Raw genomic sequence first — 54,790 nt, forward strand, 5'->3', positions numbered from 1 at the left:
CGCACCGAGAGCTTCGACATCTTCTTGTAGCGCTCCTCCATCTCGCGCACCGCCCATTTCAGGGCGACGACCGCCTTCTTGGGATCGGTGACGACCGGGGTGAGCAGATGCGGGATGCCGTCATAGACGGAGAGTTCGAGCATCTTGGGATCGACCATGATCAGGCGGCACTCCTCCGGCTTCAGCCGGTAGAGGATCGACAGGATCATGGTGTTGATGGCGACCGACTTGCCCGAGCCGGTGGTGCCGGCGACGAGCAGATGGGGCATGCGGGCGAGATCGGCGATGACCGGTTCGCCGCCGATGGTCTTGCCGAGGCAGAGCGCGAGCTTGTGCTTGGTCGCCTCGAAATCCTGGCTGGCGAGGAGTTCGCGCAGGAAAACGGTCTCGCGGCGGGTGTTGGGCAGTTCGATGCCGATCGCGTTCTTGCCCTGAACCACCGCAACGCGCGCCGAGACCGCGCTCATCGAACGCGCGATGTCGTCGGCGAGGGAGATCACCCGGGAGCTCTTGATGCCGGGGGCCGGCTCCAGTTCATAGAGGGTCACGACCGGGCCGGGACAGGCCTGGACGATCTCGCCACGGATATTGAAGTCCTCCAGCACGCCTTCGAGCAGGCCGGCATTCTGCTGGAGCGTCTCGACCGGCAGTCTCTCATCCTGCGTCGGCGGCGGCTCGGCGAGGAACTCGATCGGCGGCAACTGGAAGCCGGCATCCTGCACCACCGGCAACTCGACAAGGCGGAGCTTGGCCCTGAAGGGCGTGACCTTGGCGGGCTGGGCCACAGATTCAGGTTCAGGGCGCGCAGGTTCCGGTTGGGCGGGCTGGGGCTGAACCGGTTTGGATGGAACAGGCTTGGGCTCGACCGCAGGTCGCGTGCTGCGCGCCAGCGGCACGCCGGGCTTCGCTACAGGCACAGTTTCTTCCGGGGCCGGAGCCTCGTCCTCGACCGCAACCGTTTCCGCGGCCGGGGCCTGCCAGGAGGGCGTCGCGATCTGGAAGCTCACCTGATAGCTCTGCCCCCAGCCGAAGCCGGACCAGGCGGGCGCGACCACCGGAGCAGTCACCGCGATCGGCGTCGCTTCACGCTTCGCGACCCGCGGCTCTTCCTCGAAGGCGATGACCGGGGCATGGGCCAGCGCTTCCGCCGGCATCGGCAGAGAGACGGGCTCGAAGGAGAACTCGGCGTCGTCGCGCTCGGCCTCGGGCACGCATTCCCAGAAGGCATGATCCGAGATGAAATCGAGCGGCGTCGCAACGTCCTGCTCCGGGACGACAACAATCTCCGCAGGAGCCTCGAACGCCATCTCGTCGGTGAAGGCGTTCTCGCCCTCGTTGAACGTCAGCTCGACGGAGACCGTTTCATCCGTTGCCGGTTCGGGCGCCGTCTCGGTACCGGGCGCTCCCCAGACCTGCCGGATCAGATGATCCGGCGTGCGCCAGAAGCGGACGCGGCTCTCGCCCGGAGCGGGAGCGTTCGGGGACATGGCGATGTCGAGGGCCTGGCCCAGAACCGGGGAAGCGGCCAGCTCCTGCTCGGCCTGCGCAAGCTTGCGCTGGGCGTCCGTGGAGCGCGAGGGCCTGACATAGGTCGGCCAGAGGCTGGAGGATGATCCCCCCTGCCGAATCGACTCGGCCGCAGGGGCTTCCGGCGTCGCGGACGACGCGCCCTCCTGTGGCTGAACGAAGCGATTATCCTCGGGAACGACGGCGTTCGCGCGGCGGTGACGATCCAGTTTATGCATGGGCTTAGGCGAACACTACGCTTCGTTAACCTGAGCCCCAGTGCTAGCCCGGCAGGGTTAAGAGACCGTTCAGATCGAGCGCGCAGGGGCAGGCAGGATCAACACGGCGACGGCGATCATCAGCGCCCTGGCCCTGAGAACCGCGCCATCTCGTATCGCGCGCGGCAGCCCTCAGGCCGCGACGGCGCTCATCCGCGCAGCGTTCATCACGCGCACGCCGCCAGGGACGATCAGGATGGTCTTTTCGCGGGCGAGGCGGGTGAAGGTGCGGCTCACCGTTTCGATGGTCAGGCCGAGGAAATCGGCGATGTCCTGCCGCGTCATCGGCAGCGGCACCGTGACCGACGGCTTGCCGAGGCGCGCCCAGCGCTGCTGCATGCCGAGCAGGAAGCAGATCAGCTTCTCCTCGGCCGTGCGCCGGCCGAGGAGCATCATCTGTTCATGGGCAAGCGTCAGCTCATGCGTCGCGAACTCGTGCAATCGCTTGAGCAGATGCGGCTTGGCATCGACCAGCGCGGTATAGGCGCCGCGCGCGAAGGCGCAGACCGCGACATCGCCGATGGCATCGGCCGAGAAGCCGTAGGCATCGCGCATCGCAAGGCCCAGAAAATCGCCCGGCAGCGCGAAACCGACCACCTGCCGGCGACCGTCGGAGAGCAGCTTGTAGAGGCGCACGACGCCGGCCGTGACGTTGTAGACGGAATGCGCCTCGCGGCCTTGCGTGAACAGCGTCGCGCCGGAGGCGAAATGCGTGGGATGCGCCAGGGATTCGAGCAGCGCCAGCTCGTCATCCGTCAGGGACGCACAGACGCTGACCAGCCGCACCATGCAGCTGCGGCAGCCGCCATCGCCGCAGGCCGTGGGGTGACAGTTCACGATCGCACCTTCCTGATCATCGGCAGACCATACCGCATGGGCTTGAGCCCACAAAGCGCGCTTCTGGTCGCAAGCCGCCGATTTGATCCAGATCAATGCGCCCTTGCCGGCCCGGCAATCACGGTACGCCCTCGAAACCCCGGAGAGCGTTCGTGACTGGCGATGATATCTTCGAGGTCGCGCGCATCGCGCCGGCGGGCGCCGACACGGTCTTCAGCCTCGTCGCCATGCTGCATCCGGAGGTGACCCCGGAGGGCTGGGCCGCCTTCGTGCGCGACAATTCGCAGGATGGCGCGCGGCCGCGCGGCGTCTTCGCGTTGCGCGACGCGCGGGCCATGCCGCATGCCGTCTTCACCTTCCGCGTCGCGCAGACGATCGCGGGCGGCACGGCGCTGGAGATCTCGGAACTGGCAATGATGAGGCTGCCGGGCACCTGCCTGGTCGATGCGTTGCTGCGCTTCGCCAACCAGCTCGCGATCGAGCTCGACCTGCCCCGAATCGCGATCTCGCTGGAGCGCTCGGCGGCCTGGGCGCAGGACCATGACGCTTTCCAGCGCTCGGGCTTCCAAGTCGACCGGATGATGGTGCTCGGCCGGGCGCGACTGGCGCCGACGGCCTGCAATTGACCTGCCTCAATCGGGTATCAGCCCGACTTAGCGACCGTTGGCCTTCCGCCACGTCGCGAAATCGGTCTTGGTCTGCTCCTCAGTCGCCGGGTAGAGGCCGAGGATCGAGCGGCCCTTCAGCACCTCCTCGGTGACGAAATCTTCGAAGGCGGTCATCTCGACCGCCTCCGCCGCGACCTCGTCGGCGAGATGGGCGGGGATAACGATGACGCCCTCGGCATCGCCGACCACGACATCGCCCGGGAAGACCGCGACGTCGCCGCAGCCGATCGGCACGTTGATATCGATCGCCTGATGCAGGGTCAGGTTGGTCGGGGAGGACGGGCGGTTGTGATAGGTCGGGAACGGCAATCCCGCGATCTCGTAGGAATCGCGGAAGCCGCCATCGGTGACGACGCCGGCAACGCCGCGCTTCATCAGGCGCGAGACCAGGATACCCCCGGCGGAAGCCGCACGCGGGTCCTTGCGGCTGTCGATCACCATCACGGCGCCGGGCGGGCAATCCTCGACCGCCTTGCGCTGCGGATGGGCACGATCCTGGAAGACGGAGAGCGGGTTCAGGTCCTCGCGCGCCGGGATGTAGCGGAGCGTGAAGGCCTCGCCGACCATGGTGCCGGCGCCGGGATTGAGCGGGCGGACATCCTGGATGAACTGGTTGCGCAGGCCGCGCTTGAACAGCGCCGTGCAGAGCGTGGCGACGGAGACCGTGCGCAGCTTCTCGCGGGTTTCCGGCTTGAGACTGGGCATGCGTTCACCTTCTCCGTCCATGGCTCCCGCCGGGTGGCAGGTGGCAAGGAGGTTCCCGCGATCCGACCCGCTTTGTAAAGGCAGAGCAGGGCGCGAAAAACGCAACCCCGCTCCTGCCCTCGGGGATATCGCTTACTTGCCCCAGCGCAGCGCCAGCGGATCGAGCTCGCGGGCCAGCTCGATCAGGCCTTCGCGGGTCTTCGGATGCAGCGGGGTCAGGGGATGGCGCACGGCCTCCGACCGGATCACGCCGCCTTCCTTCATCACCGCCTTGGCCGAGCGCAGGCCGCACTGCCGGTTCTCGTAATTGATGATCGGCAGGACGCGAGCATAGAGCGCTGCCGCCTGCTTGCGGTCTCCGGCCGCGTGGGCCGCGAGGATCGGCTTGATCAGGTCCGGGATCATCGCCGAGGTCATCGTGCCGGTGGCGCCGGCATCGAGATCGGCCATCAGCGTGATCGCCTCCTCGCCGTCGAAGGGGCCGACCACGGCGTCGCCGCCCGCCTCGATCAGCGCGCGCAGCTTGCCCGCCGTGCCCGGCACCTCGATCTTGAAGTAGCGGACGAGCGGAACCTCCTTCGCCAGCCGGATCATGAAGGGTACCGTCATGGTCACGCCGGAAAGCGGCGCGTCCTGGAGGATGATCGGGATGCCGCAGGCATCCGCCACCGCCTTGAAATGCTCGATCATGCCCTGCTCGTCGGCCTTGAGCAGCGCGCCGTGATAGGGCGGCATCATCATCAGCATCTTGGCGCCGGCGTCCGCTGCGGCCTTGGCGCGGGCGGCGGCGATGCGCGTCGCGAAATGCGAGGTCGTGACGACGACCGGCACGCGGCCGGCGACCTGCTCCAGCGAGAGCCGCATCACCTGATCGCGCTCCTCGTCGGTGAGCAGGAACTGCTCCGAGAAATTGGCGAGGATGCAGATGCCGTCGACGCCCTGGTCGACCATCAGGTCCATGACGCGCCTGTTGCCCTCGATATCGAGGTCGCCGTTGTCGTGGAAGATGGTCGGCGCGATCGGCAGGATGCCCTTGTAGGGTTCGGTCATGGCGTCATCTCAGGTGGCGGGCAGGACGGGTTCAGACAGTGCTGGCGGCCTTGGCGCCGCGCAAGCGGCGCGCGGCGCTGCCGACGGCCGGCAGCACCAGCAGGGCGAGACCGATCGCCATCAGCGTCGAGACCAGCGGGTTCGACCAGAAGATCGAAAGGGAGCCCTGGCTGAAGATCATCGACTGGCGGAAGGCGTCCTCGGCCTTGTCGCCGATGACCATGGCCAGCACCAGCGGCGCGATCGGGTAGTCGAGCTTCTTGAAGAGATAGCCGACGAGGCCGAAGACCAGCGCGAGCCAGATGTCGAATTCCTTGCTCGCGGCGGTGAAGGCGCCGATGAAGCAGATCACCACGATGACCGGCCCGATGATCGAGAAGGGAATGCGCAGGATCGAGGCGAAGAGCGGCACCGTCGCCAGCACGATCACCACCGCCACGACATTGCCGAGATACATCGAGGCGATCAGGCCCCAGACGAAATCGGGCCGGTCGGTAAACAGCGTCGGGCCGGGGTTGAGGCCCCAGATCATCAGCCCGCCCATCATCACCGCAGCCGTCGCGGAACCGGGAATGCCGAGCGCCAGCATCGGCAGCATGGCCGCGGAACCGGCGGCATGGTCCGCCGTCTCGGGCGCGATCACGCCCTCGGGCTCGCCCTTGCCGAATTTGGCGGGGTTGCGCGAGGAGCGCTTGGCCATGGCGTAGCTCATGAAGGAGGCGGCGGTCGGCCCGCCCGGCGTGATGCCCATCCAGATGCCGATCAGCGATGAACGCAGCAGGGCCAGCCAGTAGCGCGGCAGCTTGGCGGCGGTGCGCAGCACGTCACCGATGCGCACCTTGGCGGCGACGCCCTCGAATTTCAGCCCCTCCTCCATCGTCAGCAGCAATTCGCCGATGCCGAACAGGCCGATGACGGCGATCAGGAAGCTGACGCCGGCGAGCAGCACATCGAATTCGAAGGTGAGGCGGACATTGCCGGAAACCGAGTCCATGCCGATGGTCGCCAGTGCGAAGCCCATCGCCATCGAGACGACCGTCTTGAAGGGCGAGGCGCCGCCGAGCCCGATGAAGCTGGCGAAGGTCATGAAATAGACGGCGAAATATTCGGGCGAGGAGAAGCGCAGCGCAAAATTCGCGACCCATCCGGAGAGCAGCGTGATCAGGATGACGCCGGCCATGGCGCCGAAGCCGGCCGAGAGGAAGGCGAAGGAAAGCGCTTCCGTCGCCTTGCCCTGCTTGGCCATCGGATGGCCGTCGAAGGTGGTCGCGACCGATGAGGGTTCGCCGGGGATGTTGAACAGGATCGAGGTGGTCGAGCCGCCGAAGAGCGCACCCCAGTAGAGCGAGGTCAAAAGGATGATCGCCGAGACCGGGTCCATCGAGAAGGTCAGCGGCAGCAGCAGCGAGACGCCGTTGGGCGCGCCGAGACCCGGCAGCACGCCGACGAGGACGCCGAGCAGGACGCCCGCCATCATCAGCAGGACATGGTGCGTGGTGAGCGCGACCGAGAAGCCGTGCATCAGGTTGGCGACGTTATCCATGCTGATATCCCCGCCGTCTCAGAGGCCGATGAGCGGCTCGATCGGGCCCTTCAGCAGGCCGATCTGGAAGAATTTCTCGAGGGCGAAATAGAAGAAGGCCGCCATCACGAAAGCGGTCGCGAGACTCTGGAACCAGCCGTAGCCGCCCTGGAAGCGCATCGCGAAGACGAGATAGAGGATCGTCGCGACATACATGCCGAGCGTTACGCTCAGCACGACGAAGGCGACGAGCGGCAGCAGGAAGGACAGCACCCGCTTGCCGCGCTCGGCATCGAGGAAGGCCTCGGCGAGCGCCGCCCTGCCTACGACGCGTTGGCTGAGCGTGACCGCGATCGTGCCGAGGCTCGCCAGTGCGATCAGCGCCCCCGCATAGAAGGGAAAGGCGCCGGGCTGCGGACCGGAGCTGTCCCAGCCGATGCCGAATTCGAGCGAGCCCTTCACGATGACGAGCCCGAAGACGAGCGTCAGGATCGCGGTCCCGATCTCGGCCCAGAAGCGGGTGATCATGCGGTGGGTTCTCCCTTTCAGGGCTTGCACGTCATGGCCGGGCTTGACCCGGCCATCTCGGAAACCAGCCGTCTCGTCATGGGATTCCCGGGTCGGCGCGCCGCGCCGCCCGGGAATGACGATCCCACCTTACTTCGCGACCCAGCCTTCGTTCTCGAAGACCTTCTTGTTTGCCGCCTCGTCCTTGGCGACGAAATCGGCGAGTTCCTTGCCCTTCATGAACTTGCCGGTCTGGGCGGTGCGCGTCACGAATTCCTGCCATTCGGGGGTCTTGGAGACCTTCTCCAGCAGGCCGGCATAATAGGTCACGGCATCGGCCGGGACGTCGGCCGGCAGCCAGACGGTGCGCGGCATCTGGAAGGTCTCCAGCGGCAGGCCCGCCTCCTTGCAGGTCGGGATATCGCCCCAGCCCTTGCCGTCATGAACGGGTTCGCCCTTGGCGAGGCGCACCGGCGAGAAGACGCAGAGCGGCTTGACCTGCCCGGCCTTCCACTGGCCGATATTCTCGTTGGGGTTGTTGGTGTTGGAATCGATATGGCCGCCGGCGAGCTGCACGGCCGCGGCGCTGCCGCCCTGGAACGGGATGTAGATCCACTTCACGCCGGCGGCGTCCTGGATCATCGAGGTCAGGGTCTGGTCGGTGTCCTTCGATTGGCTGCCGCCCATCTTGAAGCCCATCGGCTTGGCCTTGACCGCCTCGAGATAGCTCTTGGCGTCGGCATAGGGGGCATCGCCCTTGACCCAGAGCAGGAACTCGTCGAGCGCCAGCGCCGCGACCGGCGTCAGGTCCGTGAACTTGTAGCCGAGCTTGGCGACATAGGGCAGCAGATAGGCATTGTTGGTGCCGAAGATGACGCGGTTCGGATCGCCCTTGGCGCTCTTGCCGTAGACATAGCCTTCGGCGCCGGAGCCGCCGCCCTTGTTCACCACCACGATGGGCTGCTCGGTGAACTTGTGCTTGGTGATGATCGACTGGATGATCCGAGCGAAATTGTCGGTGCCGCCGCCGGCGCCCGAGGTCACGACGAACTCGATCGGCTTGGTCGGTTCCCAGGCCTGGGCGGCACCGATGCCGCCGAAGGCAACCGCGCCGGCAAGCGCAGCCGAAATAGCAATGGTCTTCATGGTTTCTCTCCCTGTGAGCTGGAATTGACGGGCCGCTCTTGGCGGCGGCCTTGACATGGACAGGCGGGATCAGGCAGCGGCGCGGGTCTTTTCCTTGCCATCCTGGGCCATCTTGATGGCGAGCGAGAGCGCGGCGCGCGTCGCGCCGAGATTGGCGACGCCCTTGCCGGCAATCTCATAGGCCGTGCCATGGGCCGGCGTGCAGATCGGGAAGGGGAAGCCGCCGATCAGGGTGACGCCACGGTCGAAGCCGATCAGCTTCATCGCGATCTGGCCCTGATCGTGATACATCGTCAGGACAGCGTCGAAATCGCCGTTCTTCGCGCGCAGGAACACCGTATCCGACGGGAACGGCCCCTCGACGGTGAAGCCCTTGGCCTTGGCCGCCTTCACCGCCGGCTCGATCGTCTCGATCTCGTCGCGGCCGAAATTGCCGCCATCGCCGGCATGAGGATTGATGCCCGCGACCGCGATGCGCGGCGGGTTGAAGCCGGCGGCGCGCAGATTGGCATCGGCCAGCGTCAGGGCGCGCAGGATGCGCTCCTGCGTGATGTTCTGAGCCACTTCCGAGAGCGGGATGTGCGAGGTGACGCGGGCGTTCCAGAGCTTGTCGAGGATGTTGAACTCGCTCGCGGCGCCTTCGAAGCCGATCGCGTCGCGCACGAAGCGGATTTCGTCGTCATAGCCGGGATAGGCGAAGCGCATCGCCGCCTTGTTGAAGGGCGTGAAGAACACCGCATCGGCCTGGCCGGAGGCGGCGAATTGCAGCGCGCGGCGGAAATTCTCGGTCGCAGCCTTGCCGCCGGCGAGCGTCGCGGTGCCGCGCTTGAGATCGGCGGGGTCGTGATTGCCGAGATCGATAAAGGCGGGCTTGTCGCCAAGCGGCACGGCGTCACCGTCCTTGACGACCTGGACCTGCGGATCGACGCCGCCGTCCTTGATGCCGAGATCGAGCAGCCGCTTGTCGCCGAAGACGACATAGCGGGCAGCGCCGCGCAGGTCGGCCTCCGACAGGATGCGGGCCGTCAATTCGGGACTGATGCCGGAGGGATCGCCCATCGCAACGGCGATCACCGGCAAGGCGTCATTCGTCCGCTCACTCATGGCCGCAACTCCGCTGCCTGTCCGTTCGTCTGGCCCGTTGGCTAACACAGGCAGCCCGGCCACTCAAGTATGCTGTATGCAGCATATCCAGATTGCTGTACCAAGCAGGAAGATGCAGGCGCGGATTGCGGCCGCGCCGAAGGAGGGCCGATGAATTTTCATGCGCATTACGCCGGGATCGCGGAGCCGGTCGAAACCTGCCTGGTCGGCAGCGGCAGCTTCGGGCGCAGCTATCTCGCGCAGTCGCGCCGGACGCGGCTGGTCAATGCGCGCATCGCGGTCGACGTCACCGCCGAGGCGGCCGCACGCGCCTTCGCCGCGGCCGGTTTCGAGCCGGGCGAGATCGCGCTGTGCGCGACCGGCGCCGAGGCCAGGACCGCATGGAACGCCGGCAAGTGCATCGCCGCGGCGAGCCTCGACGTCGTCATGGAATTGCCCTTCGCGCTTCTCGTCGAGGCCACCGGGAGCCCCGAGGCAGCCACACGGCACAGCCTCGCCGCGATCGACGCCGGCCGCCATGTCGCGCTGGTCTCGAAGGAGGCCGACAGCGTCGTGGGTCCCGGGCTGGCGCGGCTCGCCCGCGACAAGCGCGTCGTGGTGACGCCGGTCGACGGCGACCAGCCGAGCCTACTGATCGCGCTGGCGAGCTGGGCCGAGGTCATCGGCCTCGAGATCATCGCAGTCGGCAAGTCGAGCGAATACGATTTCGTGCTCGATGCCGCGACCGGCGACGTCACCTGCAATGGCGTGACCCGTTCGCTGCCGGCGCTGCGCGAGCACTGGCTGCCGGGCTCGCGCTCGATCGTGACCAATGCCGCCGAGCGCGCGCGCATCCTCGGCGAGGCTTTCCCGCTGCGGGCCGTGCCCGATCTCTGCGAGATGACGCTCGTCGCCAATGCGCTGGATTTCTCGGCCGATGCCGCCGGCTTCCACGCGCCGCCGGCCCGCGTGCCGGAGCTCGCCGATCTCTTCGCGGAGCGCAGCGAAGGCGGCCTGATGGGCGGCACGCGCCGGATCGACGTCTTCCATCATCTGCGGCTCAAGGAAGAAGCGAGCTTCGCCGGCGGCGTCTTCATCGTCGTGCGCTGCGACAATGACGAGACCTGGGAGATGCTCGCCGGCAAGGGCCATGTCGTCAGCCGCAGCGGCAGGACGGCTGCGCTCTACCTGCCGCGCCATCTGCTCGGCGTCGAGGTCGCGACCTCCATCCTCGATGCCGCCGGCCTCGGACGCTCCGGCTATGGCGACGGTTACCGCCCGCGGCAGGATCTCGTCGCCGTGGCGCAGCGCGATCTCGCCGCCGGGACGGTGCTCGCGATGGGCGGGCATCATCACAGCATCGACAATGTCGGCGCCGAAGTGAGGCCGGCGATGGCGCTGGCAGCCGAGCGCGCCGCCCCGTTCTACCTGATCGCCGACCGGACGCTCGTTCGCCCGGTCAAGGCCGGCGCAGCGATCCGCCTCGGCGATGTCGCGATCCCCGAAGATTCCGGGTTGCTGGCGATGCGCCGGCGGCAGGACGCGCTGTTTGCCGCCGGAAACGACGTGCCGGTTTGACAGCGCGGAAGCCGCATGCCGTAACGGAGAGGCCGGAAACACGGGAGCAACGATGAGCGAGACGGCGGCCGACTATATCCCGATCACGCGGCGGACCCTCCATGACGAGGTGCTGGAGCGCGTGCGCGACATGATCATCGAAGGGCGCCTCGCCCCCGGCCAGCGCATCAACGAAGGCCAGGTCGGCGCCCAGCTCGGCGTGTCGCGGACGCCATTGCGCGAGGCGATCAAGACTCTCGCCAGCGAGGGGCTGGTCGAGATCCTGCCGGCCAAGGGCGCGATCGTCCGGAAATTCTCGGCGCGGGACCTCGCCGACATCCTCGAAGTCATCAAGAGCCTGGAGCAGCTCGGCGGTCGGATCGCCTGTGCGCAGGCCAGCGACGCCACGGTCGAAGCGATCCACACGCTGCACCGGGACATGCTGGCACTCTACGCGACGCGCGACCGGCTCGACTATTTCAAGCTCAATCAGGCGATCCACAGCGCCATCGTCGCCGCCTCCGGCAATGCGGTGCTGGCCGAGATGCACACCACGCTGCAATCGCGGATCAAGCGGCTGCGCTTCGTCGGCAACGAAGGCCCCGAAAAATGGGCCGGAGCGGTCGCCGAGCATGAGGACATGATGGCGGCGCTGCTCAGGCGCGACGGCGACGCCCTGGCCGAGGCGATCGGCCGCCATATGGACACGACGCTGGTGCGGGTGCGCGAAGTCCTCTGAAGGCCTGCCCGAACACCGGGCCTGTCCGGAACCCATAGACTTTCGAATAAGCGTCCGACGGCAACACAAGCTCTCTCGCGCCGGCCGGAATCCGTTCCGACACAATCGTTTACCCTCACCTTGGAGCCGGCATTCGAGCCCTCCGAGACGGCTATCCGCGCTCTCCTTCTTTGAATAAGCTGTAGACAAGGCGGCCCGGGGACTTCCGCCCCAGGAGCTTCCGATACAACGGGGCCGTTTGCCGCCCTCGCGAGGGCGGAAAGGCGTTCAAGGAGACACCCATGAAGACGATTCTGTTGGCGACGCTGTCGGCCGCCGCGCTGATGGCCGCGCAACCGCTGATGGCCAAGACGCTGGTCTATTGCTCCGAGGGCAGTCCCGAGAATTTCGCGCCGAGCGTCAACACCACCGGCACGTCCTTCGATGCGAACACCCAGATCTACGACACGATCGTCCAGTTCGAGCGTGGCGGCACCAAGGTCCAGCCGGCCCTTGCCGAGAAATGGGATATCTCGCCGGATGGCCTGACCTACACCTTCCACCTGCGCAAGAACGTCAAGTGGCAGTCCAACAAGAGCTTCAAGCCGACGCGCGACTTCAATGCCGACGACATCATCTTCATGATCGAGCGGCAGTGGAAGGAGAACCATCCGTTCTTCAAGGTGACGAGCTCGAACCACTCCTATTTCAACGACATGGGCATGCCCAAGCTGCTGAAATCGGTCGAGAAGGTCGATGACTACACCGTCAAGTTCACGCTGAACCAGCCGGAAGCACCGTTCCTTGCCGACCTCGCCATGCAATATGCCAGCGTGCAGTCGAAGGAATATGCCGATGCGATGCTGAAGGCGGGCACGCCCGAGAAGCTCGACCAGGACCCGATCGGCACCGGCCCGTTCTATCTCGTGCAATACCAGAAGGACGCGATCATCCGCTACAAGGCCAATCCCGACTATTGGGCCGGCAAGGCCAAGATCGACGACCTGATCTTCGCGATCACGCCGGACGCCTCGGTGCGCTGGGCCAAGCTGCAGAAGGGCGAATGCCATGTCATGCCCTATCCGAACCCGGCCGATCTCGACGCGATCAGGAAGGACGCCAATGTCGAGATCCTCGAGCAGCCCGGCCTGAACATCGGCTATCTCGCTTACAACACCACCAAGAAGCCGTTCGACGACGTCAAGGTGCGCCACGCCGTCAACAAGGCGATCAACAAGCAGGCGATCATCGACGCGGTCTATCTCTCCAGCGGCGTCGCGGCGATCAACCCGATCCCGCCGACCATGTGGTCCTATAACGAGACGATCAAGGACGACCCCTATGATCCGGAGGCGGCCAAGAAGGAGCTGGCCGAGGCCGGCTATCCGAACGGGCTGGAGATCGACCTCTGGGCCATGCCGGTGCAGCGCCCCTACAACCCCAACGCCAAGCGCATCGCCGAACTGATGCAGGCCGATCTCGCCAAGGTCGGCGTCAAGGCCGAGATCAAGAGCTTCGAATGGGGCGAGTACCGCAAGCGCCTGCAGGCGGGCGAGCACCAGACCGGCATGTTCGGCTGGACCGGCGACAACGGCGACCCGGACAACTTCCTGCACACGCTGCTGGGCTGCGACGCGGCCAAGAACAACGGCGGCAACGTCGCGAAGTTCTGCTACAAGCCCTTCGACGACCTGGTCGTGAAGGCGAAGACGGTCACCGACCAGGCCGAGCGCGAGAAGCTCTACCGGCAGGCGCAGGTGATCTTCAAGGAACAGTCGCCGTGGTTCACCATTGCCCACGCCGTGCAGTTGAAGCCCGTCCGCAAGGAAGTGAAGGACTTCAAGCTCTCGCCGTTCGGCCGCCACACCTTCTACGGCGTCGACATCGGCAAGTGACCCTCCGCATCAACCGCGCCACATCGTGGCGCGGTTGATGCTTGCCAGTTGATGCTTGCCAAGTGACGCGGCCCCGCCGGACCGCGTTCCGGGAGGTGGAGACGATGGGGCACGACGCCCCGCGCCCGATCCGCCTCTCCTGCCTGTCCCGAGAGAGATGCCCATGCCCGTTCGTGCCCGTTCTCTTGCCCTGACGCTGGGGCTGAGCGCCCTTCTGCTGCCCGCCGTCGCCAGCGCCCAGGCGCTCGTCGTCTGCTCCGAGGCCAGCCCCGATTACCTGAACCCGCAATTCAGCGGACAGAACACCGCCTATGACGTGGCGGCACAGATCTATGAGCGGCTGACCGCGACGGAGCGCGGAGGATCGCAGATCATCCCCAGCCTCGCCGAGTCCTGGACGATTTCCGATGACGGGCTGACCTACACGTTCAAGCTGCGCAAGGGCGTGAAGTGGCACGCCAACAAGAGCTTCACGCCGACGCGGGACTTCAACGCCGACGACGTGATCTTCTCGTTCGGCCGGATGTTCGACGAGAAGAATCCTTTCCACAAAGTCGGCAGCGGCAATTTCGGCTTCTTCGCCGAGATCGTGAAGCCGAGCCTGAAGGCGATCGAGAAGGTCGACGACTACACGGTCAAGCTGACACTGACCAAGCCGAACTCGCCGCTGCTCTCGGCGCTCTCGGTCGAGCCGATGTCGATCCTTTCGGCTGAGTACGCGGCTGCGATGCTGAAGGCCGGCACGCCCGAGCAGATCGATTTCGTGCCGATCGGCACCGGGCCGTTCTCACTCACCTCCTATCAGAAGGACGCCGTCATCCGCTTCAAGGCGGTGCCGGATCACTGGACCAAGGCGGTCGGCAACCGCGACCGCATGGCGCTGGTCAACGACCTGATCTTCGTGATCACGCCGGACGCCTCGGTGCGCTTCGCCAAGGTGCGCTCGGGCGAGTGCCAGATCGCGCGCTATCCCAATCCCGGCGACCTGCCGGCGATGAAGGCGGAAGCCTCGATCAACCTCCTGCAGGGCAGCATCGCCGACCAGAGCTTCCTCGCCTTCAACCAGCAGAAGAAGCCTTTCGGCGACAAGCGCGTGCGCGAGGCGCTGGCCTATGCGACTAACATCCCCGCGATCATCGACGCGGTCTATCAGGGCACCGGCAAGATCGCTGCGGCGGCCGTGCCGCCCTCGCTCTGGTCGCATGATGCGGATCTGAAGCCGCGCCCCTACGATCCCGAGAAGGCCAAGGCGCTGCTGAAGGAGGCGGGTCTCGCCGACGGCTTCGAGACGACGCTCTGGGCCATTCCGGTCGTGCGCGCCTATATGCCGAACGGCCGGCGTGCGGCCGAGCTGATCCAGGCCGACTGGGCCAAGATCGGCGTCAAGGCGACGATCCAGACCTACGAATGGGGCGAGTATCTCAAGCGCGGCCGCGCCGGCGACCATGAGGTCGGCATGTTCGGCTATACCTGGGACTATCCCGATCCGAGCCAGATCCTGCTTTCGGGCTGGACCTGCGAAGGCGTGAAGAGCGGCGCCAACCGCTCGCGCTGGTGCAACCAGGAGGCCTCGGACGCGCTGGCCAAGGCCAGCACCATCACCGACCAGGGCGAGCGCACAAAGCTCTACAAGCGCTTCCAGGAGCTGTTCCACGAGGATGTCGCGGGCCTGCTCTTCGCCAATGCGCAGGCGTTCACGCCGGTGCGCAAGGAAGTGAAGGACTACAAGATCCACTTCTTCGGCGGACAGCCCTTCTACGGCGTCTCCATCGCCAAGTAATCCTGCCCCCTCTCGCCGCGGCAGCCCACGCTGCCGCGGTCGACCGCCTGCGCGCTCATGCGAGCGGCGCAGGGCCTCCCCGGAGCTCATCGCCATGCGCATCTACATTTCCGCCGACATCGAAGGCATCGCCGGCGTCGTCACCCGCGATCAGACCCTCGTGGAGGGCTTCGAATACCAGGCCGCCCGGATCTGGATGACCGACAGCGTCACCGCCGCGGCACGGGCCGCCTATGCCAGCGGCGCCAGCGAGGTCGTCATCGCCGACAGCCATGGCAGAGGGCAGAACCTGCTGCTCGAGCGGCTGCCGCGCGAGGTTCAGCTCGTCCGGGCCCATCCGCGGCCGCTCTCGATGATGCAGGGCATCGAGGCCGGCAGCTATGACGGCGCGCTCTTCATCGGCTACCATACGGGAGCGACCAATCCCGAAGGCGTGCTGGCCCATACCTTCCGCAGCGCCTGCCTGCGCGAGGTCAGGGTCAACGGCGTCGCCGTTCCGGAGGCCGGCATCAATGCCGCCATCGCCGGGCATTTCGACGTGCCGGTCCTGCTCGTCAGCGGCGACGACGCCACCATCGCCGAGACGAAGGGGTTCCTGCCCGATATCGAGGGCGTGACGGTGAAATGGGCGCATAGCCGCCAGTCCGCCCGCACGCTGATGCCGGAAGCCTCTTACGAGCTGATCGCGGAGGGTGTGAAGCGCGCCATCGCGCGGCGGGCCGCGATCAAGCCCTATCGCATCGCCGGGCCGGTCACGCTCGATATCAACTTCCTGTTCCGGCAGCCGGTCGAGTATCTCGCCATGCTGAAGGCCGTGGAGCGGCTCGACGCCTTCACGATCCGCTATGTCGCGGACGACATCCTTGATCTCCAGCGCTTTTTGGTGTTTGCGCTGGGCTACAGCTCGACATTGCAATAAATCCAAACGACCTGCCGGCGTGCGACGATCGCTTCCGCGCCGGCCAAGAACATCGGCACAACCATGCTGCGCTTCATCTTCACCCGGCTGAGCCTGGTCATCCCGACCTTCATCGGCATCACGCTGCTGGCCTTCTTCCTCGTCCGCCTCGTCCCCGGCGACCCGATCGAGACCATGGCCGGCGAACGCGGCATCGACGCCGCCCGCCACGCCCAGCTCCTGACCGAATACGGCCTCGACCGGCCGCTGCTCGTCCAGTACGGCAAATATATCGAGCGCGTCGTCCAGGGCGATCTCGGCAAGTCGATCGTCACCCGCGAGAACGTGCTGACCGAATTCGGCCAGCTCTTCCCGGCGACGATCGAGCTCGCGATCTGCGCCATCCTGATCGCGCTGATCGTCGGGCTACCGGCCGGCATCATCGCGGCGGTGAAGCGAAACTCGATCTTCGACCACGGCGTGATGGGGATATCGCTGACCGGCTATTCGATGCCGATCTTCTGGTGGGGCCTGCTGCTGATCCTGCTGTTCTCGGTGCAGCTCGGCATCACGCCGGTCTCGGGCCGCATCGCGGTGCAGTATTTCATCGAGCCGGTGACCGGCTTCCTGACCGTCGACAGCCTGCTCGCCGGGGATATCGACGCCTTCTGGTCGGCTCTGTCGCATCTCGTCCTGCCGGCGATCGTGCTCGGCACCGTGCCGCTGGCCGTCATCGCCCGCATGACCCGCTCGGCGATGCTGGAGGTGCTGGGCGAGGACTATATCCGCACCGCCCGCGCCAAGGGCATGGCGCCGATCCGGGTCGTGGCCATGCATGCGCTGCGCAACGCCCTGATCCCGATCGTCACCGTCATCGGCCTGCAGGTCGGCGCGCTCTTCACCGGCGCGATCCTGACCGAGACGATCTTCTCCTGGCCCGGCGTCGGCAAATGGCTGATCGAGGCGATCAGCCGGCGCGACTACCCGGTCCTGCAAGGCGGCACGCTGATGCTCGGCGTCGTGGTGATGAGCGTCAACCTCTTCGTCGACCTGCTCTACGGCCTGATCAACCCGCGCATCAGGCACGCAAGATGAACCGTCATTTCTCCCTTCGCTCCCGTCGGAGCCTCGCCGCATGAGCACCCAAACCCTCAACGCCCCGACTGCTGCGCCCAGCGCTGCGCCGCCGCATCCCGTCCGCGAGTTCTGGACCTATTTCAGTGCCAATCGCGGCGCCGTCGCCGGCCTGGTCGTCATCGTGCTGGTGCTGCTCTGCGCGCTGTTCGCGCCCCTGATCGCGCCGCATGAGCCGAACCTGACCAACAACGCGGTCTTCCTGAAGCCGCCGTTCTGGCAGGAGGGCGGCTCGCTCTCCTATCCGCTCGGCACCGATGCGATCGGCCGCGACATCCTCTCGCGCCTGCTTTTCGGCGCGCGGCTTTCGCTGGTGATCGGCATCGCGGTCGTGGCGCTCGCCATCGTCGTCGGCATCGTGCTCGGCCTGATCGCCGGCTATTTCAAGGGCATCGCCGATATCGCGATCATGCGGCTGATGGACATCCTGATGACGATGCCGAGCCTGCTGCTCGCCATCGTCATCGTCGCCATTCTCGGCCCCGGCCTGATGAACGCGATGCTTGCGGTGGCCATCGTCGTGCTGCCGCATTACGTGCGCATCACCCGTGCCGCCGTCATTGCCGAGGCGAGCAAGGACTATGTCGTCGCCGCCCAGGTCTCGGGCGCGCAGACGATCCGCCTGATGTTCTCCGAGATCCTGCCGAACTGCGCCGCGCCGCTGATCGTGCAGGCGACGCTCGGCGTCTCCACCGCGATCCTCGATGCCGCCGCACTGGGCTTCCTCGGCCTCGGCGCCCAGCCGCCGACACCGGAATGGGGCACGATGCTGGCGGACGCCCGCGAATTCGTGCTGCGCGCCTGGTGGGTCGTCACCTTCCCGGGCCTCGCCATCCTCATCACCGTGCTCGCCTTCAACCTGCTCGGTGACGGCCTGCGCGATGCGCTCGACCCCAAGCTGAAGCGCTGATCCCATGCCCCTGCTCGAAATCGAAAACCTCAGCGTCGAATTCCCGACCTCCCAGGGAACCTTGCGCGCCGTCGACCGCATCGACCTCACCCTCGAAGAGGGCGAGGTGCTCGGCGTCGTCGGCGAATCCGGCTCCGGCAAGAGCGTGACCATGCTCGCGCTGATGGGCCTGGTCGGCTATCCCGGCCGCGTCCGCGCCGACAAGCTGCGCTTCGATGGCCGCGATCTCCTGACCATGTCCGCCCGCGAGCGCCGCCAGCTCACCGGCAAGGACGTGGCGATGATCTTCCAGGAGCCAAGCACCAGCCTGAACCCCTGCTTCACCATCGGCTTCCAGCTTGCCGAGACGCTCAGGAAGCACGAGGGCATGGATAACAAGGCGGCCAAGCGCCGCTCGATCGAATTGCTCGAGCAGGTCGGCATCCCCGCGCCGGAAAGCCGCCTCAAGGCCTTCCCGCACCAGATGTCCGGCGGCATGAACCAGCGCGTGATGATCGCGATGGCGATCGCCTGCAATCCGCGCCTGCTGATCGCCGACGAGCCGACGACCGCGCTCGACGTCACCATCCAGGCGCAGATCCTCGACCTGCTGATGTCGCTGCAGCGCGAACGCAACATGGCGCTCGTGCTCATCACCCACAATATGGGCGTCGTCGCCGAGACGGCGCAGCGCATCATGGTGATGTATGCCGGGCAGATCATGGAGGAGCGCAAGGTCGACGCGCTCTTCGCCAACCCGCAGCACCCCTATTCCGCCGCCCTGCTCGCCGCCCTCCCGGAGCGCAGCGAGCATGCGACCCGCCTTGCAACCATCCCCGGCATGGTGCCCGGCCTGAACGACCGGCCGAAAGGCTGCCTGTTCTCGCCGCGCTGCGCCTACGCGACCGATCATTCGCGCAACATCCAGCCGGAGCTGCGGGATTGGGCGGACGGGCGCGTACGTTGCCATTATCCGCTCGGCGATCCCCAGCGCGACGCTGCGCGTGCCCGCGACGAAGCCGGCCAGGCGACGGAGGCCGCGCGATGACCAACCCCGTGATCGAAGCGCGCGAGCTGACGCAGATCTATCCGGTCAAGCAGGGGCTCTTCCGCGCCCCGGCACAGTTGCAGGCGGTCAACAAGGTCTCCTTCGCGGTCGAGGCCGGGCGCACGCTCGCCGTTGTCGGCGAATCCGGCTGCGGAAAGTCGACGCTGGCGCGCATGGCGACGCTGATCGAGGCACCGACCTCCGGCGCGCTGACGCTGGACGGGGTCGATGCCGTCTCGCCGCCGGCCAGCGAGCGCCGGCGCCTGCGCCGCACCGTGCAGTTCGTCTTCCAGAACCCCTATGGCTCGCTCAATCCGCGCAAGAAGGTCGGGACGATCCTGGAGGAGCCGCTCAAGATCAACACCGACCTCTCGCCGGCCGAGCGCACCGAAAAGGCGCGCGCGATGATGGCCAAGGTCGGCCTTCGTCCCGAGCATTATGCCCGCTATCCGCACATGTTCTCAGGCGGCCAGCGCCAGCGCATCGCGATCGCCCGCGCGCTGATCCTGTCGCCGAAAGTCGTGGTGGCGGACGAGCCGGTCTCGGCACTGGACATCTCGATCCAGGCGCAGGTGCTGAACCTGCTCGCCGATCTGCAGGACGAGCTGAAGCTCGCCTATCTCTTCATCTCGCACGATCTCAGCGTCGTCCGCCACATCGCCCATGACGTGATGGTGATGTATCTCGGCAATGCCATCGAGCACGGGCCGAAGGAGCGCATCTACGCCCGCCCCTTGCATCCCTATACGCAGGCGCTGCTCGCCTCGACGCCGCGCGTCGATGCTGGCAAGCGCGAGCGCATCATCCTGCGCGGCGAATTGCCCTCCCCGCTCAACCCGCCGAAGGGCTGCGTATTCTCGACCCGCTGCCCCCACGTCACCGAACGCTGCCGGGTCGAACGGCCGGAGAAGCGCGAAGTCGATGGCCGGCAGGTCGCCTGTCACTATGCCGAGGATTTCCTCGCCAAGGCGGCGTGATCGAGGGCGGAGGCTTCGAGCGGCCCGCCCAACATCGGATCGCTAGCCGCAGATCTCGCGCCGGACAGCGATGGCGATGTCCGGCCGGTCGGTCGTGAAGGCGCTCACGCCGTCCGAAAAGGCCTTGCGGATCGCCGGCTCGTCATGGGCGCCGTAATAGCCCAGCGTCACCGCCTCGCCGCGGCAGGCCTCGCCATCGCCATCCTGTGCCTGGGCTATACGGATGGCGATCTCGCGCACACCGGCCGCGCGCGCCTCGCGGCAAAGCTTGCGCAGATCCCGCGTGGGTGATGCCAGCAGCTTGTCGGCGACGAGCCAGATCGTCGGCCTGTCCGGCACGAGACGCAGGAGTTCTGCGAGCGTCGGCAGGTCGAAGGAGGTGAAGGTCGTCCTGTCGAGCAGGCGCCTTTCCCGCAGTCGCGCGACGACCTGCGCCTCGATCCCGGGATAGCGCCCGCCGCCCTGCCGCGTCTTCAATTCGATGCGCAGCCTGATGCCGCTCGGTTCGAGGATATCGAGGATCTCATCGAAGTTCGGGACGGTTTCGTCGTCGGTGCCGATCAGCTCCACGGCCTGAAGCTCCGCCCAGTCCATCTCGCCGACCGCCCCGGAGCCAGACGCCGTCCGGCCGAGCAGGGGATCGTGATGGACGAGCAGAACGCCGTCGCGGCTGCGGTGGATATCGAACTCGATGAAATCCACCGGGAGAACCGCGGAATTGCGGAAAGCGAGGCGGCTGTTCTCGGGCCAGATTTTGGCCCCGCCGCGATGTGAGGCGATGTCCGTCATATCCCTGTCACCGTCCGGAGAGATGTCTGCTTATGCAACATAAATTGCCGATGAGCGAGTCTGCAATTTAACTTGCATATCGCTGCAAGGCTCCGTTACGCTGCCTTCATGGGAGACACGATGAACCTGACGGAGATCATCGCGGCGCGCCGGGACGAGCTGACCGAGTCGGACCGGCGACTGGTCGAGGTTCTCCTGGCCAATCGCACCGCAGGCAGCTTCCTGCCGTCGCACAAGGTTGCTGAACAGGCCGGCGTGCACGCCTCGACCGCCGGCCGCCTCGCCCGCAAGCTCGGCTTCGCCTCCTATCGCGAGATGCGCGGAGCGCTGCAGGACACCGTCGTGGCCGATCTCGACGCTTCGGTGCGCGTGCAGCGCCGGCTCGACCGGGTTCGCGGCGATTCCCTGCTCGGCTCGGTCGTCGAAGGCGAAATCCGCGCCCTCGGTAACCTGGTCAACCAGATCACCGATGCCGAGATCGTCGCGGCGGCTGGGATGATCAGGCAGGCCGGGCGCATCCTCGTCGTGGGCGAGGGTCATGCCAGCAGTCTCGCCGACATGTTCGTGCGACGCCTCGTCAGGTCCGGCTACCGCGCGGCGGTCGTCGCCCATGCCGACTGGCAGGCGGCCGACCAGTTGCTCGGCCTCGCCGCCGGCGACGTCGTCGTCTCCATGATCTTCCGCCACGAAAGTCCGGGGGCGGCACGATTGGTGTCCTGCGCCCGCGAGATCGGCGCCGCCACGCTGCTGATCACCGACCGGCGCACCGGCGTCCCCGTCTGCGACAGGCAACTCGTCGCCGCCCGCGGCGAACAGGGCGAGTTTCATTCGCTGACCGTGCCGATGGCGATCTGCAACACGCTGATCCTGGAATTGTCACGCACCGACCAAGGCCGCTCGCTGAAGACGCTCGCGAAAGTCGAAACGCTGCAACGCCTGTTTCGCGGCAAGCCCGGATAGGGCTGTCGCATCGACGAACGACGGAACACGCAAACGATTCCTGTCCGATGGGAGGATACAATGACCAGATCGACCACACGCAAAGCGCCGCTCGGAGTCGTGCTCGGCACCGGCCTGGCCCTTGCCGCTTGCTCCGGCGCCATCGCGCAGGAGCGACCCGCCCTGACGGTGGCGGTGAACGAGCTCGCACGCTCGCTCGACCCCGGCGAGCACACCGGCAATGTCGATATCCGGATCTACTATTCGATCTTCGACACGCTGATCCGGCGCGACTTCGCCAAGCCGAAGGCCGATGGCGGCGCCAACCTCGTGCCCGGCCTCGCCGAAAGCTGGTCCTGGACGACGCCGACCACCTTCGACCTGAAGCTGCGCCGCGGCGTCACCTGCCATGACGGCAGCCCGTTCGACGCCAATGACGTGCTGGCGACCTTCTCGCCCGACCGACTCTGGGGGCCGAAGGCCTATTACCCGGAAGGCCGCGTCTATTTCGGCAACTTCACCCAAGTCGAGAAGCTCGACGACTTCACCGTCCGGATCACGGTGGCGCAGCACGATCCGATCATCGAGCATCGCCTGTCGAGCTACATGTCCTTCGCGATCTGCGACGAGCCGTGGAACGCCTTCCGCAAGGAGGGTGTCGACTCCAAGGTCTGGATGGACCAGGCCGCCAAGGCGCTGCGCTGGAAGCCGGTTGGCACCGGCCCCTACAGCTTCGTCGACTACCAGAAGAACGACAAGGTGACGCTCGCCGCCTTCGACCGCTATTTCGGCGGCAAGCCCGCCGCCAAGACCATCACCTTCCGCTCGGTCCCGGAAGTTGCGGCGCGCGTCGCCGGCCTCGTCGCCGGCGATTTCGACATCGCCGTCGAACTGCCGCCGGACCAGTGGGACGGACTCAAGGGCTACAAGGACGTCTCGGTGAAGACCGAGCCGCTGGAGAACAGCCACGTCCTCCAGTTCAACACCAACGACCCCGTGCTCTCCGACAAGAAGCTGCGCCATGCGATGAGCCTGTCGATCGATCGGAAGGCGCTGATCGACGCGCTCTGGAAGGGCCAGACCTATACGCCGAACGGCCACCAGCTGCCGAGCTTCGGGCCGATGTATGTGAAGGACAACAAGGGCTACGCCTATGATCCTGCGCTCGCCAAGAAGCTGCTCGCGGAAAGCTCCTACAAAGGCCAGGAGATCTCCTACCGCCTGATCCCGAACTACTATCTCTACAATGTCGAGGCGGCGCAGGTGATCCAGGAGATGTGGCGCAACGTGGGCATCAATGCCCGCATCGACTTCGTCGACAGCTTCAAGGAGGTGCGCAAGCCGGGTGCCCAGGTCTTCGCCTGGTCGAACACCTATCGCGTGCCCGATCCGTCCGGCGCGATCCTCACCCTCTGGGGTCCCGACAGCGAGAACCAGAAGACCTGGAAGCTCTACGGTGCGAGCCCGGCCTTCAACGACGCCGCCAGCGAGCTGACCGCCGAGACCGACGAGGCCAAGCGCCGGGCGACCTTCGCCAGGCTGCTCACGGCCTTCGAGGACGATATGCCGATGACGATGCTCTACAACCCCGTCACCGGCTATGGCGTGAAGAAGGGCATCGAGTGGACGCCCTACAGCCAGTACTACATGGACTTCCGCCCCTCGAACTTCTCGCTGGGCGCGAAGTGACGGAGCGCGACCGCAAGGCAGGAACTGACGGGGGCAGCGCTGCGCTGCTCTCCGTCGAGGGCCTGACCGTCGGCTTCCGCACCGCCGCGGGCTATGCCGACATCCTGCACGCGGTCTCCTTCGCCGTGCGGCCGGGCACGACGACCTGCGTCGTTGGCGAGAGCGGCAGCGGCAAGAGCGTCTCCTGCCAGGCGGTGCTCGGCCTCCTGCCAGCGAACGGGCGCCGGACGGCGGGGCGCATCCTGTTCGAAGGGCGCGACCTCGCCGCCGCCAGCGAGGCCGAACTCGAAACGATCCGCGGCCGCGGCATCGGCATGGTGTTCCAGGACCCGCTCGGTTCGCTCAACCCGCTCCATACGGTTGGCACGCAATTGCGCGAGACCTTGCGCCTGCACACCGCGCTCTCCGAGCCGCAGCGGCAGGCGCGGGCGCTGGAATTGCTGCGTCTCGTCGGCATTCCCGAGCCGGAGCAGCGTCTCGCGTCCTATGTCCACCAGTTCTCCGGCGGCATGGCGCAGCGCGTGATGATTGCGATGGCGCTGGCCTGCGAGCCGAAGCTGCTGATCGCGGACGAGCCGACGACCGCGCTCGACGTCACCATCCAGGCGCAGATCCTCGACCTACTCAACCGGCTCAAGGCCGAATTCGGCATGGCGATCCTGTTCGTCACCCATGATCTCGGCGTCGTCGCCGAAATGGCCGATGATGTCGTGGTGATGCGCCATGGCCGCGTGGTCGAGGCCGGCCCGGCTGCACGCCTGCTGACAGCTCCGCAAGCACCCTATACGCGCGAGCTGCTCGCAGCGATGCCGCGCCTCGACGTCGCCGCGCCCGTCTACCGCAAACGGGCCGCGTCATGAGCGCCGCGCCCGAACCCCTGCTGCGCGTCTCTGCCTTACGCCGGCATTTCGGCGGCGGCCGCTCCTTCCTGCGGACGCAACGGACCATCCGCGCGGTCGAGGATGTGTCGCTGACCTTGCGGATCGGCGAGACGCTCGGGCTCGTCGGCGAATCCGGCTGCGGGAAATCGACCACCGGCCGGATGATCGTCGGGCTCGAACGGCCGAGCGGCGGCGAGATCCTGTTCAAGGGCCGCGACCTCACAGGCCTGACGCCGAAGGACTGGCAGCGGCAGCGCCGCGACATCCAGATGATCTTCCAGAACCCGCAATCGGCGCTCGATCCGCGATTGAGCATCGGCCGCCAGATCCGCGAGCCGCTCGACCTGCACGGGATCGGCGAACGCGGCGGGCGCGACGCGGAAGTGCTGCGCCTGATGCAGGCGGTCGCATTGGCGCCGGAGATGGCCGACCGTTTTCCGCACCAGATCAGCGGCGGGCAGGCGCAGCGCGTCGTGATCGCACGGGCGCTGGCGATGAAGCCCAGCCTGATCGTCTGCGACGAGCCGGTCTCGGCGCTCGACGTCTCCGTGCAGGCGACGGTGACGGAGCTTTTGCAGGAGCTGCAGGAGCGCTTCGACATCGCCTATCTCTTCATCTCGCACGACCTGCGCGTGGTGAAGAAGCTCTCGCACCGCATCGCCGTGATGTATCTCGGCCAGATCGTCGAGGAAGGCCCGACCGACCCGGTCTATCGCAGGCCTCTGCACCCCTACACGATGGCGCTGCTCGCCGCGATCCCGGACCTTTCGGCCTCACGCGCGACCCGGCCCGTGCGCCTCGCGGGCGATCCGCCTTCACCGGCCAATCCGCCGGCCGGATGTCATTTCCACACGCGCTGCCCCTATGCCCGCCCGCGCTGCTCGGCCGAGATGCCGGCCCTGCGCCCGCTTGGCGAGGGCCACAGCGTGCGCTGCCATTTTGCTGGTGAACTGGGAGTTGCGTCATGACCCGGCCGCTCGTCATCGCCCATCGCGGCCACTCGGCCCGCTATCCGGAGAATACGCTGGAGGCCCATCGCGCCGCGATCGCGTCCGGCGCCGATCTCGTCGAGACCGATGCACGCCTCAGCGCCGACGGCATCGTCATCGCCTCGCATGATCCCGACCTTGCCCGCATCGCCGGCCGCGATGCCGCGATCGCGGAGACGCCGTACGAGAGCCTCAAAGCCATCGCCCGCGCAGGCGGCGTGCAGCTCGCGACGCTGGCCGAGGCGCTGGCCACGATCTGTCCACACCGACAAGCGCTGATCGACATCAAGACCAAGGACCTCGCCATCATCGACGCCGTGCTTGCCGTCATCAAGGAACTCGGCGTCGCCGACCGGGTCTGGATCGGCGCGCGCGAAGTGCTTCAGGTCGCACACGCCACGCTGACGATCCCCGGCCTCAGGGCCCTCGCCTTCCTGCCCGACAAGGCCAATCCGGACCACTATGCCGCTGCGGGCGCGAGCGCCTTCCGCATCTGGGAAGGTGCGCTCGACGGCCCGGTCGCGGCGCGGCTGCTCGGGCGCTCTCCCGTCTGGGTCACCGCCGGCGGCAACGGCACGGACCGTATCGTCGGCGATGTCGATCACGATGGCCTGCTACGGATTCTCGCTCATGCGCCTCAGGCCGTTCTGCTCAACGATCCCGACCTGCTGACCGGCCTGCAAAGCCGCAAGGCGTCGTGATGCCGGGCCGGCTGTTCCTGACGAAGCTCGCGCGCGGCCTCCTGACCGTCTGGCTGATCGTGACGCTGACCTTCGTCGCGCTCAACCTCTCGGGCGACCCGATCGAGGCGCTGGTCGGCGACCAGGCTCCCGCGGAGGTCATCGCGCATTACCGCGAGAAATTCGGGCTCGACCGACCGCTCTGGCAGCAATACGTCTCCTATGTATCCGGCATCGCGCAGGGCGATTTCGGGCTGTCGCTCTCGGACCAGCGGCCAGCGATCGAGCTCATCGCCGCAGCATTGCCGCGCACGCTCAGGCTCGGGCTCACCGCCTTCGTGCTCGGCCTCCTGCTCGGCGTCGGGCTCGGCATCGTCGCGGCGCTCAACCGCAACCGGGCGATCGACCGCTTCGTGATGAGCTTCGCCGTGCTCGGCTTCAGCCTGCCGAACTTCTTCTTGGGCATCCTGCTGATCCTGCTGTTCTCGTTGCACTGGCGCCTGCTGCCGAGTTCGGGCGACCAGACGATCTGGCACCTGATCCTGCCGGCCGTGACGCTCGGCACGCATTTCGCCGGCACCTTCGCCCGTTTCACGCGCTCGGCGATGCTCGAGGTGCTCAGCAAGCAATATGTCGTCGCCGCCCGGGCCAAGGGCGTGCCGCGGCCGCGCCGGGTGCTCTGGCATGCCCTGCCCAATGCCGCGATCCCGATCATCACGATCATCGGCCTCAAGCTCGGCGATCTCGTCGCCGGCTCGATCATCGTCGAGACCGTCTTCGCGGTGCCGGGCGTCGGCCGGTTGCTGGTCAATGCCGTGACATCCCGCGATTTCGCTCTGGTGCAGGCGATCCTGATCATGACCTCGATCACGATGGTTCTCGCCAATCTCGCCGTCGACGCGATCTATGCGCTGATCGACCCGCGCATGCGCGCTGCCCGGTCGGAGAGCTGAGATGGCGCTCACGACCCTGTTCCGCCGGAAGGACGATGCGCCGGTCCGTGCCGAGGCGCGCTATCCGACACTCGTCATCATCGCGCTTGCCCTGCTCGGGCTGATCCTCGTGATCTTCCTTTTCGCCGACTGGCTCGCTCCTTACGACTACCGCACGCAATCGCTGCTGAAGCGCCTGAAGCCGCCGAGCTTCCTCGGCGGGCTGCCCGAACACCTGCTTGGTACCGACGAACTCGGGCGCGACGTCCTGAGCCGCCTGATCTACGCGATCCGCTTCAGCGTGCTCGTCGCGCTCGGCGGCACGCTGATCGGCGCCTTCATCGGCACCACGCTCGGCTTCATCGCCGCCCATTTCCGCGGGCTGGTCGAGGAGGCCATCATGATGCTGGCCGATGTGCAGGCATCGTTGCCCTTCATGATGATCGCGCTGGCGTTGATCGCGCTGTTCGGCGGCGGCTTCTTCCTGTTCGTCGCGATCATGGGGTTCTATGGCTGGGAGGTGTTCGCGCGGCTGACGCGCGGCGTCGTCATCGCCGCCAATACACAAGGCTATGCGACGGCCGTGACGGCGCTCGGCGCGCCGGCCCGCCATGTCTATCTCCGGCATGTCCTGCCGAATATCCTGAGCGTGCTGATCGTCCAGTTCACGCTGAACTTCCCGCAGGTGATCCTGCTGGAGACCTCGCTCTCCTTCCTCGGCCTCGGCATCCGTCCGCCCCTGACCAGCCTCGGCCAGATGCTCGGCGCCGGACGCGCCTATCTCACCAGCGCGTGGTGGATCGCAGTGCTGCCCGGCATGGCTATCTTCCTGACGACGATGTCGATCTCGATCGTCGGCGACTGGATCCGGGACCGGCTCGACCCGACGCTGCAATCGCGCTGATCGGCTTCACGTGGGCAGATCGGCCCGGCCGAGGACACGCCGGGCCGCTGTCCGCAGCGCACGCTGGTCGGCATAACCAACCGCCCTGGCAATCTGGTGGGGCGGCGCGCCATCGCTCGCCATCGTCATGGCCCGCAGTACGCGCAGGCGAGACCTCCAGTCGCCGAAGCTCAGGCCGGTCTCCGCCCGGAAGCCGCGTGTCAATGTCCGCCGGCTCGCTCCCGCGCGCTGCGCCCAGCCATCGATGTCGAGGCCAGAACCGGGGTCCTTCAGCAAGGCATCGCAGATGCGCCGCAGACGCACATCCCGCGGCAAGGGCAGCGTCAGCGCCGTCTCCGGCGCCCGCGCGATCTCGTCGAGAATCAGCGCGGCGAGATGCCCGCCGCGCCCGGCTTCGTCATAGAGCAGCGGCTCGACCGCAAGCGCCTCCAGCGCCGAAGCGAGCAGGCTGGAGACCTCCAGCACGCGGCACCCCGCCGGCAGGACACCCACCGCCTCCGGCGCGATATAGGCCGAGCACATCGAGACCGCGCCATGCATCCTGACCTCATGCGAGAGACCAGGCGGAATCCAGAGCGCATGCCGGGCCGGCAGCACCCAGGTGCCGTCCTCCGCCCGGACCAGCGTCAGGCCAGCGGTGGCATAGAGCAGTTGCGCGCGCGGATGGCTGTGCCAGCCCGTGCTGGCGCCGGCGGAATAGCTCTTCGGCATGACGGCAACGGCGCGCGGCACCGTCTGATAGGCCTCGCTCTCACTGCGCATCACATCTCCTGTTTGGCCCGATCCTGCCGAATAACGGCCCGACAGGCTTAACGGGTCAAGCTAAATTGGCGCGTTATTATCGAGAGACCGCCATGACCCCCGAAACGCTGTCGAAGCGCACCCTTCTCTTCGTCAATGCCGCTCATGCGCTCGATCATTTCGTGCTGCTGATCTACCCGACGGCGGTGATCGCCATCGCGGCGCAGACCAATCTCAGCTATGCCGAGCTGATCGGCCTCGCCACCGGCGCCTTCGTCGCCTTCGGCCTGTGCTCGCTGCCGATGGGCTGGCTCTCGGATCGGTTCGGCCGGCGTAACATGCTCGCCGTGTTCTTCATCGGTTACGGGCTGTCCTGCCTCGGCGTTGCGAGTGCCGACCGCCCCGCCGCCTTCGCCGGCTGGCTGCTCGTGCTGGGCGTGGCCTCGGCGATCTATCACCCGGTCGGCTCGACGATGCTGGTCAGTCATGCCCGCCAGCTCGGCCGGGATCTCGGCGTCAACGCCGTCTGGGGCAATCTCGGCGCGGCTTCGGCCGCCGGCGTCACCGCGCTCATCGCCGCGAATTTCGGCTGGCGCTTCGCCTTCGTCCTGCCGGGGCTGGTCTGCCTCGTTCTCGGCGCGGCATTCATCGCGCTCGTGCCCGGCGACGGTAACCCGTCCGCGAACCGCTCCGGCAAGGCCGAACTCATTCCGGTCAATCGGCCGAAGGCTCTGCTCGCCATCTTCGCTGTCGCGGTCATAGCCGGCGGCATGACCTTCAACATCACCACGATCGCGCTGCCGAAGGTCATCGACGAAAGGCTCGGCCTCGACCTGCCGCTGGCGCTGATCGGCTCGCTGGCGACGCTGGTCTTCGTCTTCGGCGCCGCCACGCAATGGCTGATGGGGCGGCTGGTCGACCGCTACACGCTTCCGGCCCTGTTCGTCGGGCTCGCGCTGTTCCAGCCGCTGGGCCTCGCACTCGCGGCGACGACATCCGGCGTGCCGCTGCTGATCGGCCTCGTCATGACCATGGCCGCGATCTACGGGCAGGTCGTCGTCAACGACGCGATGGTCGCCCGCTACGTGCCGGCGCAGCACCGCGCCAAGGCGTTCAGCGTGCGCTATTTCCTCGGCTTCACAGTGAGCGGCTTCGTGGTGCCGATGCTGGCCGTCCTGCATGCGCAAGGCGGGTTCGGGCTGGTGCTGGCGGGCGCGACCGTCTTCGGCCTGATCGTCTGGTGCGCCGCGCTGGCGTTCTTCTTCCTGGCGCAGGCCGCGCCGACGGCGAACACCGTCCCAGCCGAGCCATAGGCTTATGGCGGCGCAAGCTGCCGGCTGCTCATTCAAATTGAGTCGAGGCCATAGCCCCGCCATGCACGGCGGGGCTCAAGCATGCTTGATCATGCGTTTCTGACATCTCACAAAGTGATTGTCAGATCTCAGAAACTGAGCCAGCATGGCTCATGCTCGATCAATCGCCCTTCTCGCTTCCGAAGCCGCCTGCAGCGGAAAGCGACATCACCTTCGCAAGCCGGCGCCTGCGGCAGGTGCTTGTCCGCTGCGAGCTCATTCCCGGTACCTATGCCCATGAAGGCGACCTCGCGCAGCGTTTCGGCCTCGGACGCGCGGCTGTTCGCGTCGCACTGACGGAACTTGCTGGGGCCGGCTTCGTCGCCAGGCATGCGCGGCAGGGCTGGCGCGTCGCTGCGGTCGACGGGGCGCTTGCAAGCGCCATCGTCGAGGCAAGATTGCGGATCGAGCCGGCACTGGTCGAAAAGCCGCTCGATGAGCGCAGCATTGCCCTGCTCGGCAGCCTGAGAGGCGCGATCGACGCCGTTCTGGGGAGGGACGATCCTTCAGCCCGCACCATGGCGCAGCAATTGTGCCGGCAGGCACTCGACCTGCTCGCACAGCGGGCCGGCGGCTTCATCGAAAGCTGGCTGCGCGATCTCTGGGATCACACCGAACGGCTGATCCGCTCCCTCGAACTCGCCGGCACGACGCCGCCGGCGATCGATCCGCGCCCGCTGCTCGACGCGCTCCTGCGCGGCGACCGGGAGGCCGCGCTGCTCGCGCTTCAGGAGGAGCAGAAGCGCTTCACCGATGCGGTCGCGCACGGCTTTCTCGCCACCGCTCGCCTGCTCCCGCAGGATCACCCCGTTTCCGTGCGCAGCCGCCTGCCGCGCCGGAGCAGCAACGACCGCAAGCCGTCCCCCACCCTGTCCGAGGAGAAATCGCGATGAGCCGTGTTTCGAAAGCCGCAGCCGCCTTCCTCGTCGCCACCGCGCTCGGCCTGGCGGCCGGGCCGGCACTCGCCGCCAAGGATCGTTTCGTCGTCGACCTCGTCAACGAGCCGTCCTCGCTCGACCCGCAGGTGCAGTGGAATCCGGACAGCTACTATGTCTACCGCAACATCTTCGACAATCTCGTCACCCGCGACGACAAGGGCGAAATCATCCCGCAAGTCGCGACCGCCTGGAAGCAGCTCTCGGACACTGAGATCGAGTTCGACCTGCGCAGCGACATCGCTTTCCATGACGGCTCGAAGCTGACCGCCGACGATGTCGTCTTCAGCGTCAAGCGCATCACCGATCCGAAATTCGCCAGCCCCCAGCTCGGCCAGTTCGACAAGATCACCGACGCCGTCGCGCTCTCGCCGACCAAGGTGAAGCTCGTCACCGCCGGCCCCTATCCGGCGCTGCTGGCGCAGCTCGTCAAGCTCTCGATCGTGCCCAAGGCCGTGGTCGAGGCCGTCGGCAAGGATGCCTTCAACCTCAAGCCCGTCGGCAGCGGCCCCTACAAGTTCGAGTCCTGGCAACGCGGCGTGAATGTCCAGCTTGCGCGCAACGACACCTATTGGGGCACCAAGGCGCCGTTCCCGACCGTGACCTTCCGGGCTGTGCCGGACGCGGCGACGCGGCTTGCCAACCTGCAGGCCGGTGCGAGCGACCTCGTCGTCACGCTCGATGCCGACCAGGCTGCCCAACTCAAATCCTCCGCCAAGGCCCAGGCCCTGATCGGCCTGACCGAGCGCGTCGCCTATGTCCGGCTCAACACGACCAAGCCGCCCTTCGACAATCCCAAGCTCAGGCTGGCGGCAGCCTATGCGCTCGACAAGCAGGCGATGATCGACGGCCTGCTGGGCGGCCATGACAAGCCGGTGCCGGAACTGCTGACCCCGGCGATCTTCGGCTGGGTCGACGGCATCAAGGCACCGGAACACGACCTCGCCAAGGCCAAGGCGCTGATCGCGGAAGCAGGCCCCGCCGCGAAGGCCGAGATCGACCTCGCCACCGCGCCGGTCTTCGACCAGCGCATCGTCCAGGCAATCCAGCAGATGCTGGTCGATGCCGGCTTCAACGTGAAGATCGCGATGTCCGACATGGCGACCTATCTGAAGCGCGCCCAGGCCGGACCGGAGGCGACCTCGATGCTCAGCTTCGGCCGCTGGTCCTGCGCCTGCCAGGATGCCGACGGCGTGCTCTTCCCGCTGCTGCACAAGAGCAGCGGCTGGTCGGCCTATCGCAACCCGAAGATGGACGCCCTGCTGGAAGAGGCGCGCGCGACGCTCGACACCAGCAAGCGGCTCGCCGCCTACAAGCAGGTCCACGAGATCGTCGCTACCGATGTACCGGTCGTGCCGCTCTACCAGGCCGTGGTGATCTATGGCGCGGCGAAGAACCTCGCCTTCCAGCCGACGCCCAACGAAAGCATGTTCATCAACCGGATGAGCTGGAAGGACTGAGCCGCGGTGCCGGGTTTTCTGCTCCGCCGGCTGGGCCAGGCTCTCGTCACCATCCTCGGGGTGGTGACGCTGATCTTCTTCGTCCAGCGCCTGACGGGAGACCCGACCTATCTGCTTGTGCCGGAAACGGCGACACAGGCCGATATCGCGGCCTTGCGCCACCAGCTCGGCTTCGACCGGCCATTGGTGGTGCAGTATCTCGATTTCCTCGGCGAGCTCGGGCGCTTCGACCTCGGGCAATCCGTGGTGCAGCGCGTGCCGGTGACGACGATCATCGCCTCGCGCCTGCCCTATACGCTGATGCTGGCGGCGGGCGCGCTCCTCGTTGCCTGCGGCATCGGCGTGCCGATCGGCATCCTGCTGGCGATCTTCCGCAACTCGCCCGCGGCGAAGGCAGCAGCCGGCTTCGTCCTTGCCGCCCAGAGCATGCCGACCTTCTGGAGCGGCATCCTGATGATCCTGGTGTTCTCGGTGCTGCTCGGCTGGCTGCCGCCCTCTTCCACCGGCGATCTCTCGCATCTCGTGATGCCGTCCTTCGCGCTCGGCCTGCTCAGCATGGCGACCTTTGCGCGGATCACACGCTCGGCCCTGCTCGATGAACTCTCGAAGGACTACGTCCGCACCGCCCGCTCGCGCGGTGTTCGCAGCGGGCGACTGCTGATCCGCCATCTCGCGCGCAACGCCTCGATCCCGGTCATCACCGTCGCAGCTCTCGAAATCTCGAACCTGCTGGCCGGCGCCGTCATCGTCGAGACCGTCTTCGCCTGGCCCGGCCTCGGACAGGTCACCGTACAGGCGATCCTGGCGCGCGATTTCATGATCGTGCAGGGCGTGGTGCTGCTCGGTGCCTTCGTCACCGTGCTGCTCAACCTGCTCTCGGACCTGCTCTACAGCCTGGTCGATCCGCGCATCGTGCTGGAGGGGGCGCGGTGAGCGTCGCAGCCGCAACCTCCGTGCCGCGCAGCAAGCGTGACGGCCTGTGGCGCTGGTGGCCGGTCGGCATCATCGCGCTCGTCGTGCTGGTCGCGATCCTTGCCCCTTGGCTCGCGCCCTATGACCCCAACCAGCAGAACCTGCTCGGTCGGTTGAAGCCTCCTGGCACGGTCTCGCGCAGCTTCCATTACTGGCTCGGCAGCGACGAGCTCGGCCGCGACCTGCTCAGCCGCGTCATCCATGGCGCGCGCATCTCGCTGATCGTCGCCTTCGCATCGGTCGTGCTCTCCGGCGTGGTCGGGACGACGCTCGGCATGATCGCCGGCTACCGGCGCGGCTGGGTCGAGATCGCGGTGATGCGCGTCGTCGACGTCTTCCTGTCGATCCCGGCGATCCTGCTCGCGATCATCACGGTCGCGGTGCTCGGCCCCGGCATCGTCAATGTCATCATGGTGCTCGCGCTCACCCGCTGGCCGCGCTACGCCCGCATCGCCTACAGCCAGACGCTCTCCGTCGCGAACATGCCCTATGTCCGGCTCTCGGCGCTGATGGGAGCCGGCGCGCCGCGCGTGCTCTTCCGCCATGTCCTGCCGAACATCGTCGGCGCGATCAGCGTCGTCGCGACGCTCGAATTCGGGCTGATGATCCTGTTCGAAGCGGGCCTCTCCTTCCTCGGGCTCGGCGTCCAGCCGCCGACCGCGAGCTGGGGCGCGATGCTCTCGACCGGCAGGAACTATGTCGCGACCGCCTGGTGGGTGGCGACGCTGCCCGGTGCCTGCCTGTTCGTGCTGGTGCTCGCCGTCAATCTCACCGGCGACGCCGTGCGCGACCGCCTCGATCCTCGCCATCGCTGAAGGAAAAGCCATGTTCGACGACATCAAGGGGAAGCGCGCCGTCGTCACCGGCGCCTGCGGGGTCATCGGCCGCTGGATCGCCGAAGTGCTGCACGAGGCCGGCGCCACGCTCTGCCTGACCGATGCGCGTAGCCAGGACCTGGAGACGCTGGCCAAGACGCTCGGCCTCTCCGGCAACAGCTTCGTCATGCCGGCCGACCTGACCAATGAGGCTTCGATCGTGGCCCTCGCCAGCGAGATCGGCCAGCGTTGGGGCGCGGCCGACATCCTCGTCAACAATGCCGGCATCTATCCGAGCGCCTTCCTGCTGGACACGACGACCGCCGAGTTCGACCGCATCCTGGGGATCAATCTCAGGGCACCCTTCATCCTGACCCGCGAGCTGGCGACCCAGATGGTGCGCAAGGGCGTGAAGGGCTCGATCATCAACATCTCGTCGGGTGCCTCGCGCAAGATGCGGCGCACGGCCTGCGTCTACTCGATGTCCAAGACCGCGCTCGACCGGCTGACCAAGGGGTTCGGCGTCGAGCTTGCCGAATACGGCATCCGTTCCAACGCGCTGGAGCCGGGCTTCGCCGCCGGCAGCACGGTCAGCGCCCTCACCGATGCGCATATCCAGAACACCGTCGCGCAAATCCCGCTCGGCCGGGCCTCCTCGCGCGCCGATGTCGGCAATGCCCTGCTCTATCTCGCCAGCGATGCCTCGGCCTATGTCACCGGGGCGACGCTCACGGTCGATGGCGGCAACTCGATCGGCTCGCTCGCCGTCCATCAGGACAAGAAGCAGGCGCTCTGAGGAGGTAAGACCATGACCGCCCCGAACGCCGCCCGCCCCGCCTATGAATGGCCTGAGGGCAAATCGAGCGCCTTCTGCTTCACCATCGATGTCGATGCGGAAAGCCCCTATCAATGGAGCCTGCCGGAAGGCGCGCCGGTCGCACTCGGGCAGATCGAGCAAAGGCTGTTCGGCCCGCGCGTCGGCATCTGGCGCCTGCTCGACCTGCTCGATCGCTACGGCATCAAGGCGACGCTCTTCGTGCCGGGGCTGATCGCGAAGAACCATCCGGAGCTGCTGCCGGCCTTCGTCGAACGCGGCCACGAGATCGGCCTGCACGGCTATTTCCATGAGCTCGCGACCGAAGCCGGGCCGGAGGAATTCGCCCGCGCGATGGATGAATCACTCGCGCTGTTCAAGAGCCAGGCCGGCATCGTGCCGAAAGGCTTCCGCTCGCCGGCCTGGGAGATGACACCCTTCATGCTGGAGGAGGTGAAGCGGCGCGGGCTCTATGATTCCTCGCTGATGGGCTTCGACCATCCCTACACCATCGACGGTGTCACGCAGGTCCCGGTGCTCTGGGCCGTCGATGATGCCGTCTATTTCCGCTTCACCGGCAGCGCGCAGGACCGCGCCCCGCCTTCGGCCCAGAACGGCATCCTCGATGCCTGGCTGGACGAATGGGAGGTGCTGCATCGCGAGGGGCGGATGATGATGCTCACCGTCCATGACTGGATCTCAGGCCGCGCCGGGCGCGTGCGCATGCTGGAAAAGCTGCTCGACGTGGTGACGGCCTCGCCCGGCGTCTGGATCGCGACGGTCGGCGAGCTCGCGGCGCATCACGCGGCAAGCGCCAATGCGCAGCGCTTCAGCGTGCCGATGCGGTTGCCGCAGCCGAGCGCACCCTTGCGCTTCCGGGCCAAAGCCTGATGCAGACATTCAGCATCCGCCGCCCGGCCGTCTGCTCGCCGCACGGGCTCGTCGCCGCGCAGAACCGCCACGCGGCCGAGGCCGGCGCCGCCGTGCTCGCACGCGGCGGCAATGCGATGGATGCGGCCATCGTCACGGCGCTGGTGCTGAGCATCGTCGAGCCCTGGCTGTCCGGCGTGGGCGGCGGCGGCTTCCTGATCCATGCCGATGGCCGGACCGGCGCGCTCGACACGCTCGATTTCAACGTGCGCTCGCCGCGCGGGCTCAAGCCGGCGGACTACCCGCTGACCGATGCGGGCTCGGGCAACTGGTTCGCCTGGCCGGCCGTCGTCGGCGAGCGCAATGTGGCCGGCTACAGCGCGATCTGCGTGCCCGGCGCCATCGCCGGGTTCGCCGCCGCGCTGGAGCGCTATGGCACGATCTCCTGGAGCGAGGCGCTGCAGCCGGCGATCGAGCATGCCGAGCGCGGGCTGGAGATCGACTGGTACGCAGCGCTTTGCATCGCGGTCGAGGTCGCCGGCCTGTCGCGCGATCCTGCGATCTCGGCGCTCCTGCTCGACAATGGCCAGCCGCCGAAGGCCGGTGCCGATACCCGCCGCTTCAAGCCGATGACGGCGAAGGCAGCGCTGTTGAAGCGATTGGCCAAGGCCGGCGCCCGCGACTTCTACGAGGGCGAAGCCGCGCAGCTGATCGCTGGTGACCTTGAAGCCGGTGGCTCCGCGATCCGCACTGACGATCTCGCCAGCTACCAGGCGATGTGGTCGCCGGCCCTGACCGGGCGCTATCGCGATCTCGACATCGCCGCCATTCCCGGCCTCAGCGGCGGCCCGACCTTCTTCGACGCAGCACGGCGCGTGGAAGCGCGCGGCCTCGAACAGGCCAGCTCGCAGGCCGATGCGGCGCTGACCTATGCCACGGCGATCCGCGAAGCCTATGCGGTGAGGCTCAACAGCATGGGCCATGCCGCGACGCCGCAGGCGGGCTGCACCTCGCATGTCAGCGTCGTCGACCGTGACGGCAACATGGTCTCGCTGACCAACACGCTGCTCTCGCGCTTCGGCTCGCGGGTGGCGTTGCCGCGGGCCGGCATCATCATGAATAACGGCATGATGTGGTTCGACCCGCGCCCCGGCCAACCCAACAGCATGGCTCCGGGTGTCAAGCCGCTGGCCAATATGTGCCCGCTGGTGCTGAGTCGCGGCGGAAAGCCCTGGCTCGCGATCGGCGCCGCCGGCGGCCGCACGATCTTCCCGACATTGCTACAAATGATCTCCGGCATAGCCGATTTCGGGCTCTCGCTCGAAGACGTGTTTCACCGACCGCGCATTGACGCCTCTACGCCGCGGATCAAGGTCGATGCCCGGGCGGAGCCGGACGTGGCGGCGCGGATCGCCGGGGCCTTCCCCGTCGAGATCGTCGAGGACACGCTCTATCCCGTGAATTTCTCGGTGCCCTCGGCCGTGATGCGGGCGGAGGATGGCGGCTTCCTGGGCATGGCCCATCCGACCAGCCCCTGGGCCGCGGTCGCAGCAGCCTCGGCATGAGCGAGCGCGCCAACCCGATGCTGGCGATCGAGGGCCTCACGATCGAGATCGACGGCAACCGCATCGTCGACGGCGTCTCGCTCGGCGTCGAGACCGGCCGCATCCTGGCGATCGTCGGCGAATCCGGCTGCGGCAAGAGCCTGACGGCGCTGTCCGTGCTCGGCCTTTTGCCGAACGCCGCGCGGGTATCCGCCGGCTCGATCCGGCTCGGCGGGCGCGAGTTGACGAGGCTTTCCGAAGTGGAGCTATCGGAGGTGCGCGGCAACGATGCCGCGATCATCTTCCAGGAGCCGGTTGCATCACTCAATCCGCTGATGCGGGTCGGCGAGCAGGTCGAGGAAGCATTGCTCCTGCATCGCGGCCTGTCGCGCGCGGCCGCGCGCGAGGAGGCCATCGCGATCATGGCACGCGTCGGCATTCCCGATCCCGCCAGGCGCGCCCGGCAATACCCGTTTGAGCTCTCCGGCGGCATGTGCCAGCGCATCATGATCGCCTCGGCCCTGATCTGCCGGCCCTCGCTGCTGATCGCCGACGAGCCGACCACGGCGCTCGACGTCACCATCCAGGCACAGATCCTCGACCTGATGCGCCGCCTGCGCGACGAGGTCGGCAGTGCTATCGTGCTGATCACCCATGACATGGGCGTGGTCGCCGATCTCGCCGACGATGTCTGCGTGATGTATGGCGGACGGATCGTCGAGAGCGGCCCGGTCGATGCCATCTTCGCCGAACCGAGCCATCCCTATACCCGCCTGCTGCTGGGCACGATCCCGAAGCTCGACGGCATCAGGAAGACGGTGCTGCGTACGATCGAGGGCATGGTGCCGCCGGCCGGCGCCTGGCCCGAAGGCTGCCGCTTCCGGACGCGCTGCCCGCTCGCCGACGAGGCCTGCGAGCAGGTTCCGCCGGCCGTCGCGGTGGGCGCTTCCCATCGCGCCGCCTGCTGGCATGTCGACCGGCTGGAGGCGATGGCATGAGCGAGCCGTTGCTAGAGGTACGCGACCTCAAGGTGCATTTCCCGCTGCGCGGCGGCGTCAGTACGCCGGGCGGCGTGGTCAAGGCGGTCGACGGCATCTCGCTCGACCTCCAGGCCGGCCGGACGCTGGCGCTCGTCGGCGAATCCGGCTGCGGCAAGTCGACCACCGCCTATGCCGTGGTGGGGCTGGAGCGGGCGACGTCCGGCACGATCCGCTTCGACGGGCGCGACATCACCGCGCTCAAGGGACGCGAGCGGGCGGCGCTGGCGCAGGATATCCAGATCGTCTTCCAGGACCCGTCCTCGGCGCTCGACCCCAAGATGACGATCGCGGACAGCATCAGCGAGCCGCTCGCCATCGCCGGGCGCAGCCGCGCCGACCGCAAGGCCCGCGTCGCTGAATTGCTGGATCGCGTCGGCCTGCCCGCCGCTCTGGCCGAACGCCTGCCGAGCGCACTTTCGGGCGGGCAGCGCCAGCGCGTCGTCATCGCCCGGGCGCTCGCCCTGTCACCGCGCCTGCTCGTGCTCGACGAGCCGGTTTCGGCGCTCGACGTCTCGATCCGCTCGCAGGTGCTCAACCTGCTGCTCGAATTGCAGCGCGATCTCGGCCTGTCCTATCTTTTCATCTCGCATGACCTCTCGGTCGTTCGGCACATCGCCGACGAGGCGATGGTGCTCTATCTCGGCACTGTGGCCGAGCAGGGCCCGGTCGATGCGATCTTCGACAAGCCGCAGCACCCCTATACGAAGGCGCTGCTCTCGGCGATCCCGCTGCCGGACCCGCGTGCCCAGCGCAACCGCGAGAAGATTATCCTGAGCGGCGACCTGCCGAGCCCGCTCTCGCCGCCGGTCGGCTGCCCGTTCGTGACACGCTGCCCGGAGCGGATCGCGGTCTGCGCCGATAAGCGTTTTCCGCTCGCCAGGGGCGATGCGGGCACCGAGGCTGCCTGCGTCCATATCGGGGAGCGGGCAGCAGGCTAGCCGCGGACGCGCTCCCACTCTGCCAGAGCGAGCACGAGATGATAGAGCACCCGCACCGGGATCACGGTCTGGGTGGGCGCTCCGTCCTTGGCCAACTGGTTGAACCAGAGCCCCGTTTCGGGCGCGACGAAGCAGCGGAACAGGCTGGCGAGATGCCTGTCGAGGCGCTCGGCCGCATCAGCGTCGTCCAGGAACTCGATCCGGGCGAGGAAGGCCTTGATCGCTTCGGTCTGCGGCCAGAGCAGCTTGGTCGAGGCGGTGACCTTGCCGGTGCGATCGAAAACGTCGAAGGCAGCGAGCGGACCTGCCGAGCCATCGTCGAGGCCATGCCGGATCGCGAAGCCATAGAGCCTCTCCGCCAGATCCCGAGCTTGCGTGTCTCCCGTCAGGCGCCAGTGATGCAGCAGCAGCCAGGTCCATTCGAAATGATGGCCGGGTTCGCAGACCAGGCCAGCCGCGCCGGGAGCCGGCTTCCAGTCATCGGTGAAATACTCGCCGAGCGTGCCGGTCTCCGTATCGACCAGATGCTCGCGCGCGAGCCGGACGATCGCGCTGGCATGATCGAGCCAGCGCTTCTCGCCTGTCGCCTCTGCCAGCGCATGGAAGGCCTCGAGCAGGTGCATATGCGGGTTCTGCCGGCGCGGCAGCGTGCCCACCGTATCCTCGGCGAAACCGCCCAGCGGATGCACCATCTCGCTTTCGATGAAGCCGATCACTTCGTCGGCTATCGCGAGCGCCTGATCGTCGTGTGTCGCGCGGTAGTACCAGGCCATGGCGAACAGGACGAAGGCGAGGTCGTAGAGATCGGTCCGGGCATCGACCGGCGTGCCGTCCTCGCGGACGGAGTGCAGGAAGCGCCCCGTCCCACCCTCCCGACAGACATCGCGCAGGAAGGCGAAGCCGTGGCGGGCAGCGGCGAGCGCCTCGCTCTGCGGGTCGAGCAAATGGGCATGGCTGAAGACATAGGTCAGCCGGGCCGTGACGAGCGTCGTCCTGAGCGGGCCAAGATCGCGCGCGGGTTCGGCCGGATCGAACATCTCGACAAAACCGGCGCGGCCGGGCCGGACGGCGCGAGCGATCCAGGCCGGGATGAGGATCTCCCTGAGCCACGCTTTCGACGGCAAGTCGGCGGCGGTTTCCAGGGCTTCTTCACGCTTCATCGGACGATACCCTCGGGAGGAGAAGGACGAGAGCAGCTCTTCCTGCCGCTCACCGTGCGCTATGGCCTAGCCGATAGCCACAGCCGAGGCGCGCGTCCACATCGCCCAGTGCAGGGCGCTATAGCGCGCCCCGCCCGACGACTTCGCGCATCGCGATATAGCTGTGGTATTCCGCGACATTGGGATCGTCATGGAAGACCTCCCGCGTGAAGGCGGCGTAGGCGGCCATGCTCTCGACCTGCAGATGCAGCACGAAATCGGCGTCGCCCGTCACATAGGAGGCGTGCTTCACCTCGGGCCGTGCCTGGAGCTTGCGGGCGAAATCGCCATAGGTCCGCGAGCCCTGGATGATCGAGACAGTGACATGCACCGTCACCGGCACGCCCATGATCTCCGGGCTGACAATCGAGACGTCCGCGGTGATGACCTTTTCCGCCCGCAGGCGCCTCAAGCGCCGCAGGACCGCGCTCTGGGACAAGCCCACACGCTCGGCCAGCACCCGCGCCGGCGTCTGGTTATCAGCCTGCATCTCTTTCAGGAGGGCGTAATCGAACGAGTCGAGATCGACTGTTTTGGCCATCGAAACCTTCATGATCGGCGAAATTCGCTACCGGATAGCAAAAATAGGCGACTATCGCCAAGCGCCTGACTGCATGATCTGATCCATATGCCGACCCTATCGGCGGCGACGAAACCGGAAGACGGATCATGACTGCGACGAAGTGGACCAAGAGAAGCCTTGCCGCGCAGGCCATGGGCAAGATCGACCCGACCACCAAGGGCGTCGTGCCGCCGATCCATATCTCGACGACCTATATCCGGGACGAGGATAACGGCTATTCGACCGGCTTCATCTATGGCCGGCCAGATAACGAGACGGTGCATGAAGCGCAGGCCGTGCTCGCCATGCTGGAAGAGGCCAAGGCCGGCGCGCTGCTGTTCGGCTCGGGCATGGCGGCGGCGACCGCCGTCTTCCAGGCGCTCTCGCCCGGCGACCATGTCGTCGCCTCCAAGGTGATGTACTGGGCGCTGCGCGCCTGGCTGCTCAACGAGGCGACGCGCTGGGGCATCAAGGTCGATTTCGTCGAGACCGACGACCTCGCCGCGCTGAAGGCCGCGGTCAAGCCGGGCGCGACCAAGCTAGTCTGGATCGAGACGCCGTCGAACCCGCTCTGGACCATCACGGACATCGCCGGCGCGGCTGAGATCGCCCATGCGGCCGGTGCCAAGCTCGCCGTCGACTCGACCTGCGCCTCGCCGGTCCACACCCGCCCGCTGACGCTCGGCGCCGATATCGTCATGCATGCGGCGACCAAGGTGCTGAACGGCCATTCCGACGTCGTCGCCGGCGCGCTCTGCGCCCGCGAGGACGACGAATTCTGGAATCGGGTCAAGACGGTCCGCAAGGGTCAGGGCGGCATTCTCGGCCCGTTCGAGGCCTATCTCCTGATGCGCGGCATGCGCACCCTGCACGTCCGGCAGGAGCGCCAGGCCGCGTCCGCGATGGCGCTGGCGCAGCGTCTCTCGGCCCATCCGCTAGTCGCGCGCGTACTCTATCCCGGCCTGCCACAGCATCCCGGCCACGACATCGCGGCGCGGCAGATGGAGAATGGCTTCGGCTTCATGCTCTCGGTGCAGGTCACCGGCGGCGAGGCGGCGGCGATCGGCACAGCGGCCCATGTCGAACTGTACAAGCGGGCGACCTCGCTCGGTGGCGTCGAAAGCCTGATCGAGCACCGCGCTTCGATCGAGGGTGCCGGCTCGCCCTGCCCGACCGACCTCCTGCGCCTCTCGACCGGCATCGAGGATGTCGATGACCTCTATGCCGATCTCGACCAGGCGCTGAAGGCTGGGCACCGCTCGTAAGGCGCCGTGCCATGACCGTGACAGGCTCCGCCTCCGTGCCGACCAGCCAGGCGGTCGGCAAAGCCCTGCTGCTCGTGACGGCCTTCGGCTGGGGCCTCAACTGGACCGTGCTGAAATTCGTCCTGCAGGACTGGCCGCCGCTGTTCGCGCGAGGCACAGCCGGCCTGCTGGGGGCGCTCTGCCTCGCACTGCTGGCAATGGCTCGCGGCGACAGCCTTGCCGTACCAAAGGGCGCCCGTGCGCCTCTCCTGGTCGCGGCGTCGATCAACGTCTTCGCCTGGATGGGCTTCACCGCGCTGGCGCTGAACTGGCTCAAGGTCTCCGAGGGCGCCTTGATCGCCTACTCCATGCCGATCTGGGCGATGATGCTCGCCTGGCCCTTGCTCGGAGCGCGTCCGACGCGGCGCAGCCTGGTGGCGCTGGGCCTGAGCATTACCGGCATGGTCGTTCTGATGGGCGGGCCCGACTTCTCGGCGGCCAAGCTTCCCGGCGTGCTGTTCGCCTTTGCGGCGGCGGTGCTGTTCGCACTCGGCACGGTCAAGGCGCGGAAACCCCTCGCCATGCCTGGCCCGGCTGTCGCCGCCTGGCAGGTCGCCCTCGGCTGCCTGCCGATGGTGGCCCTGAGCCTCATGCTGGAGCAGCCGCAGATCACGTCGCTTTCCACGCAGGGAGCACTGGGCCTGGTCTACATGGCCGTCGGCCCGATGGCGCTCTGCTACCTCACCTGGTTCGGCGCGCTCAAGCGGCTGCCAACCGCGGTCGCCGCGACCAGCATGCTGATCGTGCCGGTGGTGGGAACGCTGACCGCCGTCCCCCTGCTCGGCGAAACGCTCGGAGCGCGGGAACTGATCGCGATCGTGCTGACCATCGGCGGCGTCGCCCTGGCGCTACGGCGCGAAGCCTGAATCTGATAAAACTGCGCCGGCCTTTCCTAGCGCGACCGAATCCCCATGGCCTCGACTTCCGCGGCAGTCGGGAGGTCAGCGCCGCGACGCGTGACCGTGATCGCCGCAGCCGCGGCGGCATAGGCGAGGAGACCAGCCAGGGCCTCGCGGTCGAGCACCGCGATCGCCTCGGGGCTGAGCCGGCCGGTCTGCGAAAGCCGCGCGAGCAGCGCGGCGTGGAAGGTATCGCCCGCACCGACGGTGTCCTGCACGGCAACCGCGTGGCCCGGCACGGAAACCTGCCCGGCCGCGGAAAAAGCCGTGGCGCCCTGCCCGCCCTGCGTGACGACAACGAGCCGTGCGCCGAGACCGAGCCAATAGGCAGCAGCCTCGGCCATGCTGAGCTGCCCGTCCCAGGCGATGCGGATATCCTCGTCGCTCGCCTTGATTACCGTCGCCGTCCGATAGAAGCGCTCTGCCGCCCGATGCCAGCCGGACATGTCGCCGATCACGGTGGGGCGCAGATTGGGGTCGACGCTGATGACGCGCCGGCCGCGTTCCCGCTCGGCCAACGCCGCGAAGGCCGATCCGACAGGCTCGACCGCCATCGTGTAGGAGCCGAAGGTCAGCGCGCGGACCGCGGCCGGCAGCGCCTGCGGCAGGTCGGCAGGGGTGAGCGAGCGGTCGGCCGTCCCTTCGCCATGGAAGGAATAGCTGGGATGGCCGTCCTTGCCGGTCGCCACGACCGAAATGGTGGTGAGCCGCTCCGTCCGGACGAGATGGCGGCTATCGACGCCTTCCCGCGCGAGACGATCGGCAAGCAGCGAGCCGAAGCCGTCGCGCGAGACACCGCCGAGAAAGGAAGCCTCGATACCGAGCCGGGCCAGGCCGATCGCGACATTGAAGGGCGAGCCGCCGGCCACGATCCGCGCCGGCATCTCGCTGCCCTCGCCCGCACCGGCGAACAGGTCGACCAGCGCTTCCCCACAGACCAGGATCATGGCAACCGACTTTCGATATCCGTCACGGCGCCGTCATTGAACAGCACACCGCGCTTTCCGGGAAGCCGCGCCGGCGCTGCGGGCGGCTGGCGTGCAAAGCCGCACCATCCGCCTTGGAGACCTCGCGAAATTTCCGTAAACTGCGACTTGCAGATATTTTAAGCTTGAAACATTATGGCCTGCGCGCGCCACAGAAATCCAAGGGAACGGGGCCGCGCTTCAACTTCGTCCGGGAGGACATCGATGACGACACTCAGGTTCGGTCTGGCACTTGGTTGCGGCGCGCTGGCGCTATCCATCGCTTCGGCCCAGGCGCAGGAGCCGATCAAGATCGGCGTGGTCAGCGTCCTGACCGGTCCGGCCGCCTCGCTCGGCCAGCAGGTCCGCGACGGCTTCCAGCTCGCTGTCGACAAGAATGGCGGCAAGCTCGGCGGCGTGCCGGTCAAGATCACCGTGATCGACGACGAGCTGAAGCCCGATGTCGCGGTCGAGCGCGTGCGCTCGTTCGTCGAGAGCGAGAAGCCGGCCTTCGTCGTCGGCCCGGTCTTCTCCAACATCCTCGGCGCCATCGCCAAGCCTGTGCTCGATTCCGGCGCCTTCCTGATCAGCCCGAATGCCGGCCCCTCGACCATGGCCGGCAAGGCCTGCAACAAGAACTTCTTCGTCACCTCCTACCAGAACGATCAGGTGCACGAGGTTCTCGGCAAATACGCGCAGGACCAGAACTACAAGAAGGCCTATATCATCGCGCCGAACTACCAGGCGGGTAAGGACTCGCTCGCCGGCTTCAAGCGCTACTTCAAGGGCGAGATCGTCGACGAGGTCTATGCGCCGCTGAACGCGATGGATTTCTCGGCCGACCTCGCCAAGATCGCCTCGTCCAAGCCCGATGTCGTCTTCGCCTTCCTGCCCGGCGGGCTCGGCGTCAATTTCGTCAAGCAGTGGTCGCAGGCCGGGCTGCAGGGCAAGATCCCGTTCCTCTCCGCCTTCACGGTCGATGAATCGACCCTGCCGGCCCAGCAGGACGCCGCGGTCGGCCTCTATGGCGGCATGACCTGGGCGCCCAACATGGACAACGCGCAGACGAAGGATTTCGTCAAAGCCTATGAGGCAGCCTACAAGATCGTGCCCGGCTCCTATGCCCAGCAATCCTACGACGCGGCGATGCTGATCGACTCCGCCGTGAAGGCGGCGGGCGGCACCGGCAACCCCGACAAGCTGCGCGACGCCATCAAGAAGGCCGACTTCACCTCGCTGCGCGGCAAGTTCAAGTTCAACACCAACGGCTATCCGATCCAGGACTTCTACCTCGTCAAGGTCGCCAAGCGCGCCGACGGCAAGTTCCAGACCGAAATCGCGCAGAAGGTGTTTTCGGACTACGCCGATCCGCACGCCAAGGATTGCGCGCTGAAGTGACGCGAAGCGTCATCCTCGGGCGAAGCGAAGCTTCGACCCGGGGATCTCTTCGTCACGAGATGCTCGGGTCAAGCCCGAGCATGACGTCCTGTGACCGGCCCTGACCTAGGACCGCGCAATGACCCTCAGCCTCCTGATCGTCCAGCTCCTCAACGGGCTCCAGTTTGGCGTCCTGCTGTTCCTGGTTGCGGCCGGGCTGACGCTGGTCTTCGGTGTCATGGACTTCATCAACCTGGCCCATGGCGTCCAGTACATGCTGGGCGCCTATCTCGCCGTGACCTTCGTCAGCCTGACCGGCTCCTTTCTGCTGGGGCTCGTGCTCGCGCTCGCGGCCGCCTTGCTGCTCGGCCTCGCCCTCGAATTCCTGGTCTTCCGGCATCTCTACGAACGCGACCATCTCGACCAGGTGCTGGCGACCTTCGGGCTGATTCTGCTGCTCAACCAGGCGGTGAAGATGATCTGGGGCGCCGCACCGCTTTCGGTGCCGGTGCCGGAATTCCTCTCCGGCAATGTCCGATTGATGGACGGCATTCTCTACCCCGTCTATCGCTTCGCGCTGATCGGGGCCGGCCTCGGTGTCGGCGCGCTGCTCTGGTTCGTGGTCGAGAAGACCCGCACCGGCATGCTGCTCAGGGCCGGCGCCTCGAATGCGCCGATGGTCTCGGCGCTCGGGGTCGATATCCGCAAGCTGTTCATGATCGTCTTCGCCTTCGGCACCATGCTCGCCGGCTTCGCCGGGGCGATGGCCGCGCCGATCCTCTCGGTCGAGCCCGGCATGGGCGATACCGTCCTGATCCTCGCCTTCGTCGTCATCGTCGTCGGCGGCATCGGCTCGATCCGCGGCGCCTTCGTGGGCGCGCTGATCGTCGGCCTCGTCGACACGCTCGGCCGCTCCTCGATGAACGACCTGCTCCGGCTGTTCATGGCGCCTGCTTCGGCCCGCGCGACCGGCGCAGCGCTCTCCTCGATGCTGATCTACCTCGTCATGGCGGCGGTGCTGTTCGTCCGGCCCGAAGGCCTGCTCCCGGCCAAGGGGCGCTCGTGAGCATGGCGAGCGCGCCCGCGAATTCCGCCGCAACTACGCGGCCTGTGGCGCCCACAGTGCGCCGGCTTGCGCCGCTCGTCATTTTCATTCTGCTCGCCCTGTTGCCGCTTGGTTCCATGCTCGGCCTGCCCGGGCATTGGCTGACACTGGTGACGCGGGCGATGATCTTCGCCATCGCCGCGCTGTCGCTCGACCTCGTCCTCGGGATCGGCGGGCTGATCTCCTTCGGCCACGCCGCCTTCGTCGGCATCGGCGCCTATGGCGCGGGCATCCTGATCACCGAAGGCCAGACCGAGCTTCTTGTCGCGCTGCCGGTCATCCTCCTCGCCTGCGCCGTCTTCGCGACTGTCACCGGCTATGTCTCCCTGCGGACGCGCGGCGTCGCCTTCATCATGATCACCCTGGCCTTCGGCCAGATGGCATTCTATTTTGCGCAGGCGCTCTCAGCCTATGGCGGCGATGACGGCCTGACCCTCTACGAGAAGAGCACGCTGCTCGGGCACGAGATCTTCGGCAACCGCACCGGCTTCTATTACATCGCGCTCGGCACGCTGGCCTTCTGCTACGGACTGGCGCGGCGGCTCGTCGCCTCGCGCTTCGGCCGGGTGCTGCGGGCGGCGCGTGAAAATGCCGTGCGCGTCACCATCACCGGCTACGACGTCAACCATGTCCGGCTCGGCGCCTATGTGATCAGCGGCATGATGGCGGGGCTCGCCGGCTTCCTGCTCGCCAACCAGACCGATTTCGTCAGCCCCGCCTATATGTCCTGGCCGCGCTCGGGTGAGCTGATCTTCATGGTCGTGCTCGGCGGCGTCGGCTCGCTCTATGGTGCGATCCTCGGCGCGCTTGCCTTCCTCGTCACCGAGGACGTGCTCTCGTCGCTGACGCATAACTGGAAGATCATCTTCGGGCCATTGATCGTGCTCTTCGTGCTGTTCACCCATGGCGGCATCGCCGGCCTTGTCGCGAAGCTCAGGGGGCGCCGCGATGGCTGAGCCGGCGCTCGCATTGAAAGGGCTCGCCAAGTCGTTCGGCGCGCTCAAGGTCACAAACGGGGTCGACCTCTCCATCGCACCGGGCGAGCTCCACGCGCTGATCGGCCCCAACGGCGCCGGCAAGACCACGCTGGTCCATCAGATCTCCGGGACGCTGAAGCCGGATGCCGGCGCGATCCTGTTCGGCGGGCAGGACATCACCCGCCTGTCGCCGCAGGCGCGGGCACGAGCGGGCCTTGCTCGCACTTTCCAGATCACCTCGACCATCCCCTCGCTCTCGGCGCTTGAGAATGTCGCCCTCGGTGTGCAGGCGCACAGCGCCCATCCGCTCTCGCTCTTCCGCGACGCTGCCAGCGACGAGGCGCTCAACACCCCCGCCTGGGAAGCGCTCGAAGCGGTCGGGCTGGCGGAGCGAGCGCATGCCCCGGCCGGCAGCCTCTCGCATGGCGAAAAGCGCGCGCTGGAGATCGCGATGGCGCTGACGCTTCAGCCCAAGCTCATCCTGCTCGACGAACCTCTCGCCGGCGTCGGCCATGAGGAGGGCGAGCGCCTGATCGGGCTCCTGAACAGCCTCAAGGGCCGCTTCGCCATGCTGCTGGTCGAGCACGATATGAGCGCCGTCTTCGCGCTGGCCGACCGCGTCACCGTGCTGGTCTATGGTGGCGTCATCGCCTCAGGCGCGCCGGCAGCGGTCCGGGCCGACCCGGCCGTGCGGCAGGCCTATCTCGGCGAGGAGGGCTAGCGATGCTCAGCGTCGAAGGGCTCGATGCCGGCTATGGCGAGGCGCAGATCCTGTTCGGGGTCGATCTTGCCGTCGGCGAAGGCGAGGTCGTGACGCTGCTCGGCCGCAACGGCATGGGCAAGACCACGACGGTGCGCGCGATCATGGGTCTGCTGCCGGCAAAGGCCGGGCGCATCGCCTTCGGCGGTCGCGACCTGACCGGCGCCGCGCCCTTCCGCATCGCGCAGGCCGGGATCGGGCTGGTACCGGAAGGCCGCCAGATCTTCCCGACACTCTCGGTCGAGGAGAACCTGATCGCGACCGCGGCCGATCGCTCCGGCAAGAAGCGCTGGGACCTCGAACGGATCTACGCCTTCTTCCCGCGTCTCAGGGAGCGGCGTGAGAACCGCGGCAACCAGCTTTCCGGTGGCGAGCAGCAGATGCTGGCGATCGGCCGGGCGCTGATGACCAATCCGAAGCTGATCATCCTCGACGAGGCGACCGAGGGGCTTGCCCCCCTGATCCGCGAGGAAATCTGGAACTGTCTGACGGCCCTGAAGGCGGAGGGCGAGTCGATCCTCGTCATCGACAAGAATGTCGATGCTCTCGTTCGGATCGCCGATCGCCATATCGTGCTGGAGAAGGGCCGCGTCGTCTGGCGCGGCTCCAGCGCCGAACTGCGCAGCGACAGCGCCGTGAAGGACCGCTTCCTGCACTTCTAGCAGATCCTGCCAACAACCCTCCGGCCTGCATGCCGGCAGATGAGGAGAGCCAAGACCCATGAACCCGCTGACAGCCGGCGTGACGCGCGCCAATGAAGGCCTCGAGGGCATCTCCTGGAGCATCCTCGGCCAGACCTATGTGCCGAAGACCCTGACCGAGGAGAGCTTCTCCTGGCACGCGACCTTGCCGCCCGGAACCTTCGTGCCGCCGCATATCCACACGACGCAGGAGGAGTTCATCTACATGCTGGAGGGACGGCTCGACCTCCTGCTCGACGGCAAGGAGAGCTTCGCCACCGCCGGCGACCTGATCCGCCTGCCCCGCAACATCCCGCACGGCCTGTTCAACAAGAGCGACGCAACGGTGAAGTGCCTGTTCTGGGTTTCGCCGACGGCACGGCTCTACGATCTGTTCTGGGGCCTGCATTCGATGGCCGAGCAGAAGCCGGCCGATGTCGTCGCACTCGCGGCCAAGCACGAGGTCGACTTCCTGCCACCTCCGCCCGACGCGGGGTGAGGACGGACGCGCACGGCGCGCGTCATTCTCGGGCGAAGCAAAGCTCCGACCCGAGAATCTCAAGACGAGAAGGCTCTGGTTTCAGAGATGGTCGGGTCAAGCCCGACCATGACGCCTAACCCTTCTTCCGCGCCAGCTGCTCGGCCGAGAAACCGGCCTTGCCGGCATAGCCCTTGACGATCTGTTCGCGTGCAGTGTGGTCGAGGACCTGATCGATATGCTCGAAGCCTTGCGGCGCCAGAGCCTCCACCGCGTCGATCACCCGCTCCGGCCCGCCGACCCGGTTCATCGCCACGACCTCCGCCGTCGCCGGCAGGCGCTCGGCTTCATAGGCCGCCAGCGCCTGGCGCGGATGCTCGGCCTTCGCCAGCCAGTCGGCGAGGCAGCGCGCGTCGAGCACCGCTTGCGAGGCGCCGTTGGAGCCGACCGGGTACATCGGATGTGCCGCATCCCCGAGCAGCGTGACGCGGCCATGGGTCCAGCGCGGCAGCGGGTCGCGGTCGCACATCGGGTACTCCCAGAAGGTCGAGGTCGCCCGGACCATCGCGAGGATATCGACCTCGGGCACGCTGAAACGCCGCGCGAAGGGCAGCACGTCTTCAAGGCGGCCGGGCTTCGACCAGGCCTCCTTCGGCGGCGGCTTTTCAGGATCGCCTGTGCGGATATTGACGACCCAGTTGGTCAGGCGCGTCTGCGGCGTCCGCCCCTTGCCGATCGGGTAGAGCACCAGCTTTCCGGCCATGCCGCCGGCGATGATCATGCTCTCGCCATCGAGGAAGACGGGCCAGTCGCAGGCGCCGCGCCACATCTGTACGCCCTGCCAGCGCGGCGGCCCCTGGTTCGGGAAGTAGTGCCCGCGAACGGCGGAATGGATGCCGTCGGCCCCGACCAGGATGTCGCCGCGCGCGGTCTCGCCGGCCTCGCCGAAGCGCGTATCGCTGAAATGCGCGGTGACGCCGCCTTCATCCTGGATGAAGCCTTGCAGCCGGCGGCCGGTCCGGATCGCATCCTCGCCCAGCCGCTCGACCACCGCATCGCGAATGACGCACTGGAGCCGGCCGCGATGGATCGAGAATTGCGGCACCGGCGCGCCCGCATGCAGGCCCCGCGGCTCGCTCCAGACCGTCTGCCCGAAGCGGTTCATGTAGTGCAGTTCACGCGTGCGGATGCCGGCCTCGTCGAGCACGGGCAGCAAGCCGAGATCGGCGAGCTCGCGAATGGCATGCGGCAAGGTGTTGATCCCGACGCCGACCTCGCGGATCTCGCTGGACTGCTCGTAGACGGTCGCGCCAACGCCGCGGGCATGAAGCATCAAGGCCAGCGTCAATCCGCCGATACCGCCGCCGACAATGATGACCCGCATGACGTCGCCCCTCAGCGATCTCGATATTTTAAGTTTGAAATATCCTGGTTTCCGTTGTCAATCGCGCATGGCACGGTGGCAACGGACACACAGGCCGGCGCCCTGGCGCAGACCTTGTCGGGAGCCTCATTCAAACCGCACCCGCCGCAACGATCGCGGTGTTGTTGCGCGCCGGCTGATCGCCCATATCTACGATGGATGACGGTTCAGTTCGACAACTCCTATGCCCGCCTGCCCGAGCGCTTCTACGCGGCGGTGAATCCGACCGCCGTGGCAGAGCCCCGGCTCATTCGCCTGAACGCGCCGCTGGCGTCCGAACTCGGCCTCGATCCGGACTGGCTGAAAAGCCCTGCGGGCCTCGCGATGCTGGCAGGCAACAGCCTGATCGACGGGGCGCATCCGATCGCGACAGCCTATGCAGGGCACCAGTTCGGCGGTTTCAGCCCCCAACTCGGCGACGGGCGCGCCATCCTGCTCGGGGAGATCGTGGATCGCCACGGCCGGCGCCGCGACATCCAGCTCAAGGGCGCAGGACAGACCCCGTTCTCGCGCCGGGGAGACGGCCGCGCCGCGCTGGGGCCGGTGCTGCGCGAGTATATCCTCAGCGAAGCCATGGCCGCTCTGGACGTGCCCACGACCCGGGCGCTCGCGGCGGTCATGACCGGCGAAACCGTGCGGCGGGAGACGCTTCTGCCGGGCGCCATCCTGACCCGCGTCGCCTCCAGCCATATCAGGATCGGCACCTTTCAATATTTCGCGGCGCGCGGCGACATCGAGGCGTTGCGCCTGCTCGCGGACCACGTCATCGCGCGACACTATCCCGATCTGTCGGGCCGCGAGGACCCATATCTCGCGCTGCTGAAGGCCATCATCGCCGCCCAGGCCGGACTTGTCGCCCGCTGGATGCTGATCGGCTTCATCCATGGCGTGATGAATACGGACAACATGTCGGTGGCCGGCGAAACCATCGATTACGGCCCCTGCGCCTTCATGGATGCCTACGATCCGGCGACCGTCTTCAGCTCGATCGACGAGCAGGGACGCTATGCCTATGCCAACCAACCTCCGATCGCACGCTGGAACCTGACGCGTCTCGCCGAGGCGCTGCTTCCACTCCTCGCCGATGATCAGGACAAGGCCGTGGCGCTCGCGCAGGATGCGCTCGACGATTTCGATCGGCAGATTCAAGTGGACATGATCGCCGGCTTCCGCCGAAAGCTCGGTCTCGCCAGCGAAGACCCCGAGGATATCGCGCTCATCCGGTCGCTGCTCGAGACGATGCAGCTTGGGCAGGCGGATTTCACCCTGGTGTTTCGCCGGCTGAGCGAGGATGCCTCCCCGCTGGAGGACGGGCGCGCCTGCCGCGACCTGTTCGGCAACCCGGCTGCCTTCGACGGTTGGGAAGGCCGCTGGCGCGAGCGCCTGTCGAAGGAAGACAGGCCGGACGAGGTTCGGCAGCATGCGATGCGCCGCGTCAATCCGCTCTTTATCCCCCGCAATCATCGGGTCGAAGCCGTGATCGAGGCCGCTGTCGAGCGGCAGGATTTCGCGCCCTTCGAAGAGCTCCACGCCGTATTGTCCAGGCCCTATGACAGGCAGCCCGGCCGCGAGCACTACGCGCTGCCGCCCGCCGCCCATGAGCGTGTGCTGGCGACGTTCTGCGGGACCTGACTGCGCAGCTGTTTCGGCGAGCGCGCCCTTCGCGGCGATTTCCTGCCGCAGCGGGTCGGCGTGATAGGTTGACGCGGGCGGTAGCGCACCGCGGCAAGCTCTGGTGATCATGAAGCTGCGCTTGTCTAATCCCGGTCAGGTGCGCCCAGCGGAAAGTAGTGGCGGAAGCGCCGCGCCTCATCCACCGCTCGGGCGAAGGACGGTCGCCGCAGCAGACGCGCGCGATAGGCGGTCAGGTTCCTGTATTGCTCGGGAATTCGATGCGTCCAGTCAGCATAGAACAGTGCGGGCGCAGCAGCGCAGTCCGCAAGTGTGAAGGTCTCGCCCACTGCCCAGGTGCGACCCTGCATGCGCTGGTCCAGCCAGGCATAGCTGGTGCCGAGCATCTTGCGTGCGTCCTCGACACCGTAAGGATCGCGGCTTTCGGCCGGGCGCAGGGCGTCGAATACGAACTTGCCCTGAGGTGTCATGACATAGTTGTCGAAGAAGCGGTCGAGCATCCGCGCCTCGAGGGCGAGATCGGAATCTGCGGGGATCAGCTTCACCGGCCCCGGGTGATGGACGTGGAGGTATTCGATGACTATGGAGGCCTCCAGCACAACGCTCCCGTTCTCGCGCAGGATCGGGAAGCGCTTCATTGGCCACAGCGAGGCGAGCTCCTCGCTAACGCCAGGGTCCTCCAGCATCCGATAGGTGAACGGCACGTCATTCTCGTAGAAGGCGATGAGCGCCTTCTGGCAGTACGACGAGAACGGATGGGCGAAGAGTTCGACGGTCATGCGAAGGTCCTGGCTTCCTGGGCCTCGAGGACCGCGGTCAGATTATCGATATGCCAGGTCGTGCCATGCTCGCGGCTCTTCACCGCCTCTTCGTCACCAGTCAGATATGAGCCCTGTTCGGTGTGGATCAGCCGGGTCCTGTCACCCTCGCCCCTCAATTCGAGCGTCAGAAGCGATACCGACAGCTTATCGCCATTGTGGAACATGTCGTAGACGAGGATGATCCGTTCGTTCTCCACGATATCGTGGTAGGTGGCCTGGAAGTCGGTGACCATGCCGCTGGGCCAGCGAGCATGGAACCGTTCCTTACCGCCGACGCGGAAGTCGAAGTCCCGGTTCAGGGTTTCGATGGCGGTCGGCGCCTTGAACCAGGCGCTCTTGGCCTCAAGGCTGGAATAGGCTGCGAAGACCCGTGCCGGGGAAGCATTCAGTACCCGCTCTATCGTGAATGTAGCGTTGGTGACGGTCATTGGTCATTCTCCTCGGGGGCGGTCCGGGCCAAATTGGCCTCCAGTTGATCGTATTGCCGTTCCCAGAAGCGCTTGCGCTCGGCGATCCAGCCTTCGATCTGCGTCATCGTTTCGACCTCCAGTGCGCAGATGCGCACGCGGCCAATCTTCTCGCTCTTCACCAGCCCGGCCTCTTCCAGCAGCTTCAAGTGCTGGACGACCGCCGACAAGGTCATTGGAAGCGGCTTGGCCAGCTCGCTCACCGAGGCAGGGCCTATGCTCAGGCGCTCGACCATCGCGCGGCGTCCGGGATCGGACAGGGCCTGGAAGGCAAGGTCGAACGCTTCGGGACGATACTGTAGCATTTGCTTAAGTGTTGATTCAAACAGAGCAGGAGTCAAATGGAACGTTGAAACGGCTAGCACCGTCTCGGCGCAGGACATGGCCAAAGTCTGTCTCGTCGGTGGCTGGAGAAGGCGTATCGCTTTCTCGCCCTTCGGCAATCGACCACGAAGGTGCCGCTCTTCCGCGATTGGCCGAGCTCGGAATCAGCGAAGTCACGCTTCAAATCCACGAATTCCACGGCGACCTGGCGCGGATTTCGCTGTTTGCTCTGAGAACACGAAAGCCCCGTCGCGATTGCGACGGGGCTTTTATGTTTGGTTGCGGGGGCCAGATTTGAACTGACGACCTTCAGGTTATGAGCCTGACGAGCTACC

53 protein-coding genes are annotated in these 54,790 nt (G+C 66.8%); 36 read left to right on the plus strand and 17 right to left on the minus strand.

The genetic code is table 11. The features are described from left to right. Together BLQ70_RS26065 and BLQ70_RS24290 are read right to left on the minus strand one after the other, a co-directional pair. Positions 1 to 1,745: DNA translocase FtsK (locus BLQ70_RS26065; protein ID WP_280140844.1), on the minus strand; the 1,745-nt coding region annotated here is incomplete at its 3' end. 171 nt (positions 1,746 to 1,916) lie between these two features. Further along, entirely contained in the window at positions 1,917 to 2,573 is a 657-nt protein-coding gene (locus BLQ70_RS24290) for a helix-turn-helix domain-containing protein (protein WP_082617320.1), read from the minus strand. Positions 2,574 to 2,773: 200 nt separating this feature from the next. On the opposite strand from BLQ70_RS24290, the gene BLQ70_RS24295 reads away from it, so the two are divergent. After that, the gene (locus BLQ70_RS24295; protein WP_091862613.1) at positions 2,774 to 3,247 is read left to right on the plus strand and encodes a hypothetical protein; all 474 of its coding nucleotides are present in this window, start codon (positions 2,774 to 2,776) and stop codon (positions 3,245 to 3,247) included. Between the two features lie 27 nt (positions 3,248 to 3,274). Here BLQ70_RS24295 and BLQ70_RS24300 read toward each other — a convergent pair whose 3' ends face one another. The 6 genes from BLQ70_RS24300 to BLQ70_RS24325 all read right to left on the minus strand — a co-directional run bounded on the left by BLQ70_RS24300 (position 3,275) and on the right by BLQ70_RS24325 (position 9,323). Then, the gene (locus tag BLQ70_RS24300; RefSeq protein WP_091862616.1) at positions 3,275 to 3,994 is read right to left on the minus strand and encodes a ribonuclease activity regulator RraA; all 720 of its coding nucleotides are present in this window, start codon (positions 3,992 to 3,994) and stop codon (positions 3,275 to 3,277) included. 132 nt (positions 3,995 to 4,126) lie between these two features. Continuing rightward, entirely contained in the window at positions 4,127 to 5,044 is a 918-nt protein-coding gene (locus BLQ70_RS24305) for a dihydrodipicolinate synthase family protein (protein WP_091862619.1), read from the minus strand. Positions 5,045 to 5,075: 31 nt separating this feature from the next. Then, entirely contained in the window at positions 5,076 to 6,587 is a 1,512-nt protein-coding gene (locus tag BLQ70_RS24310) for a tripartite tricarboxylate transporter permease (protein WP_091862622.1), read from the minus strand. An 18-nt stretch (positions 6,588 to 6,605) separates the two neighbouring features. Then, the gene (locus tag BLQ70_RS24315; protein ID WP_091862625.1) at positions 6,606 to 7,094 is read right to left on the minus strand and encodes a tripartite tricarboxylate transporter TctB family protein; all 489 of its coding nucleotides are present in this window, start codon (positions 7,092 to 7,094) and stop codon (positions 6,606 to 6,608) included. 129 nt (positions 7,095 to 7,223) lie between these two features. Continuing rightward, the gene (locus tag BLQ70_RS24320) at positions 7,224 to 8,219 is read right to left on the minus strand and encodes a Bug family tripartite tricarboxylate transporter substrate binding protein (RefSeq protein ID WP_061966553.1); all 996 of its coding nucleotides are present in this window, start codon (positions 8,217 to 8,219) and stop codon (positions 7,224 to 7,226) included. A gap of 69 nt (positions 8,220 to 8,288) precedes the next feature. After that, the gene (locus BLQ70_RS24325; protein ID WP_061966554.1) at positions 8,289 to 9,323 is read right to left on the minus strand and encodes a 4-hydroxythreonine-4-phosphate dehydrogenase PdxA; all 1,035 of its coding nucleotides are present in this window, start codon (positions 9,321 to 9,323) and stop codon (positions 8,289 to 8,291) included. Positions 9,324 to 9,473: 150 nt separating this feature from the next. On the opposite strand from BLQ70_RS24325, the gene BLQ70_RS24330 reads away from it, so the two are divergent. The 9 genes from BLQ70_RS24330 (at position 9,474) to BLQ70_RS24370 (ending at position 20,198) form a co-directional block, all read left to right on the plus strand. Next, the gene (locus BLQ70_RS24330) at positions 9,474 to 10,880 is read left to right on the plus strand and encodes a flagellar biosynthesis protein FlgA (RefSeq protein ID WP_091862628.1); all 1,407 of its coding nucleotides are present in this window, start codon (positions 9,474 to 9,476) and stop codon (positions 10,878 to 10,880) included. 52 nt (positions 10,881 to 10,932) lie between these two features. Beyond that, a complete protein-coding gene (locus BLQ70_RS24335) occupies positions 10,933 to 11,598 on the plus strand; it encodes a GntR family transcriptional regulator (RefSeq protein ID WP_061966556.1) in 666 nt (221 codons plus the stop codon). A 281-nt stretch (positions 11,599 to 11,879) separates the two neighbouring features. Beyond that, a complete protein-coding gene (locus BLQ70_RS24340; RefSeq protein WP_061966557.1) occupies positions 11,880 to 13,472 on the plus strand; it encodes an ABC transporter substrate-binding protein in 1,593 nt (530 codons plus the stop codon). A 163-nt stretch (positions 13,473 to 13,635) separates the two neighbouring features. After that, complete coding sequence (locus tag BLQ70_RS24345; protein ID WP_091862632.1) at positions 13,636 to 15,252, plus strand: ABC transporter substrate-binding protein; 1,617 nt, start codon at positions 13,636 to 13,638, stop codon at positions 15,250 to 15,252. A 94-nt stretch (positions 15,253 to 15,346) separates the two neighbouring features. Beyond that, positions 15,347 to 16,171, plus strand: coding sequence for a M55 family metallopeptidase (locus tag BLQ70_RS24350; protein ID WP_061966559.1), 825 nt, complete (start codon positions 15,347 to 15,349; stop codon positions 16,169 to 16,171). 63 nt (positions 16,172 to 16,234) lie between these two features. Further along, entirely contained in the window at positions 16,235 to 17,245 is a 1,011-nt protein-coding gene (locus BLQ70_RS24355) for an ABC transporter permease subunit (RefSeq protein WP_061966560.1), read from the plus strand. A 40-nt stretch (positions 17,246 to 17,285) separates the two neighbouring features. After that, the gene (locus BLQ70_RS24360) at positions 17,286 to 18,194 is read left to right on the plus strand and encodes an ABC transporter permease subunit (RefSeq protein WP_091862636.1); all 909 of its coding nucleotides are present in this window, start codon (positions 17,286 to 17,288) and stop codon (positions 18,192 to 18,194) included. Between the two features lie 4 nt (positions 18,195 to 18,198). Further along, positions 18,199 to 19,221 carry an ABC transporter ATP-binding protein gene (locus tag BLQ70_RS24365; RefSeq protein WP_091862639.1) on the plus strand — a complete coding sequence of 341 codons (1,023 nt, stop codon included), beginning with the start codon at positions 18,199 to 18,201 and terminating at the stop codon, positions 19,219 to 19,221. After that, complete coding sequence (locus BLQ70_RS24370; RefSeq protein WP_091862644.1) at positions 19,218 to 20,198, plus strand: peptide ABC transporter ATP-binding protein; 981 nt, start codon at positions 19,218 to 19,220, stop codon at positions 20,196 to 20,198. The genes BLQ70_RS24365 and BLQ70_RS24370 overlap by 4 nt, the downstream gene beginning before the upstream one ends. Before the next feature lie 42 nt (positions 20,199 to 20,240). Here the strand turns inward: BLQ70_RS24370 and BLQ70_RS24375 are convergent, their stop codons facing one another. Further along, the gene (locus tag BLQ70_RS24375) at positions 20,241 to 20,987 is read right to left on the minus strand and encodes a glycerophosphodiester phosphodiesterase family protein (RefSeq protein WP_091862647.1); all 747 of its coding nucleotides are present in this window, start codon (positions 20,985 to 20,987) and stop codon (positions 20,241 to 20,243) included. Positions 20,988 to 21,107: 120 nt separating this feature from the next. On the opposite strand from BLQ70_RS24375, the gene BLQ70_RS24380 reads away from it, so the two are divergent. The 7 genes from BLQ70_RS24380 to BLQ70_RS24410 are packed head-to-tail and all read left to right on the plus strand — an operon-like array spanning position 21,108 to position 28,001. After that, positions 21,108 to 21,947: a MurR/RpiR family transcriptional regulator gene (locus tag BLQ70_RS24380; protein ID WP_170843517.1), complete on the plus strand. Its 840-nt coding sequence runs from the start codon at positions 21,108 to 21,110 to the stop codon at positions 21,945 to 21,947. A gap of 60 nt (positions 21,948 to 22,007) precedes the next feature. After that, the gene (locus tag BLQ70_RS24385) at positions 22,008 to 23,615 is read left to right on the plus strand and encodes an ABC transporter substrate-binding protein (protein ID WP_091862653.1); all 1,608 of its coding nucleotides are present in this window, start codon (positions 22,008 to 22,010) and stop codon (positions 23,613 to 23,615) included. Next, positions 23,612 to 24,475 carry an ATP-binding cassette domain-containing protein gene (locus BLQ70_RS24390; protein WP_210184351.1) on the plus strand — a complete coding sequence of 288 codons (864 nt, stop codon included), beginning with the start codon at positions 23,612 to 23,614 and terminating at the stop codon, positions 24,473 to 24,475. The genes BLQ70_RS24385 and BLQ70_RS24390 overlap by 4 nt, the downstream gene beginning before the upstream one ends. Next, positions 24,472 to 25,464: an ABC transporter ATP-binding protein gene (locus BLQ70_RS24395; protein WP_091862656.1), complete on the plus strand. Its 993-nt coding sequence runs from the start codon at positions 24,472 to 24,474 to the stop codon at positions 25,462 to 25,464. The genes BLQ70_RS24390 and BLQ70_RS24395 overlap by 4 nt, the downstream gene beginning before the upstream one ends. Beyond that, positions 25,461 to 26,186 (plus strand): glycerophosphodiester phosphodiesterase, encoded by a 726-nt coding sequence (locus BLQ70_RS24400; protein ID WP_091862659.1) that lies wholly within the window; start codon positions 25,461 to 25,463, stop codon positions 26,184 to 26,186. Before BLQ70_RS24395 ends, BLQ70_RS24400 begins: the two co-directional genes overlap by 4 nt. After that, positions 26,186 to 27,118, plus strand: coding sequence for an ABC transporter permease (locus BLQ70_RS24405; RefSeq protein WP_091862662.1), 933 nt, complete (start codon positions 26,186 to 26,188; stop codon positions 27,116 to 27,118). The genes BLQ70_RS24400 and BLQ70_RS24405 overlap by 1 nt, the downstream gene beginning before the upstream one ends. Before the next feature lies 1 nt (position 27,119). Further along, on the plus strand, positions 27,120 to 28,001 hold the full coding sequence (locus BLQ70_RS24410; protein ID WP_091862666.1) for an ABC transporter permease: 882 nt from the start codon (positions 27,120 to 27,122) through the stop codon (positions 27,999 to 28,001). A 6-nt stretch (positions 28,002 to 28,007) separates the two neighbouring features. Here BLQ70_RS24410 and BLQ70_RS24415 read toward each other — a convergent pair whose 3' ends face one another. Further along, positions 28,008 to 28,763 carry an AraC family transcriptional regulator gene (locus tag BLQ70_RS24415; protein ID WP_091862671.1) on the minus strand — a complete coding sequence of 252 codons (756 nt, stop codon included), beginning with the start codon at positions 28,761 to 28,763 and terminating at the stop codon, positions 28,008 to 28,010. Between the two features lie 92 nt (positions 28,764 to 28,855). On the opposite strand from BLQ70_RS24415, the gene BLQ70_RS24420 reads away from it, so the two are divergent. The 10 genes from BLQ70_RS24420 (at position 28,856) to BLQ70_RS24465 (ending at position 39,482) form a co-directional block, all read left to right on the plus strand. After that, the gene (locus BLQ70_RS24420; RefSeq protein WP_091862674.1) at positions 28,856 to 30,055 is read left to right on the plus strand and encodes an MFS transporter; all 1,200 of its coding nucleotides are present in this window, start codon (positions 28,856 to 28,858) and stop codon (positions 30,053 to 30,055) included. A 152-nt stretch (positions 30,056 to 30,207) separates the two neighbouring features. After that, on the plus strand, positions 30,208 to 30,987 hold the full coding sequence (locus BLQ70_RS24425) for a GntR family transcriptional regulator (protein ID WP_091862678.1): 780 nt from the start codon (positions 30,208 to 30,210) through the stop codon (positions 30,985 to 30,987). Then, complete coding sequence (locus tag BLQ70_RS24430) at positions 30,984 to 32,489, plus strand: ABC transporter substrate-binding protein (protein WP_091862681.1); 1,506 nt, start codon at positions 30,984 to 30,986, stop codon at positions 32,487 to 32,489. Before BLQ70_RS24425 ends, BLQ70_RS24430 begins: the two co-directional genes overlap by 4 nt. Before the next feature lie 6 nt (positions 32,490 to 32,495). Continuing rightward, positions 32,496 to 33,422, plus strand: a complete 927-nt coding sequence (locus BLQ70_RS24435; RefSeq protein WP_091862684.1) for an ABC transporter permease — start codon at positions 32,496 to 32,498, stop codon at positions 33,420 to 33,422. Then, positions 33,419 to 34,276 carry a nickel transporter permease gene (nikC, locus tag BLQ70_RS24440; RefSeq protein WP_139163634.1) on the plus strand — a complete coding sequence of 286 codons (858 nt, stop codon included), beginning with the start codon at positions 33,419 to 33,421 and terminating at the stop codon, positions 34,274 to 34,276. The genes BLQ70_RS24435 and nikC overlap by 4 nt, the downstream gene beginning before the upstream one ends. A 10-nt stretch (positions 34,277 to 34,286) precedes the next feature. Beyond that, a complete protein-coding gene (locus tag BLQ70_RS24445) occupies positions 34,287 to 35,072 on the plus strand; it encodes an SDR family NAD(P)-dependent oxidoreductase (RefSeq protein WP_244512147.1) in 786 nt (261 codons plus the stop codon). A gap of 12 nt (positions 35,073 to 35,084) precedes the next feature. Beyond that, complete coding sequence (locus BLQ70_RS24450; protein WP_091862689.1) at positions 35,085 to 35,981, plus strand: polysaccharide deacetylase family protein; 897 nt, start codon at positions 35,085 to 35,087, stop codon at positions 35,979 to 35,981. Beyond that, positions 35,981 to 37,525 (plus strand): gamma-glutamyltransferase, encoded by a 1,545-nt coding sequence (locus BLQ70_RS24455; protein ID WP_091862691.1) that lies wholly within the window; start codon positions 35,981 to 35,983, stop codon positions 37,523 to 37,525. Before BLQ70_RS24450 ends, BLQ70_RS24455 begins: the two co-directional genes overlap by 1 nt. Beyond that, a complete protein-coding gene (locus BLQ70_RS24460; RefSeq protein WP_091862694.1) occupies positions 37,522 to 38,502 on the plus strand; it encodes an ABC transporter ATP-binding protein in 981 nt (326 codons plus the stop codon). The genes BLQ70_RS24455 and BLQ70_RS24460 overlap by 4 nt, the downstream gene beginning before the upstream one ends. Continuing rightward, positions 38,499 to 39,482, plus strand: coding sequence for an ABC transporter ATP-binding protein (locus BLQ70_RS24465; protein ID WP_091862698.1), 984 nt, complete (start codon positions 38,499 to 38,501; stop codon positions 39,480 to 39,482). Before BLQ70_RS24460 ends, BLQ70_RS24465 begins: the two co-directional genes overlap by 4 nt. Here the strand turns inward: BLQ70_RS24465 and BLQ70_RS24470 are convergent. Together BLQ70_RS24470 and BLQ70_RS24475 are read right to left on the minus strand one after the other, a co-directional pair. After that, positions 39,479 to 40,642 carry an AGE family epimerase/isomerase gene (locus BLQ70_RS24470; RefSeq protein WP_091862701.1) on the minus strand — a complete coding sequence of 388 codons (1,164 nt, stop codon included), beginning with the start codon at positions 40,640 to 40,642 and terminating at the stop codon, positions 39,479 to 39,481. The two genes, BLQ70_RS24465 and BLQ70_RS24470, sit on opposite strands and share 4 nt — an antisense overlap. A gap of 118 nt (positions 40,643 to 40,760) precedes the next feature. After that, entirely contained in the window at positions 40,761 to 41,222 is a 462-nt protein-coding gene (locus BLQ70_RS24475) for an Lrp/AsnC family transcriptional regulator (RefSeq protein WP_091862748.1), read from the minus strand. 128 nt (positions 41,223 to 41,350) lie between these two features. On the opposite strand from BLQ70_RS24475, the gene BLQ70_RS24480 reads away from it, so the two are divergent. Together BLQ70_RS24480 and BLQ70_RS24485 are read left to right on the plus strand one after the other, a co-directional pair. Then, positions 41,351 to 42,508: a trans-sulfuration enzyme family protein gene (locus BLQ70_RS24480; RefSeq protein WP_091862704.1), complete on the plus strand. Its 1,158-nt coding sequence runs from the start codon at positions 41,351 to 41,353 to the stop codon at positions 42,506 to 42,508. An 11-nt stretch (positions 42,509 to 42,519) separates the two neighbouring features. Next, the gene (locus BLQ70_RS24485; protein ID WP_091862707.1) at positions 42,520 to 43,413 is read left to right on the plus strand and encodes a DMT family transporter; all 894 of its coding nucleotides are present in this window, start codon (positions 42,520 to 42,522) and stop codon (positions 43,411 to 43,413) included. A 26-nt stretch (positions 43,414 to 43,439) separates the two neighbouring features. On the opposite strand, the gene BLQ70_RS24490 is transcribed toward BLQ70_RS24485, so the two are convergent. Beyond that, complete coding sequence (locus tag BLQ70_RS24490) at positions 43,440 to 44,393, minus strand: carbohydrate kinase family protein (RefSeq protein ID WP_091862710.1); 954 nt, start codon at positions 44,391 to 44,393, stop codon at positions 43,440 to 43,442. Between the two features lie 243 nt (positions 44,394 to 44,636). On the opposite strand from BLQ70_RS24490, the gene BLQ70_RS24495 reads away from it, so the two are divergent. From BLQ70_RS24495 to BLQ70_RS24520, 6 genes are all read left to right on the plus strand, one after another. Beyond that, positions 44,637 to 45,809 (plus strand): ABC transporter substrate-binding protein, encoded by a 1,173-nt coding sequence (locus BLQ70_RS24495; protein WP_091862714.1) that lies wholly within the window; start codon positions 44,637 to 44,639, stop codon positions 45,807 to 45,809. Positions 45,810 to 45,927: 118 nt separating this feature from the next. Continuing rightward, entirely contained in the window at positions 45,928 to 46,854 is a 927-nt protein-coding gene (locus tag BLQ70_RS24500; RefSeq protein WP_091862717.1) for a branched-chain amino acid ABC transporter permease, read from the plus strand. Positions 46,855 to 46,856: 2 nt separating this feature from the next. Further along, complete coding sequence (locus BLQ70_RS24505; RefSeq protein WP_091862720.1) at positions 46,857 to 47,849, plus strand: branched-chain amino acid ABC transporter permease; 993 nt, start codon at positions 46,857 to 46,859, stop codon at positions 47,847 to 47,849. Further along, positions 47,842 to 48,591: an ABC transporter ATP-binding protein gene (locus BLQ70_RS24510; RefSeq protein WP_091862723.1), complete on the plus strand. Its 750-nt coding sequence runs from the start codon at positions 47,842 to 47,844 to the stop codon at positions 48,589 to 48,591. The genes BLQ70_RS24505 and BLQ70_RS24510 overlap by 8 nt, the downstream gene beginning before the upstream one ends. Before the next feature lie 2 nt (positions 48,592 to 48,593). Continuing rightward, a complete protein-coding gene (locus BLQ70_RS24515) occupies positions 48,594 to 49,292 on the plus strand; it encodes an ABC transporter ATP-binding protein (protein ID WP_091862726.1) in 699 nt (232 codons plus the stop codon). Between the two features lie 58 nt (positions 49,293 to 49,350). Further along, positions 49,351 to 49,809, plus strand: a complete 459-nt coding sequence (locus BLQ70_RS24520; RefSeq protein ID WP_061966591.1) for a cupin domain-containing protein — start codon at positions 49,351 to 49,353, stop codon at positions 49,807 to 49,809. Between the two features lie 115 nt (positions 49,810 to 49,924). Here BLQ70_RS24520 and BLQ70_RS24525 read toward each other — a convergent pair whose 3' ends face one another. Continuing rightward, the gene (locus tag BLQ70_RS24525; protein ID WP_091862729.1) at positions 49,925 to 51,172 is read right to left on the minus strand and encodes a flavin-dependent oxidoreductase; all 1,248 of its coding nucleotides are present in this window, start codon (positions 51,170 to 51,172) and stop codon (positions 49,925 to 49,927) included. Positions 51,173 to 51,370: 198 nt separating this feature from the next. On the opposite strand from BLQ70_RS24525, the gene BLQ70_RS24530 reads away from it, so the two are divergent. Then, a complete protein-coding gene (locus tag BLQ70_RS24530; RefSeq protein WP_091862733.1) occupies positions 51,371 to 52,843 on the plus strand; it encodes a protein adenylyltransferase SelO in 1,473 nt (490 codons plus the stop codon). A gap of 125 nt (positions 52,844 to 52,968) precedes the next feature. Here BLQ70_RS24530 and BLQ70_RS24535 read toward each other — a convergent pair whose 3' ends face one another. From BLQ70_RS24535 to BLQ70_RS24545, 3 genes are read right to left on the minus strand one after another with little or no spacing between them, the layout of a single operon-like run. Beyond that, positions 52,969 to 53,622, minus strand: a complete 654-nt coding sequence (locus BLQ70_RS24535; RefSeq protein ID WP_091862736.1) for a glutathione S-transferase family protein — start codon at positions 53,620 to 53,622, stop codon at positions 52,969 to 52,971. After that, positions 53,619 to 54,092, minus strand: coding sequence for an SRPBCC family protein (locus tag BLQ70_RS24540; RefSeq protein WP_091862739.1), 474 nt, complete (start codon positions 54,090 to 54,092; stop codon positions 53,619 to 53,621). Before BLQ70_RS24540 ends, BLQ70_RS24535 begins: the two co-directional genes overlap by 4 nt. After that, entirely contained in the window at positions 54,089 to 54,514 is a 426-nt protein-coding gene (locus tag BLQ70_RS24545) for an ArsR/SmtB family transcription factor (RefSeq protein ID WP_342028498.1), read from the minus strand. Before BLQ70_RS24545 ends, BLQ70_RS24540 begins: the two co-directional genes overlap by 4 nt. Positions 54,515 to 54,790 lie beyond the last annotated feature (276 nt).

The sequence above is a fragment of the Allobosea robiniae genome (assembly GCF_900102525.1).
Classification (GTDB): Bacteria; Pseudomonadota; Alphaproteobacteria; order Rhizobiales; family Beijerinckiaceae; genus Allobosea; species Allobosea robiniae.

Excerpts from the sequence above, each read along its gene's own strand:
- BLQ70_RS24515 (WP_091862726.1), top strand. The coding sequence starts at position 48,594 with ATGCTCAGCGTCGAAGGGCTCGATGCCGGCTATGGCGAGGCGCAGATC.
- BLQ70_RS24490 (WP_091862710.1), bottom strand. The coding sequence starts at position 44,393 with ATGATCCTGGTCTGTGGGGAAGCGCTGGTCGACCTGTTCGCCGGTGCG.
- BLQ70_RS24485 (WP_091862707.1), top strand. The coding sequence starts at position 42,520 with ATGACCGTGACAGGCTCCGCCTCCGTGCCGACCAGCCAGGCGGTCGGC.
- BLQ70_RS24510 (WP_091862723.1), top strand. The coding sequence starts at position 47,842 with ATGGCTGAGCCGGCGCTCGCATTGAAAGGGCTCGCCAAGTCGTTCGGC.
- BLQ70_RS24470 (WP_091862701.1), bottom strand. The coding sequence starts at position 40,642 with ATGAAGCGTGAAGAAGCCCTGGAAACCGCCGCCGACTTGCCGTCGAAA.
- BLQ70_RS24445 (WP_244512147.1), top strand. The coding sequence starts at position 34,287 with ATGTTCGACGACATCAAGGGGAAGCGCGCCGTCGTCACCGGCGCCTGC.
- BLQ70_RS24530 (WP_091862733.1), top strand. The coding sequence starts at position 51,371 with ATGACGGTTCAGTTCGACAACTCCTATGCCCGCCTGCCCGAGCGCTTC.
- BLQ70_RS24355 (WP_061966560.1), top strand. The coding sequence starts at position 16,235 with ATGCTGCGCTTCATCTTCACCCGGCTGAGCCTGGTCATCCCGACCTTC.
- BLQ70_RS24520 (WP_061966591.1), top strand. The coding sequence starts at position 49,351 with ATGAACCCGCTGACAGCCGGCGTGACGCGCGCCAATGAAGGCCTCGAG.
- BLQ70_RS24340 (WP_061966557.1), top strand. The coding sequence starts at position 11,880 with ATGAAGACGATTCTGTTGGCGACGCTGTCGGCCGCCGCGCTGATGGCC.
- BLQ70_RS24455 (WP_091862691.1), top strand. The coding sequence starts at position 35,981 with ATGCAGACATTCAGCATCCGCCGCCCGGCCGTCTGCTCGCCGCACGGG.
- BLQ70_RS24405 (WP_091862662.1), top strand. The coding sequence starts at position 26,186 with ATGCCGGGCCGGCTGTTCCTGACGAAGCTCGCGCGCGGCCTCCTGACC.
- BLQ70_RS24300 (WP_091862616.1), bottom strand. The coding sequence starts at position 3,994 with ATGCCCAGTCTCAAGCCGGAAACCCGCGAGAAGCTGCGCACGGTCTCC.
- BLQ70_RS24315 (WP_091862625.1), bottom strand. The coding sequence starts at position 7,094 with ATGATCACCCGCTTCTGGGCCGAGATCGGGACCGCGATCCTGACGCTC.
- BLQ70_RS24370 (WP_091862644.1), top strand. The coding sequence starts at position 19,218 with ATGACCAACCCCGTGATCGAAGCGCGCGAGCTGACGCAGATCTATCCG.
- BLQ70_RS24375 (WP_091862647.1), bottom strand. The coding sequence starts at position 20,987 with ATGACGGACATCGCCTCACATCGCGGCGGGGCCAAAATCTGGCCCGAG.
- BLQ70_RS24475 (WP_091862748.1), bottom strand. The coding sequence starts at position 41,222 with ATGGCCAAAACAGTCGATCTCGACTCGTTCGATTACGCCCTCCTGAAA.
- BLQ70_RS24460 (WP_091862694.1), top strand. The coding sequence starts at position 37,522 with ATGAGCGAGCGCGCCAACCCGATGCTGGCGATCGAGGGCCTCACGATC.
- BLQ70_RS24335 (WP_061966556.1), top strand. The coding sequence starts at position 10,933 with ATGAGCGAGACGGCGGCCGACTATATCCCGATCACGCGGCGGACCCTC.
- BLQ70_RS24350 (WP_061966559.1), top strand. The coding sequence starts at position 15,347 with ATGCGCATCTACATTTCCGCCGACATCGAAGGCATCGCCGGCGTCGTC.
- BLQ70_RS24320 (WP_061966553.1), bottom strand. The coding sequence starts at position 8,219 with ATGAAGACCATTGCTATTTCGGCTGCGCTTGCCGGCGCGGTTGCCTTC.
- BLQ70_RS24380 (WP_170843517.1), top strand. The coding sequence starts at position 21,108 with ATGAACCTGACGGAGATCATCGCGGCGCGCCGGGACGAGCTGACCGAG.
- BLQ70_RS24465 (WP_091862698.1), top strand. The coding sequence starts at position 38,499 with ATGAGCGAGCCGTTGCTAGAGGTACGCGACCTCAAGGTGCATTTCCCG.
- BLQ70_RS24325 (WP_061966554.1), bottom strand. The coding sequence starts at position 9,323 with ATGAGTGAGCGGACGAATGACGCCTTGCCGGTGATCGCCGTTGCGATG.
- BLQ70_RS24400 (WP_091862659.1), top strand. The coding sequence starts at position 25,461 with ATGACCCGGCCGCTCGTCATCGCCCATCGCGGCCACTCGGCCCGCTAT.
- BLQ70_RS24290 (WP_082617320.1), bottom strand. The coding sequence starts at position 2,573 with ATGGTGCGGCTGGTCAGCGTCTGTGCGTCCCTGACGGATGACGAGCTG.
- BLQ70_RS24500 (WP_091862717.1), top strand. The coding sequence starts at position 45,928 with ATGACCCTCAGCCTCCTGATCGTCCAGCTCCTCAACGGGCTCCAGTTT.
- BLQ70_RS24415 (WP_091862671.1), bottom strand. The coding sequence starts at position 28,763 with ATGCGCAGTGAGAGCGAGGCCTATCAGACGGTGCCGCGCGCCGTTGCC.
- BLQ70_RS24365 (WP_091862639.1), top strand. The coding sequence starts at position 18,199 with ATGCCCCTGCTCGAAATCGAAAACCTCAGCGTCGAATTCCCGACCTCC.
- BLQ70_RS24545 (WP_342028498.1), bottom strand. The coding sequence starts at position 54,514 with ATGTCCTGCGCCGAGACGGTGCTAGCCGTTTCAACGTTCCATTTGACT.
- BLQ70_RS24430 (WP_091862681.1), top strand. The coding sequence starts at position 30,984 with ATGAGCCGTGTTTCGAAAGCCGCAGCCGCCTTCCTCGTCGCCACCGCG.
- BLQ70_RS24480 (WP_091862704.1), top strand. The coding sequence starts at position 41,351 with ATGACTGCGACGAAGTGGACCAAGAGAAGCCTTGCCGCGCAGGCCATG.
- BLQ70_RS24525 (WP_091862729.1), bottom strand. The coding sequence starts at position 51,172 with ATGCGGGTCATCATTGTCGGCGGCGGTATCGGCGGATTGACGCTGGCC.
- BLQ70_RS24395 (WP_091862656.1), top strand. The coding sequence starts at position 24,472 with ATGAGCGCCGCGCCCGAACCCCTGCTGCGCGTCTCTGCCTTACGCCGG.
- BLQ70_RS24330 (WP_091862628.1), top strand. The coding sequence starts at position 9,474 with ATGAATTTTCATGCGCATTACGCCGGGATCGCGGAGCCGGTCGAAACC.
- BLQ70_RS24540 (WP_091862739.1), bottom strand. The coding sequence starts at position 54,092 with ATGACCGTCACCAACGCTACATTCACGATAGAGCGGGTACTGAATGCT.
- BLQ70_RS24310 (WP_091862622.1), bottom strand. The coding sequence starts at position 6,587 with ATGGATAACGTCGCCAACCTGATGCACGGCTTCTCGGTCGCGCTCACC.
- BLQ70_RS24505 (WP_091862720.1), top strand. The coding sequence starts at position 46,857 with ATGGCGAGCGCGCCCGCGAATTCCGCCGCAACTACGCGGCCTGTGGCG.
- BLQ70_RS24305 (WP_091862619.1), bottom strand. The coding sequence starts at position 5,044 with ATGACCGAACCCTACAAGGGCATCCTGCCGATCGCGCCGACCATCTTC.
- BLQ70_RS24345 (WP_091862632.1), top strand. The coding sequence starts at position 13,636 with ATGCCCGTTCGTGCCCGTTCTCTTGCCCTGACGCTGGGGCTGAGCGCC.
- BLQ70_RS24495 (WP_091862714.1), top strand. The coding sequence starts at position 44,637 with ATGACGACACTCAGGTTCGGTCTGGCACTTGGTTGCGGCGCGCTGGCG.
- BLQ70_RS24360 (WP_091862636.1), top strand. The coding sequence starts at position 17,286 with ATGAGCACCCAAACCCTCAACGCCCCGACTGCTGCGCCCAGCGCTGCG.
- BLQ70_RS24410 (WP_091862666.1), top strand. The coding sequence starts at position 27,120 with ATGGCGCTCACGACCCTGTTCCGCCGGAAGGACGATGCGCCGGTCCGT.
- BLQ70_RS24385 (WP_091862653.1), top strand. The coding sequence starts at position 22,008 with ATGACCAGATCGACCACACGCAAAGCGCCGCTCGGAGTCGTGCTCGGC.
- BLQ70_RS24450 (WP_091862689.1), top strand. The coding sequence starts at position 35,085 with ATGACCGCCCCGAACGCCGCCCGCCCCGCCTATGAATGGCCTGAGGGC.
- BLQ70_RS24420 (WP_091862674.1), top strand. The coding sequence starts at position 28,856 with ATGACCCCCGAAACGCTGTCGAAGCGCACCCTTCTCTTCGTCAATGCC.
- BLQ70_RS24535 (WP_091862736.1), bottom strand. The coding sequence starts at position 53,622 with ATGACCGTCGAACTCTTCGCCCATCCGTTCTCGTCGTACTGCCAGAAG.
- BLQ70_RS24425 (WP_091862678.1), top strand. The coding sequence starts at position 30,208 with ATGCTCGATCAATCGCCCTTCTCGCTTCCGAAGCCGCCTGCAGCGGAA.